General features: G+C 70.8%; 33 protein-coding genes and 2 tRNA genes (1 of these 35 cut by a window edge). 19 read left to right on the plus strand and 16 right to left on the minus strand.

Annotated features, from left to right (window positions below; translation table 11 throughout):
• Together ACIRQP_RS20775 and ACIRQP_RS20780 are read right to left on the minus strand one after the other, a co-directional pair.
• Positions 1 to 880 carry the 5' portion of a rhomboid family intramembrane serine protease gene (locus ACIRQP_RS20775; protein ID WP_403892035.1) on the minus strand. It extends 32 nt beyond the left edge of the window, so the window shows 880 of its 912 coding nt (coding positions 1-880); its start codon is at positions 878 to 880; its stop codon lies beyond the left edge, outside the window.
• Positions 881 to 1,019: 139 nt separating this feature from the next.
• Complete coding sequence (locus ACIRQP_RS20780; protein ID WP_382525231.1) at positions 1,020 to 1,547, minus strand: peptidylprolyl isomerase; 528 nt, start codon at positions 1,545 to 1,547, stop codon at positions 1,020 to 1,022.
• A 442-nt stretch (positions 1,548 to 1,989) separates the two neighbouring features.
• On the opposite strand from ACIRQP_RS20780, the gene ACIRQP_RS20785 reads away from it, so the two are divergent.
• Positions 1,990 to 2,709, plus strand: coding sequence for a DUF5324 family protein (locus tag ACIRQP_RS20785; protein WP_403892038.1), 720 nt, complete (start codon positions 1,990 to 1,992; stop codon positions 2,707 to 2,709).
• Positions 2,710 to 3,016: 307 nt separating this feature from the next.
• On the opposite strand, the gene ACIRQP_RS20790 is transcribed toward ACIRQP_RS20785, so the two are convergent.
• The gene (locus ACIRQP_RS20790; protein ID WP_403892041.1) at positions 3,017 to 3,388 is read right to left on the minus strand and encodes a DUF6344 domain-containing protein; all 372 of its coding nucleotides are present in this window, start codon (positions 3,386 to 3,388) and stop codon (positions 3,017 to 3,019) included.
• Between the two features lie 467 nt (positions 3,389 to 3,855).
• On the opposite strand from ACIRQP_RS20790, the gene ACIRQP_RS20795 reads away from it, so the two are divergent.
• Positions 3,856 to 4,833 carry an alpha/beta fold hydrolase gene (locus ACIRQP_RS20795; protein WP_403892044.1) on the plus strand — a complete coding sequence of 326 codons (978 nt, stop codon included), beginning with the start codon at positions 3,856 to 3,858 and terminating at the stop codon, positions 4,831 to 4,833.
• A gap of 34 nt (positions 4,834 to 4,867) precedes the next feature.
• Here the strand turns inward: ACIRQP_RS20795 and ACIRQP_RS20800 are convergent, their stop codons facing one another.
• The 5 genes from ACIRQP_RS20800 to ACIRQP_RS20820 all read right to left on the minus strand — a co-directional run bounded on the left by ACIRQP_RS20800 (position 4,868) and on the right by ACIRQP_RS20820 (position 13,405).
• Positions 4,868 to 5,866, minus strand: a complete 999-nt coding sequence (locus ACIRQP_RS20800) for a cytochrome d ubiquinol oxidase subunit II (protein ID WP_403892047.1) — start codon at positions 5,864 to 5,866, stop codon at positions 4,868 to 4,870.
• Positions 5,867 to 5,868: 2 nt separating this feature from the next.
• Positions 5,869 to 7,212 (minus strand): cytochrome ubiquinol oxidase subunit I, encoded by a 1,344-nt coding sequence (locus tag ACIRQP_RS20805; RefSeq protein ID WP_403892050.1) that lies wholly within the window; start codon positions 7,210 to 7,212, stop codon positions 5,869 to 5,871.
• A gap of 485 nt (positions 7,213 to 7,697) precedes the next feature.
• Positions 7,698 to 8,900 carry a hypothetical protein gene (locus ACIRQP_RS20810; RefSeq protein WP_403892053.1) on the minus strand — a complete coding sequence of 401 codons (1,203 nt, stop codon included), beginning with the start codon at positions 8,898 to 8,900 and terminating at the stop codon, positions 7,698 to 7,700.
• Positions 8,901 to 9,078: 178 nt separating this feature from the next.
• A complete protein-coding gene (locus ACIRQP_RS20815) occupies positions 9,079 to 10,158 on the minus strand; it encodes a DUF4157 domain-containing protein (RefSeq protein WP_403892056.1) in 1,080 nt (359 codons plus the stop codon).
• A gap of 199 nt (positions 10,159 to 10,357) precedes the next feature.
• Positions 10,358 to 13,405, minus strand: coding sequence for a LuxR C-terminal-related transcriptional regulator (locus ACIRQP_RS20820; RefSeq protein ID WP_403892059.1), 3,048 nt, complete (start codon positions 13,403 to 13,405; stop codon positions 10,358 to 10,360).
• A gap of 130 nt (positions 13,406 to 13,535) precedes the next feature.
• On the opposite strand from ACIRQP_RS20820, the gene ACIRQP_RS20825 reads away from it, so the two are divergent.
• The 3 genes from ACIRQP_RS20825 to ACIRQP_RS20835 all read left to right on the plus strand — a co-directional run bounded on the left by ACIRQP_RS20825 (position 13,536) and on the right by ACIRQP_RS20835 (position 17,368).
• Positions 13,536 to 14,174, plus strand: coding sequence for a LuxR C-terminal-related transcriptional regulator (locus tag ACIRQP_RS20825; RefSeq protein ID WP_403892062.1), 639 nt, complete (start codon positions 13,536 to 13,538; stop codon positions 14,172 to 14,174).
• Positions 14,175 to 14,471: 297 nt separating this feature from the next.
• Positions 14,472 to 15,161, plus strand: coding sequence for a DUF4255 domain-containing protein (locus ACIRQP_RS20830; protein ID WP_403892065.1), 690 nt, complete (start codon positions 14,472 to 14,474; stop codon positions 15,159 to 15,161).
• Positions 15,158 to 17,368 (plus strand): ATP-binding protein, encoded by a 2,211-nt coding sequence (locus tag ACIRQP_RS20835; protein WP_403892068.1) that lies wholly within the window; start codon positions 15,158 to 15,160, stop codon positions 17,366 to 17,368. The genes ACIRQP_RS20830 and ACIRQP_RS20835 overlap by 4 nt, the downstream gene beginning before the upstream one ends.
• Positions 17,369 to 17,450: 82 nt before the next feature.
• On the opposite strand, the gene ACIRQP_RS20840 is transcribed toward ACIRQP_RS20835, so the two are convergent.
• Positions 17,451 to 18,968 carry a hypothetical protein gene (locus ACIRQP_RS20840; protein ID WP_403892071.1) on the minus strand — a complete coding sequence of 506 codons (1,518 nt, stop codon included), beginning with the start codon at positions 18,966 to 18,968 and terminating at the stop codon, positions 17,451 to 17,453.
• A gap of 345 nt (positions 18,969 to 19,313) precedes the next feature.
• On the opposite strand from ACIRQP_RS20840, the gene ACIRQP_RS20845 reads away from it, so the two are divergent.
• The 12 genes from ACIRQP_RS20845 to ACIRQP_RS20900 all read left to right on the plus strand — a co-directional run bounded on the left by ACIRQP_RS20845 (position 19,314) and on the right by ACIRQP_RS20900 (position 33,095).
• The gene (locus tag ACIRQP_RS20845; protein ID WP_403892074.1) at positions 19,314 to 20,930 is read left to right on the plus strand and encodes a phage tail sheath family protein; all 1,617 of its coding nucleotides are present in this window, start codon (positions 19,314 to 19,316) and stop codon (positions 20,928 to 20,930) included.
• A 78-nt stretch (positions 20,931 to 21,008) separates the two neighbouring features.
• On the plus strand, positions 21,009 to 21,452 hold the full coding sequence (locus ACIRQP_RS20850) for a phage tail protein (protein ID WP_056784699.1): 444 nt from the start codon (positions 21,009 to 21,011) through the stop codon (positions 21,450 to 21,452).
• Positions 21,452 to 21,934, plus strand: coding sequence for a hypothetical protein (locus tag ACIRQP_RS20855; RefSeq protein WP_403892077.1), 483 nt, complete (start codon positions 21,452 to 21,454; stop codon positions 21,932 to 21,934). Before ACIRQP_RS20850 ends, ACIRQP_RS20855 begins: the two co-directional genes overlap by 1 nt.
• Entirely contained in the window at positions 21,931 to 22,089 is a 159-nt protein-coding gene (locus ACIRQP_RS20860) for a DUF6760 family protein (RefSeq protein WP_329233208.1), read from the plus strand. The genes ACIRQP_RS20855 and ACIRQP_RS20860 overlap by 4 nt, the downstream gene beginning before the upstream one ends.
• A gap of 2,882 nt (positions 22,090 to 24,971) precedes the next feature.
• Entirely contained in the window at positions 24,972 to 25,499 is a 528-nt protein-coding gene (locus ACIRQP_RS20865; RefSeq protein WP_403892080.1) for an extensin, read from the plus strand.
• A gap of 146 nt (positions 25,500 to 25,645) precedes the next feature.
• Complete coding sequence (locus ACIRQP_RS20870) at positions 25,646 to 26,083, plus strand: phage tail protein (protein ID WP_403892083.1); 438 nt, start codon at positions 25,646 to 25,648, stop codon at positions 26,081 to 26,083.
• Positions 26,084 to 26,086: 3 nt separating this feature from the next.
• Positions 26,087 to 26,809 (plus strand): peptidase M23, encoded by a 723-nt coding sequence (locus tag ACIRQP_RS20875; RefSeq protein WP_403892086.1) that lies wholly within the window; start codon positions 26,087 to 26,089, stop codon positions 26,807 to 26,809.
• The gene (locus ACIRQP_RS20880; protein ID WP_403892089.1) at positions 26,809 to 28,656 is read left to right on the plus strand and encodes a VgrG-related protein; all 1,848 of its coding nucleotides are present in this window, start codon (positions 26,809 to 26,811) and stop codon (positions 28,654 to 28,656) included. The genes ACIRQP_RS20875 and ACIRQP_RS20880 overlap by 1 nt, the downstream gene beginning before the upstream one ends.
• The gene (locus ACIRQP_RS20885) at positions 28,656 to 29,099 is read left to right on the plus strand and encodes a GPW/gp25 family protein (RefSeq protein WP_403892092.1); all 444 of its coding nucleotides are present in this window, start codon (positions 28,656 to 28,658) and stop codon (positions 29,097 to 29,099) included. Before ACIRQP_RS20880 ends, ACIRQP_RS20885 begins: the two co-directional genes overlap by 1 nt.
• The gene (locus ACIRQP_RS20890) at positions 29,099 to 31,057 is read left to right on the plus strand and encodes a putative baseplate assembly protein (RefSeq protein WP_403892095.1); all 1,959 of its coding nucleotides are present in this window, start codon (positions 29,099 to 29,101) and stop codon (positions 31,055 to 31,057) included. The genes ACIRQP_RS20885 and ACIRQP_RS20890 overlap by 1 nt, the downstream gene beginning before the upstream one ends.
• A 62-nt stretch (positions 31,058 to 31,119) precedes the next feature.
• On the plus strand, positions 31,120 to 31,719 hold the full coding sequence (locus tag ACIRQP_RS20895) for a phage tail protein (protein WP_403892140.1): 600 nt from the start codon (positions 31,120 to 31,122) through the stop codon (positions 31,717 to 31,719).
• Positions 31,716 to 33,095: an NADase-type glycan-binding domain-containing protein gene (locus ACIRQP_RS20900; protein WP_403892098.1), complete on the plus strand. Its 1,380-nt coding sequence runs from the start codon at positions 31,716 to 31,718 to the stop codon at positions 33,093 to 33,095. Before ACIRQP_RS20895 ends, ACIRQP_RS20900 begins: the two co-directional genes overlap by 4 nt.
• Positions 33,096 to 33,351: 256 nt before the next feature.
• On the opposite strand, the gene ACIRQP_RS20905 is transcribed toward ACIRQP_RS20900, so the two are convergent.
• Entirely contained in the window at positions 33,352 to 34,611 is a 1,260-nt protein-coding gene (locus ACIRQP_RS20905; protein ID WP_403892102.1) for a M23 family metallopeptidase, read from the minus strand.
• Between the two features lie 188 nt (positions 34,612 to 34,799).
• Positions 34,800 to 34,872: transfer RNA gene (locus tag ACIRQP_RS20910), tRNA-Ala, on the minus strand.
• Positions 34,873 to 35,057: 185 nt separating this feature from the next.
• Here ACIRQP_RS20910 and ACIRQP_RS20915 point away from each other — a divergent pair.
• Together ACIRQP_RS20915 and ACIRQP_RS20920 are read left to right on the plus strand one after the other, a co-directional pair.
• Positions 35,058 to 35,606, plus strand: a complete 549-nt coding sequence (locus ACIRQP_RS20915; RefSeq protein WP_403892105.1) for a helix-turn-helix domain-containing protein — start codon at positions 35,058 to 35,060, stop codon at positions 35,604 to 35,606.
• A 34-nt stretch (positions 35,607 to 35,640) separates the two neighbouring features.
• Positions 35,641 to 37,158, plus strand: coding sequence for a protein kinase (locus ACIRQP_RS20920; RefSeq protein ID WP_403892108.1), 1,518 nt, complete (start codon positions 35,641 to 35,643; stop codon positions 37,156 to 37,158).
• A 34-nt stretch (positions 37,159 to 37,192) separates the two neighbouring features.
• Here ACIRQP_RS20920 and ACIRQP_RS20925 read toward each other — a convergent pair whose 3' ends face one another.
• The 5 genes from ACIRQP_RS20925 to gyrA all read right to left on the minus strand — a co-directional run.
• Positions 37,193 to 38,515 carry a hypothetical protein gene (locus tag ACIRQP_RS20925; protein WP_403892110.1) on the minus strand — a complete coding sequence of 441 codons (1,323 nt, stop codon included), beginning with the start codon at positions 38,513 to 38,515 and terminating at the stop codon, positions 37,193 to 37,195.
• A 244-nt stretch (positions 38,516 to 38,759) separates the two neighbouring features.
• On the minus strand, positions 38,760 to 38,894 hold the full coding sequence (locus ACIRQP_RS20930) for a DLW-39 family protein (RefSeq protein WP_211266759.1): 135 nt from the start codon (positions 38,892 to 38,894) through the stop codon (positions 38,760 to 38,762).
• A gap of 260 nt (positions 38,895 to 39,154) precedes the next feature.
• Positions 39,155 to 39,228 (minus strand) — tRNA-Ile (locus ACIRQP_RS20935).
• A gap of 58 nt (positions 39,229 to 39,286) precedes the next feature.
• Positions 39,287 to 39,907: a DUF3566 domain-containing protein gene (locus ACIRQP_RS20940; RefSeq protein ID WP_403892143.1), complete on the minus strand. Its 621-nt coding sequence runs from the start codon at positions 39,905 to 39,907 to the stop codon at positions 39,287 to 39,289.
• A gap of 87 nt (positions 39,908 to 39,994) precedes the next feature.
• On the minus strand, positions 39,995 to 42,148 hold a 2,154-nt coding region (gyrA, locus tag ACIRQP_RS20945; protein WP_403892112.1), incomplete at its 5' end, for a DNA gyrase subunit A.

A 42,148-nucleotide genomic window follows, 5' to 3' on the forward strand; every position in this document is an offset into this window, starting at 1 on the left:
TCACGACCGTCGCCACGAGCACCAGCGCGCAGGTCCCGTACTGCACGAAAGCCCGCCGCTCGCGAGGCGCGTGCACCATCCCTATGGCGATCACCACGCCCGCCACCAGCCCGCCGACATGCGCCTCCCACGCGATGTTGGACCAGGTGAAGGTGAAGAGCAGGTTCAGCGCCAGCAGGACGAGGACCGGCCGCATGTCGTAGTTGAGCCTGCGCATCAGCACGACGGTCGCGCCGAGGAGACCGAAGATCGCGCCGGAAGCGCCCAGCGAGGGCTGATTCGGTGCGGCGATGAGATACGTGAGGGCGCTGCCGGCCAGTCCGGAGAGCAGATAGAGCGCCAGAAAGCGGACGCGGCCGAGCGCCGCCTCCAGCGGCCCCCCGAGCCACCACAGCCCGAGCATGTTGAAGGCGATGTGCCAGATCTCCTGGTGCAGGAACATGGCGGTGACCAGCCGGTACCACTCGCCGTCCGCGACGCCGACGACCCGGTTGAGGCCGGGGCTGAAGGCGTAACCGATGAGGTCGAGGTCCTCGACGAGCCGATGCCGGTCGCCCACCGCGAGGACGGCGACGAACACCGCGACATTGATGCCCAGCAGGATCTTGGTGAGCAGCCGGGGATCGGCCGCGACCGTGCCTCCGGCGAGGGTGCGCGGCCGGTTGGCGGTCGCTCCGTGCCCCGTACCCGAGCCCTGCCGGACGCATTCCGGGCACTGGAAGCCGACAGAGGCACTGATCATGCACTCGGGGCAGATGGGGCGCTCGCAGCGCATGCAGCGTATGCCCGTCTCCCGGTCCGGATGCCGGTAACAGTTGGGCAGGCCTTCGGTGACGGCAGGCTGGTCCTGGCCTCCGTGGCCGCCTGGCGGGTGGTCCATCGGTTCCCTCGGTCCTCGTGACGGCGGACGGTGCCCGGCACGGCACAGCGCACCGCCCCGCCCGTCCGGTATGTAACCACTACGGACGGGCAGGGCGGGATGGTTCCCCGAACAGGGGAACCGAACAGTGTGCGAACGGTCAGCGCGTCTCGACGACGACCGACTCGATCACGACCTCCTGCAGCGGGCGGTCGGTGCGCGGGTTGGTCTGGGTACCGCCGATGGCGTCCACGACCTTCTTGCCGGCCTCGTTGGTGACCTCACCGAAGATGGTGTGCTTCCGGTTCAGCCAGGAGGTCGGGGCCAGGGTGATGAAGAACTGCGAGCCGTTGGTCCCCGGGCCCGCGTTGGCCATCGCCAGCAGGTACGGCTTGTCGAAGGAGAGGTCCGGGTGGAACTCGTCCTCGAACTGGTAGCCGGGGCCACCGGTGCCGTTACCCAGCGGGTCCCCGCCCTGGATCATGAAGCCGCTGATCACACGGTGGAAGACGGTGCCGTCGTACAGCCTGTCCGTAGTCTTCTGACCGGTCTCCGGGTTGACCCACTCCCGCTCGCCCTGCGCGAGCTCGACAAAGTTCTTGACCGTCTTCGGCGCGTGGTTCGGCAGGAGCCGGACCTCGATGTCGCCGTGGTTGGTCTTCAGGGTGGCGTAAAGCTGCTCGGCCACGATCTGCCTTCCGTAAGTCTTCTCTGACTCTCACGATCCTCGCACGGAAGGCGTGATCGCTGCCCGGCCGCTGCCCTCGAACGGGCTTTACGCCCGTCTTGGTGCGGTTTCGGGGCCGGATGGAGGTGGCGGGGAGGCGTCGGCAGAAGGCATGCGGGGGTGACAGCGGAAGCGAAGAGCTCGGGAGGGCAGCCGAAAGCGAGCAGTCGCGGAGAGGGCGGTGCGGTCACGCCGGAACCCGCGCATGCTGGAGGTAAGCGCGACATCGTCATCCATCAGTACGTACGGAAATGTACGTAGAGGACCGCGATGTCAGGACATCGCCCACGTCGTCTTCCATGACCCGGATGCCCACAACGCATGCCGAGACCGAGACCAGCAGGCATGATCTCGAAAAGGGTGGATAGGCGAAATACGGAACGCCCCCGAGGAGGATGATCCTGTGACCCGCATGGACAGCGTGCGCGCCGCTACCGGTTCGGCGAAGGAGAGCGTGCAGCACGCCGCGGAAGTGGTGGCCCCTTACGCCGGTTCGGCCAAGGAACAGGCCGCTCTGGCCAAGGAACAGGCCGCGCTCTACGCCCGCGAGGCGCGTGTACGGCTCGCCCCGACAGTATCGAAGGCCGCTCAGCAGGCTCGTGTTCAATACGGCGCCCGTGTGGCGCCCCGGGTACCCCCAAAGGTCGATGAAGCCGCTCACCGCGCCGCGGTGCGCACTCGTCAGGCCGCCCGTCAGGCGGCGGATTACACAGTGCCGCGAGTGAACCAGGCGGTGGCCACCGCACAGCCGGTGGCCGGACAGGCCGCGGCACGTTCCGCAGCCGCCCTGGCCGCTCTGCGCGGACAGGTCACGGCGAAAGAGATCCAGAAGCTGGTGAGGAAGCACGAGCGGCGGGCCAGGGTCGGCCGGCTGGCCAAGGGCCTGGCGGTCCTCGGCGTGCTGGCCGGTGGAGCTTTCGCCGCCTGGAAGTGGTGGGACAAGCAGGCGAATCCGGACTGGCTCGTGGAGCCGCCGGCCGCTACCGAGGTCTCGGAGCGTGGTCCGCTGACGTCCGTGGACGGCAGCCATGTGGTCGATCCGCTGGATCCGGAGGTCCAGGCGAAGCAGGCCGAGGCCGAGGCGTCGGAGAACGACCGGGACGACCGGGACGACCGCCCCTGATCACACAGTCCTTGATCACACAGACCACGTAGGTCACACAGACCATAGAGATCACGGAGATCACGGAGATCACGGAGATCACAGATCGGGCGTGGCACTCTCCGCGCCTGGAGTCGTGGTCGTCCGGGCTCTTGCCGTCCGCACTCTTGCTGTTCGTGTTCTCGCTGTTCGTGTTTTTGCTGTTCGTGTTCTCGCTGCTCGTGTTCTCGCTGTCCGCGTCGTCCTCGTCGCGCCACCGGCACACGGGGTTCGGCGACGGGCGCACCGGAGATGAGGGGCGCCGGGAGACCGCGGGGTTCCCGGCGCCTCACGCCGCGACGAGTGCCGCGTCGGCGGCGTACGCGCTCACGTGCGCCGCGCGGGCATCGGCCTCGCTCGGCATGGTCGCCGGCAGATGACGGACCGAGGGTGACGAGCCGTGCGCCTCCGCGTGGATACGCTGCTTGATCGTGGGCGGCAGCGACCGGCCGCGTGGCAGCGACCTGGGTACGGTCGCCCTGGCCGGAGTGGCCTCGGTGACGTGGTGCGCGGCGGCGGGTGCCGGCGCGGGCTGCTCGGCCGGCTGCTGCACGGCGTTGCCGGCAGCCGCGGCCGGGGCGGTCAGCCCCAGGGAGGCGAGCATCGCGAAGAACGCGGTGATGAAGACAGTCCACAGTTTCTTGACCTTGAAGGCGGCCATGACCCCTCGCTTTCGGGTTGGGCGGTTTACATACCTTCCTTATGATGTGGACGCATCTTGAAAATCCAGGGAGCTACGCCGCCGTCCGGCAGTTCTTCGGATGAACACCACTCGTACGGTCCAACCAGCCACGCGTAATCGTGTGCGGAGCACGCCCGAAATCGCATCAGAAGCAGCGCTTCCCCGCCGCCGACCGACGCGTACAAGCGCACGTCAGCGCCCCTCCAGCGCCTCCGACCCGCCCTCTTCACCGGCCGAGGCACAACCTCCGCTCCGCCGCCACCCGAAGCGATTTCCGCCGCGCGGGGGCCGCGCCCTGCTCGGCCCCGCGGATCACCCGCCTGCCGCTCAGGGCGCGCCGTATCGGCACAAACCGGAAAAGCTGATTCCTGGACAGCCGCTCGGCCCGCAACCCGGTTTGCCGCTCGGCCGCCCCTTCCCGGCAGAAGAGAAAGAGAGAGAACGCCATGACGCTGCGCCTGTCCCGAGAGCTCATACGCTCGCGGCCCGTCGTCGCCCTCGCCTCGGTGTGCTCCATGGCGGCGCTCGCCGCGCCCGCGCCCGCCCTCGCCGGCGGCGCTTCCACTGGCTCGGGCAGCGGCGGCATAGCCAAGCCGACGGTGGTGCTCGTGCATGGCGCGTTCGCCGACGCCTCCGGATGGGACGGGGTGGTGGAGCGGCTTCAGCGCGACGGCTATCCCGTCATAGCCCCCGCGAACCCGCTGCGCGGGCTGGCCAGTGACTCCGCCTACATCACCAGCGTCCTGAAGAGCCTCAAGGGACCGGTCATCCTCGCCGGCCATTCCTACGGCGGTGCGGTGATCGGCGAAGCCGCCGCCGGCAACCGCAACGTCAAGGCGCTCGTCTACATCTCGGCGTTCATGCCCGACAAGGGGGAGGCGCTCGGGGCGCTGGGCGCCAAGTTCCCCGGCAGCCGGCTCGATCCGGCGCTCAGACAGGTGCCGTTCCGGGACGGCGACGGCACGACGGGCACCGATCTGTACATCAGGCCCGACAAGTTCCACGAGGTCTTCGCCGCGGACCTCGCGGCGTCCACCGCCGCGCGGATGTCCGCCACCCAGCGCCCGATCAGCGCCGTGGCCTTCACCGAGAAGGCGGGTGCCGCCGCCTGGAAGACCATCCCGTCCTGGTTCCTGGTCGCCACCAAGGACCGGGCGATAGCCCCGGATCTGGAGCGCTTCGAGGCCAAACGGGCGGGCTCCCACACCATCGAGGTGAACTCCTCGCATGTGGCGATGGTCTCCCACCCCGGCACCGTCACCAGTCTCATCCTCGACGCCGTCCGCACCGAGGCCTCCGGCAGCCCGTCCCTGGCCACGACGGGCAGCACGACCAGCGCCACCGGCCTCATCGGCGTCGGCGCGATCGTCGCGGGCGTGGGCCTGATCGTTGCCGTACGCAGACACCAGGCACGCGGCCGCTGACCCCCGGAGCGCCCGCCCCTTGTCCGTCCGCCGGTCAGTCCCTCGCCCCGAGTCTGCCGCGGTTGTGCAGGACGTACAGGATCGCCTGGGACGGAACGATGAGGAGCACGGCGGCGCCGGCGACACCCACGAGCACCCACAGGGTGGGAGTGGGCGAGGCGGCGGCGGAGAGGCTCAGGTGAGTACCCAGCAGATAGGGGTACTGGGCAACCCCCCATCCGCAGACGACGGCGGCCACCGCCAGCGCCGCCAGCATGCGCAGCGCGCCGGGTCTTCTGGTCTTGAGCAGGAAGAGAGTGGCCAGGCCGCTCAGGGCGGACACGATGAGCAGCGGCAGTCCACGGTGACTCAACTCGTGGAACAGGCGCGGCGAGTCGGCCTGGAGCACAAAGATCCCGGCCAGACTGACCGCGCCGGTGACGACTCCGGCGAGCACGGCGCGCCGGCTGAACCACGTTTCGAGCGAAGGGCTCTGATTCTGCCGCGCGGCGGCGGTCAGAAACACCGCGGCCAGGTAGGAGCAGACCAGGACCGCCAGTACTCCACCGAGCACAGACGTCGGATTGAGCCAGCTGCCGAGGGGATCGCCCTTCCCGCCGGCCGGTACCCGTCCGGACGCGATCGCCCCGGCCATGCTTCCGAAGCAGTACGGGGTGACCACCGAGGACAGCGCGAACAGCACACCGTAGACCCGCTGCTCCGGGGTCCGCATCGACACCTTGCGGAAGGCGAAGCCCGCCCCGCGCAGCACGATGCCGAGCGCGGCCAGCCCCAGGGGGATGTACAGCGTCGTGGTGATGGCGGCGAAGGCTGTGGGGAAACCGCTCCACAGCACGACGAGGCAGTAGATCAGCCAGGTGTGGTTGGCCTCCCAGACGGGCCCGACCGACAGGTCGATCAGATGGCGGGGCCGGCTGCCGCGCGCCGCTCCGCCGCCGGTCAGGTCCCAGAAGCCGGCGCCGAAGTCGGCCCCGCCAAAAAGCGCGTAGGCGATGATGCCGACGAACAGAATGACCGCGATGGCATCGCTCATGTCTATCGGTCCTCTCCCACGTGTGCGCCGCTGAGAGGCCGGTCGGGACCGTAGGGGACATCGACCGTGTCGTCGTCTCCGTCTCTCCACCGTCGTGTCAGGGACCGCAGGACGAGTACCGCGCCGGTTCCCACCCCGAGGTAGATGGCCAGGGCCGCGGCGAAGAACGGCCAGAGATTGCCCTGGGTCGCCACGGCGTCCTTGGTCAGCAACAGGCCCCTGACCGTCCACGGCTGCCTTCCGACCTCGGTGACCACCCAGCCGGCCTCCAGGCACAGCACCGCGACGACTCCGCTCACAGCGACGCACCACAGGAACAAGCGGTTGGTCGGCACCTCCCGTCGGCGCCACCACAGCCACGCGAACCAGAGGGAGAGAGCGAACAGCGCCAACGCCGTCCCGACCATGATGTCGAAGGCCAGATGGACAATGCTCACCGCCGTGTCCTCGGGCCGCACCTCGGGAGGGATGGCGTCGAGTCCGCGGATCTCGGTGGAGGGGCTGAAACCGGCGAGCAGCGAGGCCATGTCGGGTAACGGGAGGCCGTAGCGGACCTCGCCGTCGATCAGTACGCCGGCGAGCGTCTCCGGGACATGGTCTCCGGTGGTGGGCAGCAGTTCGATGGCGGCGAACTTCGCCGGCTCGCTGTGGAACACCTGACGGGCGACGATGTCGCCGACGAAGATCTGTACGGGTATGGCGATGGCGGCCACGGTGAAACCGATGAGGAACCCGAGCCGGTGGTAGCTGTCGCGGCGCCCCTTCAGCATTCCGACGGCGTAGACCCCCGCCACCGTGAAGCCGGCGACGATGTACGCCGCCAGCAGCATGTGGATGCTCTCGAACCAGAAGGCGCCGTTGAAGAACACGCCCGCCGGACGGACCTCCACCACCCGGCCGTCCCGCATCGTGATGCCGCCGGGCTGGTTCATCCAGCTGTTCGCCGCCACGACCGCGCAGGTGCCACCGATGCTCGCCAGGACGACGGGTACACCCGTCCAGAAGTGCACCCAGGGAGGAAGCCGCTTCCAGCCGTAGATGTAGATCGAGACGAAGATCGCTTCCAGGAAGAAGAAGATGCCTTCGATCGCGAAGGGGAAACCGAAGGCGGCGCCGTAGCGTCCCATCAGCCCCGGCCAGAGGATCCCGAGTTCGAAGCTGAGTACGGTACCGGTGACTGCTCCCACGGCGAACAGTACGGCCGCCACCTTCGACCAGCGCTGCGCGAGAAGCAGGGCCTGGTCGTCACCGCGGCGCAGACCGCGATAGTTGGCGATGAGCATGAGAGCCGTGAGAGCCACGCCGAACGGCACGAGAATGATGTGGAAGCCCAGAGTGAACGCCATCTGCTCGCGAGCGGGCAACAATTGCGGCGGATCGTCAGCCGAAGCCAGAACCTGAAGCAGGATCCCGGCAGCATCAGGTGAGTACGGCATCCCCGCATACTTCATGCGCCCGCCGGGCTCGCGCCCCCGCTGACACGGACCGGACGCCGACACCACCCGTTCGGACGACGGGGAGCACGGCGGAGGCCGACCGGTCCTCATCGTGACGGGGCTTCTCGCAGCCGCACCGAGCGCGAGGGACTTGGGCATCGTGTCCTTGCGGCGCCGGTCCAGCCGTCGCTGGAGCCCAGGGGAGTCGAACCCGAAACGAGCAACACTCTCGACAGGGGGAGATGATCTCCTGACTGATCATGGTGGAGGGGGATCGTCCGTGGGGAGCACGTCGCCGTCGTACAAGGGGCACCGGTACCCGGTCGAGGTGATCAGAACCGGCCGAGTGTCCCCGCGGGCACTCGGCCGGTTCTGTCAACGCCGACGGCGGTTCACTACCTGCGTCCGCGGCGGTCGTCGTACTCGTCGTCGTTGTAGTTGTAGTCCCTGCTGCTGAATGGCATGTCGCTCGGCTGGCTCAGCAGGTAGCCGTCCTCCGGTGGTGCGTCGTACCGGCTGCTGCCGGCGTAGGCATCCCGGTCGGACAGGCCGCGTCCGCTGCTCTTGCTCCGCCGACTGCTGCTTGGGCGGGAGTCCCGGTCGTCGATGTAGGGGCTCCGGCTCCTCCCGCGGTCCTGGTGGAGTTCGTTGTCATGCTTGTACGGAGTTCTGACGAGCCTTTTGAGCGCCTTGCGCTGGGAGCTTTCCTTCCTACGGGGCTCGTCGAAGAAACTCGTCAGTTCGTCGTCGTCGGCCCGGCCGCGCGACCGCGTGGGGTAGTCGTCGAAACGTGAGCCGCCGTACTCGTCCCGCAGCACACGGACCCGCTCGGCGTGGGGGACTTCCCTCCCCTCCCGCATGGAGGTGCGTCCGATGTCGAGCTGGGCCTGCTCGCCGGGGCGCAGGGAGCGGGCGTAACTCCGGTTGCCGTCCCGGTCGTAAATCGGGGTGCGCGGGTTGGCCCGGAGGGACCGCCGGAAGCTGGCGTCCGCCACTTCGGCCTCGCGAGACCCGCTCACCGCGTGAAAGGACGACAACGTGTTGTACTCGGCCTGGTTGAGTTCCAGTGAGCTGAATGGGTCGTCGTTGAGCAGGTACTCTTCCTGCCTCTCCCGGTATGACTTGCTGTTCACGCCGGTGCTGCGGTGCTTGAGGCTGGAGCCGGTGCCGGGGTGGTCACGGTGGGCGTCGAGCGTCTCGTGGTACGCCAGGATCTCGCCCTCGTGCCGGGTATTGCGGCTGCGAGGGACCGGGGCGCGGCGGGCCGTGGACGCGTACCCGTGGGCATGTTCGACCTGAAAGTTCTTGCCGCTGATGGGCAGGTCGTACTCTTCCTCCAGGTACTCCCTGTCCTTGGCCCGCCGTCCGTAGGTGCCCTCCGGGTAGGCGTCGCCTCTCACCCGCTGTACCGACAAGCCGGCCGGCTGCCCGGACAGCGTCCGGGTCACGGCCGCGTTGCCCGCCGACTGCTGCAGGCTGAGGATCGACGCGGACGGGGTAGGGAGGTCCGCGGCGGCGGACCGGGCGGCCGCCTGCGGAGACGAACTCCTCAGAGGCGTCCGTCGTACCCCTGTCTCTTGCTCTTCATGTGCGTGCAATGCGACGGTTCCTCTGCGGCTCGTGGGTGAGTCTGACAGCCTCGGCCTCGGAGGCCGCCTGGTCCAGAGCCGCCAGGGCAGTCTTCCGGTGCGTCGAGGCAGTGTTGCGGGCCGTCCCTGTCGCGCTGCGTCGATCGGTGATCGAGAGGGCGCCCGACCCGCTGATGGGCGGTCGGCCCTACCCGCGCCGCCGGGAGGAGGAGTGTGCCTGGCTCCTGCTCCGGTACGAAGGATTCTCCTCCCCGGGGCTGTTGCTGCGCCGGTCGGACTCCGTCCGGTACGTCTTTCGGCGTTCGGCGACGGCGGCACCCTCGTCCTTGGTGGACTGCCGGTGACCGTAGCCGTGGTCCTCCAGGTCCGCGTAGGCGTCGGAGAACTCGCCGGTGAGCCTCATGCCCGCTTCCGGCACGGCCTTTCGGTTCTCCAGGCCGTACACGTTGATGCGCCCCTGGGTGGTGTCGGAGGCATCCGTGCCGTCCGACGACGACCTGCCGTACCTGCCGACGAACGGGCCCTGGTCGCCATTGATCTCGACCATCTGCCCACGGTCTCTTTGGTGCGTCAGCCGGCTCCCGCCGGACATCATGCGGGCCACTGCGACACCTCCGTCGCTCCGTCCGGGCGTGGCGGTCGGGGCGGGGGTACCGGATCCCGGTGCCGACAGGTCGGGCGTGGCTCCCCGGGCCATTCTCCGGCCGTTCGCTGTGGCATGCCGCTCGAACGGATCATCCTCGTGGGAGACCTTCACTCCCGCACCGTTGTCGGTCCCCGAGACGGTTCCCAGGGACTGCTGGCGGACGTGGTCCAGCTCGTGGAACATCGTCTCGTCATCCGTGCCCTGCGGGCCGACGACGATGTCACTGCCGGTGGTGTAGGCGCGGGCGCCGAGTGCCATTGCCGAGTGCTGCGCGACCGGGCCGCTGTGTACGCGCACGTGGCGGAAGGACATGCCGTAGCCCTGCTCTGCCTTCTCCATGATTCGTGAGTCCAGTGGACGGCCCGGGGAGCGAACGGCGTCGATCACCGACGACCGCTGTATGGACGACTGGTCGACGGGCGTCTGCTCGGCCGAGGGCTGCTCGTGACCGCATGCGGCGCCGTGCTCGTGTTGTTCTTCTTCGACGGCGCGGGCCACGACCGCGTTTCCCACCGCACGCTGGAGAGCCAGTACGCGCTGCGCGAACGTGCTCGGCGTCTCCGTGCGACCGTTGCTCCCTCGGCCACTGGTCTGCTCGACCTGTGATTTGTATGCGCGCACGGTACTCCTCGCCACTCAACGCCTGATCAGAAATGATCCCCGCCCCTCGTCGGCGGCGGGAGGGCCGTGAGGGCAGAATCCCGGGTGCGGCAGGTGAAGGGGATGGCCGCGAGGGCAACGGCTTCCCGGCCCCGGCAGGTGGCAGGTGGCGCAGCCAGGCGGGTACGCGGGCGGTCAGGCGGCCGGCGCGGCGGGTCCGTCAACTCGGCTGTTCCACATCGCCCTTCAGCGCTGCCGGGAGATTCCCCCGCCGCCGTATTCCCAGTTTCCGGTAGGTGCTGGTCAGATGGGTTTCCACGGTACGCAACGCCAGGTGCAGCAGCTCGGAGATCTCGGCGTTCGTCCGGCCGTCGGCGGCCAGCGCGGCGATGCGGCGTTCGCTCCCGGTCAGCGAACTCCGACCTGTGAGGGCGACGTTGCTGCGGCGGGCGCCGCTGGCGCGCAGGGCCAGCTCCGCGTCGGCCGACAGCCGCACCGCGCCCAGCCGTTCGGCTGCCGTCGCGGCCTCCCTGAGCAGCGGGCGGGCACGGTGGGACTGTCCGGCCGCCGTGAGCTGGAGGCCGTGGGTGATGAGCGCGGGGATCAGCTCGACGTCGAGCCCACCGCCGCGCAGGATACCGACGGCCTCGGCGGTGAGTTTGAGACCCTGCCGGCCGCCGGTGGCCGCGCCCAGGACGCGCAGCGCGCGGCCCCGGACCCGGGGCGTGCCCCATACGGCGGCGTACCGGCTCTCCTCCTCGGCGAGCGCGAGAGCCTCCCGTGGTTCTCCCAGAAGGAGATGGCATTCGGCGGCGGCCGAGCGCCACGGCGTGACGACGGGGCTCTCCACGTCACGGTCGAGCTGGCGCCTGCCGCACTCCCGGAAGTCGTCCAGGGCGCTCGCCGGGTCACCGACGGACGCACGCAGCAGACCGCGCGCGTAGAGGAACCGGTTCAGTTCCCAACTGTCGTGCTCCTCACCGGGCTTGACGTCGACGATGAGCCGTCCGGCCTCGGCGGGACGGCCGCGCTCGACGAGCGCGATGACGCGGTGGGCCAGGAAGTTGCTCGCATCGGTGCGGGGCGCGTCGCCCGGTGTCCGTAGCCTGTCGGCGGTCTCCTCCAGCACCCACCGGTGATCGCCGCGAGCGGCGGCGGTGTCCACCCGCGCGTTGAGCAGTGCCAGGTGGACCGGGTGCAGGGGTGAGAGCCGGTGCTCGGTCAGTCCGATCCTGATGAGCCGCTCGGCGTCGTCCGGCGTGTCGGCCCACTGCGCCACGGCGGCGGCCGTACCCAGCAGATACGGCACCAGCAGCGGATCCTCGGGGGCCGTCAGCAGCCGCCGGATCTGCCGTACGGCGGACTCGGCGGACAGCAGTCCGGCCGTCGCCTCGTACCGGATGATCAGAGCGCGCAGGGCCGGACTGATCCATTGCGGGGAGCGCTCGGCGCGCTCCCGCAGCCGGGTGTAGACGGCCCGCCGGATCTCCGGATCGTGGTCGGAGAAGAACGCCGACGCCGCCTGGACCGTACGGGCGAGGACGGGCTCCCCGTCCAGCCCGCCCAGATCGCGAAGGATGTCGAGCGCGGCATGCGGCTTGCCCTGTCCGGTCAGGGCGCTGCCCAGGGTGACCGCGGCCAGTACCCGCTCCCTGGGCTCTTCCTGGAGGCGCAGCGCCTCGGCCAGCCGGGGTGTCCCGCCGGTCCGCTGGGTGACGAACTCCAGTTCGCCGAGTGCGGTGAGCACCGTCGCCCGGTGCCCGCGCGGCATCGGTTCGTCCAGCGCGCGGCGCAGATACCGGGCGGCGGCGCCGGTCCGCCCGTCCCTGGACGCTCCGGCCGCCGCGTCGAGGAGCGCCTTGCCGACGGACACCCCGGATCCGGCCGTACCCCCGGGGGTGGCGCGCAGCAGATGCCCGACCACCGCTTCCGCCCCGTCGCCCCGCCGCCGGCGCAGCTCGGCCGCGCGGAGATGCAGGGCCTGCCGGTGCGAGCGGGGCCAGCCGTCGAGGACCGCCCCGCGCAGCAGGGGGTGTGCGAAGCGCGGGACGCCGGTGCCAGAGGCGCGACGCAGCACCCCGAGCCGGATCATCACTGTGATCCAGCCGCTGACGCGGTCGGGGTCGGCCCAGGTCAGATCGGAGAGGAAGCCGCCGAAGTCGTCGCCGGGGTCCTGGCCGGTGCCGGGGCTGTCGTGTGCGGCGGGGCCCGGACCGATGCCGGGTGTTCCGGTGGCGCCGGGGGATGCGAACTCCCGCTCCGCTGTCGCTGCTTGCCCCTTCCGCTCCTCGCCGTACCCCTCCGATGCCGCGTCCTCCAGCTCCGCGAGGGTGCGGGCCACCATGGTGCTTCCGGGGCCCGTGTTCTCCAGCCACCACGAGACCGCCGCCACAAACGCACCGGGGTACAGCTCGGCGCAGTCTTCGGGCAGCCGTGGCTCCGGAGCGCCGTCGTGCGAGCCGCCGCCATCGCCGCCGACCGCGGCCCCGTCCCGGCCGCCGTACGGGAAGACCGTCCGCAGGTCGTCGAGCAGCGCGTGCAGCAGCAGCGGGTTGCCGGCGCCCGCCCGTACACAGCCGTCCACCCAGGCGTCGGAGGTGTCCGCGCCCAGGACGCCGCGCACCAGTTCCTCGGCGGCGGGACGGCTCAGCGGTGCCACCGCGTGCACCCGCACCATGCCGGGGGACAGGGAGTACGCGAGGCTCGGTGTGGGAGGAGCGATGTCGTACTGCCCGCGCTCGGTCACCACCATCAGGACCGGCATCCCGGTCAGCCGCCGGGCCCCCTCGGTCAGCCAGCGCCGGGAGGCATCGTCAGCGAGGTGCGCATCGTCAACAGCGACGAGCAGCGGCGACTCGGTCGCCTGCTCGCACAGTAATTGCCACAGGCGGGACGGGTGACCGAGGTGGTGCGGGGGCTGTGGGGTGTCGTCGTCGAGGCCGCCGAGACCGGGCGGCGGGTCGAGGAGCTGCCGTACGAGGGCGAGGGGGACGCCGGAACTCTCGGCGGAGGCATGGGCCCGCAGGACCCGCATGTCGAGCTTCGCGCCCAGTTCGGCGGCGGCATCCAGCAGTACGCTGCGGCCCGTACCGGTGGGTGCGCGGAACAGGACCAGCCGTCCTGATCCGCCCAGGGCGCGGTCGGCCTCCGCGGCCAGCAGCTCCAGAGCGGACCCGCGTTCCAAAAGTCCGGCCGAGGCGGGGCGCAGGTCCGCCGGTGGGGTCGGGACCGGCGGACGGGTCGGCGGCCGACCGGGTGTCGCTGTCATGAGTACCTGCCGCTGATCTCGTGGTCGGTCTCGTGGTGGGCCACGATTGTGGTCGTCCTATCGGCGGAGGAAGGGTGGGAAGGGCAGAAATGGTTTGTTCCGTCGAGGCAGGACGCGAGGACGTACAGGCATGGTTCTTCGAACCCCGGTCAGAATCCCGGTGGAGGTCCACGCGTCGGACCCGCTCTCCCTCGACGGAGCGGTGAGCCGGCTTCGCCAGCACGCCGAGGTGGAGTTGGTCGACGAGGGCGCCGGCCGGCCGGGCACGGTCGCGGTGCTGCTCGCCGAGGCGCTCGACGAACCCACGCTGTCGCGGCTCAGGCGGCTGACACGCACGGACGGCACCAAAGCCGTCCTCGTCACGAGTCTGATCCGCGAGGCGGAGCTGCTCCAGGTGATCGAGTACGGCGTCGGCGCGATCGTCTGGCGCCGCGAGGCCACCGGCCACCGTCTCCTCCAAGCGGTCCTCGCGGCCTCCCGGGGTGACGGGGATCTGCCGTCGGACCTGCTGGGACGGCTGATGGCCCAGGTCGGCACGTTGCAGCGAGGCGCGGCCAACGCGTCGGGCGCCACGGCCTCCGGCTTGGCGCCACGCGAGGTCGATGTGCTCCGACTGGTGGCCGAGGGGATGGACACCGGGGAGATTGCCAGCAAACTGTCGTACTCCGAACGCACGGTCAAGAACGTCATGCACGGTCTGACGACCCGCCTGCAGCTACGCAACCGCGCCCATGCCGTGGCATATGCCTTGCGGGAAGGCTACCTCTGATGGTCCACGCGCCGAGTCAAGGGCCCTGAGGACAGGCAAAGGGTGACACGGGGGCAGCGGGGTTGCCCCTTGATCGTCCCCCGGGTGCCTCGCGTGGTGGGCCTCCCTGCGGCCACGATGGACTGCACTGGGTATTCCATGCCGGGACGCCCATGACCAGCTGGACCACGGACGGTTCGGTGGGTGAAGTGATGAGTTGCCACATGACAGATCGTGATGTGGCAGGTCGCTGGGTGACGGGCCTTACGGTGACGAACGGTTCCGTGACGAGCGGCGCATACGAAGGGCAGCGCGACCGTGATCCACGAGGTGGACGACATCCTGAAAGGGCTGCTCACCCGCGGGGCCTTCGCGGGGTCCGACGTCGAGGTCACCTTCGACGCCCCGACACGCGACTGGGCGGCCCGGCGCAACGCCCCGACCATCGACGCGTACCTCTACGACATCCGCGAGGACACCCAACGGCGCCAGCGCGGCAAGGTGTCGCTCCGTGACGAGCAGGGCATCGCCCTCAAGCAGCACCAGCCGCCGCGCTGGTTCCGCCTCGCGTACCTCGTCACGGCGTGGACCAAGCGTCCACAGGACGAACACCGGATGCTCTCCGCCGTGCTGCACACCCTGCTGCCCAAGGAGATCCTCCCGCCGGAGGACCTGACCGGCACCCTCGCCGGCCTGGGCCTCTCCGTCCCGCTGACCGTCGCGGGGCTGCACACCGAGGCGCGCTCGCTCGCGGACATCTGGTCCGCGCTCGGCGGCGAACTCAAGCCCTCGCTCGACGTGGTGATCACCGCGCCCTTCCTGGCGTTCCCCGAGTACAGGGTCGGTCCGCCGGTCACGGAAGGGCTCGGTGTCCAGGTACGGGGGGCGGGCGGCAGGCCCGACGACAGCCCCACGCGGTATCACACCGCGCAGAGCGTCAACGCGGCCAAGGAAGACTTCGCGAAGAAGCACGGCAGGACCGAAACGCTTCAGGAGCAGCGGAAGTGAGCGACACCGCCTCGCCCTTGCTGGAACGGCTCGCGGGACTGCGCGAGCGGGTCGCGTTCCTGGTCGAGCGGCGCAGCGCCACCGACCCGACGGCCGCCGACCCGATGCGCGGGATGTATGTGACGGACGACGCGGTACGGCACCTGCTGTTCGGGCGTACGGCGGGCGTGAATCCCGCCGGCCCGCAGGCGTCGGACAGGCCGGGCGGGCCGGACGGGCCCGCGGAGAGGGGCACGGCACAAGCGCCGCAGAAGCAGGGGGCCGTGGGCGCGGCGGACGCGGTCGACCCGGCGGACGAGCCGGACGACTCGGGCACGGCGGAGCCGTCCGACGACGACCGCCTCCACTGGCTCGCCCACTGGCTGCGGCTCAGCCCGCTCGACATCCAGATCCTGCTGATCGCGCTGGCGCCCGACCTGGACCGCACCTTCGAGCCGCTGTACGGCTACCTCAACGACGACGTCACACGTCGCCGGGCGACCGTCGCGCTCGCGCTCGACCTCTGCGGGGTGCCCGCGCACTCTGCCGCCGGACGGTCCCGGTTCCATCCGGCCGCGCGGCTGTTCTCGCGAGGGCTGATCGAGATGGTCGACCCCGAACGCCCCTTCCTCAGCCGATCGTTGCGCGTTCCCGACCGGGTCGTGGCCCATCTGCTGGGCGACGACACCCCGGACCCGGCGCTGGCCGGGACCGTACGTCCGCTCCCGTACCGGCCCGTGGAACCGGACGCGGAGGATGGGGAAGGCCCGGAGGGCGCGGTGGCCATCGGCACCGCGTACGGCGTCGACCCGGTGGTGGGGAGGCTGGCCGAGCGGCTGGCGGCGCGCCCGCTCACGGTCTACCTCCGTGAGCACCGTGACGGCGACGGCCTCGCCTGCGCCATCGTCGCCCTGGGCGCGGCCGGCATCCCGGCCCTGCACCTCGTGCCGGGCAAACGCCCTGTGAACCACGGCCCCGAGGAGCACGCACCGGCGGAACACACGGCGGGCGAGCGCCCCCCGTACCGGGAACTGCTCCGCGAGGCGCGGCTGACGGGGTGCGCCATCGTGGTGACCTCGCTGCCCGAGAAGCCCGAGGAGCTGATCCGGGCGCTCGCCGTGAGCGACGTACCGGTGGTGTTCGCGGACCCGCGCCCGTACGACCCGCAGTGGTACGACGGCGGGCGCGACCCGATCGTGCTGGAGGCGCCCCGGCGACGCGCCGGCGATCTCGACGCCTGGCGGGCGGCGCTCGGTCCCGAGGAGCCGGGGTTCGACCTGGCGCCGGTCGTCGCCGCGTACCGGCTCGGCCCCGGCGGCATCGACCGCGCGTCCCGTGCGGCACTGGACCTCGCGGCGTTCGACGGTATGGAGCTGTCCGCCGCCCATCTGCGGCGCGCGGCCCGGCAGCAGTCCGCCTCGGGCCTCGAACGGCATGCCCGCCGCGTCCGGCCCGATGTCGGATGGAACGACCTCGTCCTGCCCGACGGCCCGCTGGCCCAACTGCGGGAACTGGTCCTGCGCGCCCAGCACCGCGACCGGGTGCTCGGCGACTGGCGGCTGAGCGCGGGCGGCGGGCGCGGCCGGGGCGTTGTGGGGCTGTTCGCGGGCGACTCCGGGACCGGGAAGACGCTCTCCGCCGAGGTGGTCGCGGGCGAACTCGGCCTCGATCTCTACGTCGTCCAGCTGCCGTCCATCGTGGACAAGTACGTGGGTGAGACGGAGAAGAACCTGGAGCGGATCTTCACCGAGGCCGACCGTACGGACGCGGTGCTGCTCTTCGACGAGGCGGACGCCGTCTTCGGCAAGCGCTCCGAGGTCAGCAACTCCAACGACCGCCACGCGAACATGGAGAGTGCCTATCTCCTCCAGCGTCTGGAGTCGTTCGACGGTATCGCTCTGCTCACCACCAACCTGCGCTCCAACATCGACGACGCGTTCACGCGCCGGCTGGATCTGGTGGTCGACTTCCCCTTCCCCGACGAGGAGCAGCGCCTGGCGCTCTGGCGGCACAGCCTCGCCCATGTCCCGTGCGCGGACGACATCGACCCGGCTTCCTGCGCGAGGGACTTCGAGCTGGCGGGCGGTTCGATCCGCAGCGCGGTCGTCACGGCCGCGTACGCGGCGGCCGGCCGGGGCGACGGTGTGTCGACGGCGGACCTGCTGGCGGGCGCGCAGCGCGAGTACCGCAAGTCGGGCCGGCTGGTCCTGGACGACACGTCCTGGTAGACCGGTCGCGCCATGGGCCCGTGGCCGCCGGACATGTCCTGTCCGGCGGCCACGGGCCCATGGCGGTGACGAGCGAGGCCGCTCACTCCACCGGCGCCGGGAGCCAGTCCTTGGCCGTCACCGTGCCCGGGGTGTCCTGCGTCTCGATCCAGCCCAGCTTCGTCTTGTTGAGCGTCAGCTCGTCCATGACCCCGCTCTGCTCTGCCGCGAACTGGCTCTGGTACTCCTTGATCCTGTCCGTGAGACCCTGAGTCGGCTTCTCCTTGAGCTGCGTGTGCTTCCGCAGATAGTCGATGTTGGCCTTCGTGCACTCCACCGTAATGGCCAGGTCACCGTCGTCGATCTCGGCCTGAGTGCCCCAGAGCATGATGTTCCGTACCCACGGCACCTCCGGGCTGGGTTCGTCCTGCTTCAGCTCCACCGACTTCGCGTCGACGAAGTGCGCTGCCAGGAGCGCGGTCATCGTGCTACGGCCCAGGTTTCCGAGCCCGTCGTTCTCCACCAGTCGGCTGAAGTCGCCGTATGACGAGCTGTGGGACTGCTGGAAGCACTTCAGCGCCTCCGCGGTCGCCGGGTCCAGCTTGCCCACCGTGTGCGGGGAGGTCAGCTTGCAGCCGCCCGCCCCCTCGACCAGCCGTACCTGCGCGAACTGCACGAAGAGGTTCGGCGGGTCCTCCGACGTGAGGGGCAGTGGACCCCGCTCGGTCTTCTCCTCCTCGGTCTTCTCCTCCTTCTCTCCGCCGCCGCCCTCGTCCGCCTTGGGCTGCTCGACGGGCGCGGCTTCCTGCGTGGGCTTCTCCGGCGGTTCCTCCGGCAGCGCGGTGGCCGCCGCCTGCTGGAGCTTCTCCGTCGCGAGGGTGCGGACCGGTGCCTTGTAGGTGAACCAGAGCACGAGACCGGTGATGGTGAGCGCGAGCAGCAGACTCAGCGTGGTCATCATCCAGAACGGCAGCAGGCTGCGCTGCACGTACGTCCCGTTCACCGCCAGGGGCTCGAACCCCGAGCGCCGCACCGACAGTTCGTACGGCCGCTGCTGCGTCTGCCCCACCCAGGTGACCTGGCGGGGCTTCAGCGTCGCGTCGACGAAGGCGGCGCGCCCGGGTTCAATCTGCACGTTGGACGGGACGATCTCGTACGAGAGGTCGTCGCTGCTCTTGTCGCCGCCGATCGACGCCGTGAGCATCGTGTTGCCGAGGTTGTCGACGGCCAGCTTGGGCCGGCCCCGGAAGCGTCCCTTGACGGTCTGCGGGACCAGCTCGGCCCGCACCTCCATGAACGTGGTGAAGGTGACGTTCCCCTCGGCGACCGTGGCGGCCCCGGGGTGCTCTGTGGGCAGGATGCGCACACCGTACGGATGCGGCCCCGCGGTCGCGTCCGGGGTGCGCGGCGGGGCGAACGTCAGCTCCACGATTCCGGTGGTTCCCGGAAAGAGCCTGATGGACGGCGGTTCCACCGTGACGTACGGAGCGATGTCGCCGACCGCCTCGAAGCGGTACTCGTCGACGACGTCGCCGGTGTTGCGCAGACGCAGTCGTACGGTGGTGCTGCTGCCCGGGTCGACCGTGGTCGAGGCGGGCTCCAAGGATGTCCAGGTGGTCACCGGAGCGACGCTACTGCCCATGGGAGCGACGCCGTCAGAGGCCGCGGGGTAGCACCAGTGCCCGAAAGGCGGCGCTCGCTGCCCTCAAACCCCCATACGTCAACCACGGGTCGGCGGAAGCCGGACCACGCCCGCGGCCGAACTCCACGGTGCGTCAGCCGGTACCGCTCCGTCCCGCCCCGCCGGGAGCCCCTGGTGACGGGACCGGCCGCGCGGCCTTCTCCCCATTACCCCTGGGGGCATATTCGGTGCCCTCGATAAGGCACCGGAGGACGTTTACCCGACCGCGCATGGGCCGCGAGGGTGAGTCTGGACTTGTTTTTGGTACCCCGAGGAGAGCAGAGCATGCCGTCTTATCTGTCGCCGGGCGTGTACGTGGAAGAGGTGGCCAGCGGCTCTCGTCCGATCGAGGGGGTCGGCACCTCGGTGGCCGCTTTCGTCGGGCTGGCGCCCGACGGACCTCTGAACGAGCCGACCCTGGTCACCAACTGGACCCAGTACGTTGCCTCCTTCGGTGAGTTCACCGACGGATACTTCCTGGCGCACTCGGTGTACGGCTTCTTCAACAACGGTGGCTCCGCCGCCTACGTGGTCCGAGTGGGCGGGGCCACCGGCGGCGTGGCGGGCGAAGGCGCCGAGCCGGTCAGCGGACAGCGCGGCCGGTCGGCCGTGGCCGGCGGTGCCGCGCCCGCCGAACTGACGGCCGGGGAGCCGCAGGCCCTTGGTACGTTCAAGGTGTCGGCCGTCGCGCCCGGCGAGAGCGGCACGCTCAGCGTCGAGGTCACGGACGCCGAGGGCGAGGGCCCCGCCGAGCGCTTCCGGCTGGTCGTCATGGACGGCACGAAGCCCGTCGAGACCTTCGACGTCTCGGCGAAGAAGAACGCCCGCAACTACGTGGTCACGCAGGTCAAGGAACGCTCCAAGCTGATCTCCGTGCAGGAGGCGGTCGCGGCCTCGCAGCTCGCCCGCCCCGACAATCAGACGGTCGCGCTCGCCGTTCCCGTCGCCGTCCCGCGGGCCCCCGCGGTCCCGGACGCGGTGGAGGGCGAGTCGGTCGGCATCGCCGAGTACCTGGGCGACTCCTCGGACCGTACCGGCTTCGGCGGCCTCGAAGCGGTGGACGAGATCTCCATGGTCGCCGTCCCCGATCTGATGGCCGCCTACCAGCGCGGCGCGATCGACCTGGAGGCCGTCAAGGCCGTCCAGCTCGGTCTGATCGCCCACTGCGAACTGATGGGTGACCGGCTGGCGATCATCGACCCGCCGCCCGGCCTCAACGCCCGGCAGATCCGGGTCTGGCGCCAGGAGACGTCCAACTACGACTCCAAGTACGCCGCGCTCTACTACCCGTGGATCAAGGTCTTCGACCCGGCCGGCGGTCAGACCCGGCTGATCCCGCCGAGCGGCCACGTCGCCGGCATCTGGGCCCGCAACGACTCCGAGCGCGGTGTGCACAAGGCCCCCGCCAACGAGGTCGTACGCGGCGCTGTCGACCTGGAGATGCAGATCACCCGGGGCGAGCAGGACCTGCTCAACCCGATCGGCGTGAACTGCATCCGTACCTTCCCCGGCCGCGGCATCCGCGTCTGGGGCGCGCGCACCCTCTCCTCCGACCCGGCCTGGCGCTACCTCAACGTCCGCAGGTACTTCAACTACCTGGAGGAGTCGATCCTCAACGGCACGCAGTGGGTGGTGTTCGAGCCCAACGACCAGGCGCTGTGGGCCCGCATCAGGCGGAACATCTCCGCGTTCCTGGTGACGGAGTGGCGCAGCGGCGCGCTGTTCGGCGCCACGCCGGAGGACGCCTACTACGTGAAGTGCGACGCCGAGACCAACCCGCCCGAGTCGGTGGACCTGGGACGGGTCATCTGCCAGATCGGTGTCTCGCCGGTCAAGCCTGCCGAGTTCGTGATCTTCCGACTGGCGCAGTTCTCCGGCGGCAGTGGCGAGCTGGAGGAGTAGAACGTCACGTACCGCCGACCCACCGCTTGATTTCGTATACAGCCACAGGTCCCAGCATCAGCAGAAAGAACGGCTTTCATGACTCTCTCTCAGGGTGATGCCCTCACTACCCATAACTTCGGCCTCCAGATCGACGGAGTCATGGTCGAGTACCTCCACGCCGTGGGCGAGGTGGGGATGGAGCAGGACGTCATCGAGTACCAGCAGGTCTCGGCGAACGGCCAGCCGATCACCAAGAAGATGCCCGGCGTGAAGAAGGCCGGTGAGACCACGGTCACGCGCGGCATGGAGCAGTCCGCCGCCTTCACCGAGTGGATCAACGCCTCGCTGCGCGGCGACATGGGCTCGGCCCGCAAGAACGCGAGCATCATCTACATGGACTACCAGTACAACCCGGTCAGGCGTCAGCACCTGCGCAACGCCTGGTGCACCAAGGTGATGGGCGCGGCAGCGACGGCGGGCGAGGCATCCGTGATGACCGAGACCGTCACGATCGTCTACGAAGAGCTGGTCACTGAGTAATGCGTCGCGGACCTGCCAGACCCGCCACCGACGCCGCTGCCGCCACGTCCGCTCTCGCGGACGTGGCGGCCCCGGCCGTCGTACCGGCGGAAGCACAGCCCGTACGGCAGCAGCTGCGGACCGAGTTCGCGTTCGAGCTGCCGCGCGGGTATGTGGACGACATGGGAACCGTGCATCGCGAGGGCGTGATGCGGCTGGCGACCGCCCGGGACGAGCTGATCCCGCTGCGGGACATGCGGGTGCAGGAGAACCCCGCGTATCTCTCGGTGGTGCTGCTCGGCCGGGTCATCACCCAGCTGGGCACCGTGGCACACATGCACGACGGCGTGGTGGAGAACATGTTCGCCTCCGACCTCGCCTTTCTGCAGGACTTCTACCGTCAGGTCAACGCCGAGGGCCACACCAGAGCCGGCGTGTCCTGCCCGCACTGCGAGCAGCCGTTCGAGGTCGAGCTCGGCGGGAGCCGCCTGGGGGAATCGTGACGTACGCGACCGACCGGATCCATGAGGAGATCGCGTACATCGCCTACCACTTCCACTGGAACTTGGACGACATCCTGGACCTCGAACACCGTGAGCGGCGGCGATTTGCCGAGCAGATCGCCACGTTGGTGACGCGTGCGGCAACGGAGCGGTGATGGGCATATTCGACCGGCTCAAGGGCCGGGGCCGAGGCGGAAAGCAGGGCCAGGGCCGGGAGCAGAGCGTGGCCGGGGGCGGGGACGGTACAACACCGGGCCCCGCCCCTGAGGCGTCCGCGGGTGTGGGGGCCGACGCATCCGGTGGGGGACGCGGCTGGGCCGGTCTGCCGCCGATCCAGCGTGCGATGCTGGCGCCGGCCCGGCAGACCGTCGCCGCCGCGGACTTCGGCGGTTCGCTGGCCGCCTGGCAGAACCACTCCTTCTCCGGGACGCTCTCGCATGCCGTCCTGGACGGTGCCCCGGCCGGTCTCATCAAGGACGCGCTGTCGTCCGCCGGGAGGTCCAGGCCGGGCGGTCTCGGTGAGACCAGGCTTTCCCTGCCGGTCGCTGCCGTCGACGACGGCGACGAGGGGCACGGTGGTACCGGCGGCCAGGGCCAGGGGCCCACGGTCCAGCGCGCCCTGGGGCCACGGCTCGCTCCCGTACGGTCCCGGCCGGGGTCCGCCCCCTCGGCGCTGACACGGGCGTCCGTCCCGAGCTCCGTGCAGCGCCGGGTGCTTGCCGCGGTGGCACCGAGCAGGGCGACGAAGCCTGCCCCGGCGGCTCCCGCGGCGGCCCCGAGGCCGGCCGCTTCCGCGGCTGCCCCGGCGTCGGCGCCCGCGACGAAGCCTGCGCACGGGCCCGCTCGGACATCCGCGCGGGTATCGACGCGCGCGTCCTCGTCCTCTTCCGCCACGGCCGCTCCGGCTCCGGCTTCCGCTCCCCCTGCTCCTTCCTCGGCGGCTCCGGCCGCCCCTGTTCGCGTCCGGCGCTCCGACGGGGAGCAGGACGGCCCTCGCGGCGGCTCCGCGCGGATCGAGCCACCGGGCCCCCGGCGGCCGGGGCCGACGGGGGCGCCCGAGGCGGCACCCTCTCCGGACCGGACCCCTCCGGCTCCCCCCTCCTCCCTCCCCGTACAGCGACGTGAGGCAAGCGCTCCCGGCCGGGGGGCAGGAGTGGTGGGCGCCGGGCCGGCCCGGCGCCCACTGCTCGGGCCACCGTTGCCGGGGCCGGCCGTTCCGCCGGCGGCGGCGCAGCCGGCTTCCCCGGCTTCAACGGCAGCGCGGATTCCACCGGTGGAGAAGCGTGGTGGCATCGCCGGTCCTGTCGTGCGTCCGTCCCCGCGAGGCCCGACGACACCCGCAGTCCCGTCCCCGGGCATCTCCGGGGGCGAAGTGGCGTCGGGGAGGGCACGTGTGTCCGGCGGCGCCGGGAACGGCACAACGCCGCCCGTACCGGTGACACCGGCGGCTGGGCCACCAGCGCTCAAGAGCCCGGCCGTTGTGCCGGGGCCTGGTTCCCCTGCTGCCGGTACCCCGGCCACCGGTGCGTCCGGTGCGGGGACACCCGTGTCCCGTCCGCCCGTCCGGCCGAAGCTGGGCGCCCCGCTGTCCGGGCCCGTCGGCGGTCGGGCGGCCGCACCGGCGGTGCGTCGACAGACCGGCGTTCCGGCTTCCGGCGGCACACCTCTCGTGCAGCGTTCACCGGCGGTCGGTGCGCCTACGAGCGCCCCGGTGCCCCTTTCCGTACGGCCGCCCGCACGGCCCGCGTCGCCCGCGCAGGGACCTGCGGCACCCACCGCCACACCCGCGCCGGCCCCGACCGCGCCGCGGCGCCCCACATCTGACGAGGTGACAACGAGTCCGCACCGGCCGCCGGGCGCCGGGGCGCTCTCCGGCCCGGCGGCCACTGGCCCGGCGGCCACTGGCCCGGCGGCCACTGGCCCGGCGGTCGCCGGTCCGGCACGTGCCGGTGGTACCGGGCCGGTGCCCGGAGCCGCCGTTCGGCAGCCGGATGTCTCCGGTGGCGGCGGTGCCGACACGTTCGGAGCGTCGCCGAGTTCGACGCGGTCCGTGGCGGCGGGCGGCGGATCCGCGGCCGTCCGCTCGGCTGCCGAGCCGCCGGTGCGGCGGGCGGCGGCGCCCACCGCACCGGTGAGTTCCACCCGGTCGGTGCCCCTCGTCGGCGCCGGTTCCGCACCCGGTTCCAGGACTGGCTCCGCGCAGGGAAAGCCGGTACGGGCCGCCGGGAACACCGGATCCGGATCCGGCCGTTCGGACGGCGCGCTGCCCGTACAGCGGTCGTCCGTCGCCCGGACCGCGCCCCAGCCCCAGTCCTCGGCCCGGGGCCCCGTCCCACCCGCTGCCGCGGGCCCGGTCCCCGCAGCCGCTCCGGCTCCCCGTACCCCGGTGACCCCGACGAGTGCCCCGCCGTCCGTGGTGCGATCGCCCGCCGTGACCATGACGTCCGCCGTACCGCCGGCTTCGGCCGACGCGCCCTCGGTGTCCCGGTCCCGGCCGATGCCGATCGCTCCGCTGGTGAGTTCCTCGCGGCCGGTCACGGCAGCCGGCTTCACGCCGTCGCCGGTGAGGCCCGTGCCCGCGGCGCCCGGTACGGGCCCGGTGGCCGGTGCCTCCCCGGTCGCTGTGCGGCGGGCCACCGCTCCCGGCGCATCCGCGCTGCCGGGTGCCCGTGGCGCCGTGCCGCTGCCCGCGCCGCGGTCTCCGGCCCTCACGCGGACGACGACGACCGCCCCACCGGCCGCTCCGGCGGTACCGACCGCCGTGCGTCTGCGCCGCGTTCGGGCCGCCGGGGCGGCAAGCGCGGCCACGAGTGCCGCAGGTGTACCGGCGGTGGCGCCCGGCGGTACCACCGGCGCCCCCCGGCACGTCGTACAGCGTTCCGCGTCGTCGCCTCCGCCGCCTCCGCCCTCCGTGACGCCGCCCGCCGCCGTCCGACCGCCGCCGGGTACGGCCGCCCACTCGGCCCATCCGGTGGCGGCCCCCGTCACGGCTCCCTTTCGCGCGCAACCCGGCAACGGGGGGCGCCGGTTCAACGGCGTGGCCGAGGCATTCCCCGTCGTGCAGCGCTCCGCGTCCGCGTCGGCGCCGCCCGTCCCGGGCGGGATCGCCCGTACGCCGGTGACGGATGTCTCCGGCGGCCCCGGCGTTCCCACCACCTCCGTGACCGGGCCCGTCCGGAGCCCGGTCGTGTCGCTCGCGCCCTCCCGGCCCGCTCCGGCCGCCGCCCTCCCGGTGCAGCGGGTGCCCGCGACCCCGGCCGCGCGGCCCGCTCCACCTCCCGTCGCGGCCCCGACGCCGCCCCCGCCCCCGGCGCCCGTGCGTGTGTCCACGCCACGTCGTGGCACGTCCGTCGCGGTACAGCGGAGCGGCGGCGGGGGCGGGGGCGGGGGATCTTCGGAGAGGCCCGCGCCCTCCGTGACGAGCCAGTTCAAACCGCGTGATCTGCAGGAGGACCAGATGGCCGAGCTGGTCCACCGGCTGATCGGGCCGATGACCCGGTTGTTGCGTACCGAGCTGCGGCTCGATCGCGAACGGATCGGGAAATTGCGCGATCCACGCCACTGACCGGCCACCGCGCGAGCCGCACGATCCGGCCCGTGGGCGTGTGAACGCGTAAGCCCGCGGCCCGTAAGCCCACGACCCCCGCAGGACCGATTTCCGTCGGGATCCCCGACCCAACCGCACGTGGAACCGCAGGAAGGCCACACCCGATGCCCCAGGAACTCGACGCAGGCTCCACCATCTTCTTCAACCTCACCATCGACGGTGAGAGCCTGGGCAACTTCAACGGTTGCGAAGGGCTCTCCTCCCAGGTCGAGATCGAGCAGCGGCAGGAGGGCGGCAACAACGGATTCGTCTGGCAGCTGCCCTCCCGTGTCACCTTCTCCAACATCACGCTGACCCGGCCCCTCACCGAGGACACCGCGAAGGTCGCGGAGTGGATCTCCTCCGTCACCACGGGGGTGACCCGGCCCACCGGGCAGATCGCCGCGCTGCGCGCCGACGGCTCGATGGTCGCCCAGTGGGGGCTGATCGACGTACTCCCGGTGAGCTGGCGTGGTCCGTCCTTCGACCCGGCGAGCCCCGCCGTGGCCACCGAGGTCCTGGAGATCGCCCATCACGGATTCACGGACGCGGGGGCGGCGTAGCCGATGAACCTCTCCAGCTTCGGCATCGGCGACAGCCTGGTGCGGGCGACGCTCGCCATCCACCAGCCGCCGATCGGCAGCAGCACCACCCCCGGCGCGCTCATGAAGACGTTCAATTTCGACTTCAACCCGTCCCAGCTGTCGCTGACCCGCAGGGCCCGGTGGAAGACCACGCCCACCGCCGCCGTGCGCGACGGCGCGGTCCCGGAGTTCATGGGGCCCGAGCCCCGGGAGATGACGGTGGAGATCTTCCTCGACCGCTCCGACGACCCGGAAAGCAACGATGTGCGCAAGAAGGTCGAAGCCCTCTTCTCCTGCTGCGAGACGACCAGCGCCAGCATCGCGGCCAAACAGCCGTCGACGCCGTGGGTGGTCTTCGAGTGGGGCGCCTTCTCCACCGCCCGCTTCAACGCGTACGTCAGCTCCGTGGAGGCCCAGTACACCCTCTTCAACACCAACGGGATGCCGATCCGTGCCGTCTGCCAGGTGAACCTGCACGAGATCCCGAGCAGCACCCTCGGCCAGAACCCCACCTCCGGCGCGCTCACCACCCGCCGCGTGCACCGGGTCGTCGCCGGTGACTCGCTCCAGCTGCTCGCCTGGCGCGAGTACGGGGACGCCACCGTGTGGCGCACGATTGCCGAGGCCAACGACATCGACGACCCGAAGGTGCTGACGCCCGGTGCCGAGCTGATGCTTCCCGCCGCTGAAGAGGTCGGCTCCTGATGTCCGATATCGGTTTCTCCAACATCCTCACGGTGCAGATCGCCGGCACGAAGCTCAAGTCCCCGGAGGACAAGAAACTGGTGGGCGGCCGGGTCGACTTCGGCGCGGGGGTGCCCGGCGCGTTCCAGCTCACCTTCCGTGACGAGAAGAAGGACATCCTCGCCAAGCTGAACGTCGAGATCGGTGCGCCCGTGGTCATCGCGCCCCTCTCGGACGGCAAGGGCACGCCGCTGATCACCGGAGAGGTCACCGCCCTGGAGACCGACTACGACCGCACCGGCACCTTCACCGTCATCCGCGGCTACGACAAGGGTCACCGCATGCTCCGGCAGCGCAGGGTCGCCGCGTACAGGAACAAGACCGCCACCGAGATCGCCGTCGAGCTGGCGCGCAAGAACGGCCTCCCGGTGGGGAAGACCCAACGGACCAAGGGCCAATACGAGTTCATCAGCCAGGCCAACGTCACCGACTGGGACTTCGTCCAGCGGCTCGCGGACGAGAACGAGATGGTGATGTCCGTCAACTCGATGGGCAAGTTCCAGTTCGTCAAGCGGCAGCAGGCGGCGCTGGCTCCCCCGGGGACCATGCCGAGCCGGAAGAGCGCGCTCCTCCTGAAGGGCGGCGAGGAGATCCTGCGCTGCCGCGCCGCCGTCACCTCCGCCGACCAGGTGACCGCCGTCGAGGCGCGGGGCTGGAACGTCACCAGCAAGCAGGCCCTCGTCTCCAAGTCGCCCGCTCTGGCCAACCCGGGCTTCGCCATCGGCACGACACCCTCCGAGGTGTCCAAGACCTTCGGCAAGGCCGAACTCGTCGAGACGGACACCCCCTACGACAAGCTGGACGAGGTCAAGCACGCCGCCGATGCCCTGGCGGACGACGTGACCTCCTCCTTCGCCGAGGTGGAGATCACGGCGCGGGGCAACACCGAGCTGCGTCCCGGCGTCGCCGTCACCCTCAAGGACGTGGGCAAGCCGTTCCAGGGCAAGTACACGGTCACCGCCGCCCGCCACACCTTCGGCGACCAGGAGCACTACGAGACGTTCCTGAACGTCAGCGGGCGCCAGTGGCGTTCGCTGTACGGGCTCACCTCCGGAGGCGGCGGGGCGGGCCCCGCCAGGCTGCCGAGCGTCGCCAACGCCCTGGTCACCGACGTCAAGGACCCGTTGAGGCAGGGCAGGGTCAAGCTGAAGTTCCCGTGGCTGGACGACCTGTACGTCAGCGACTGGACCCGCACCGTCCAGCTCGGCGGGGTCAAGGGCGGCAGCATGATCTCCCCGGACGTGGACGACGAGGTGCTGGTCGCCTTCGACCGCGGCGCCCTGGACCACCCGTACGTCATCGGCGGCCTCTACAACGGCGTCGACAAGCCGGACCCCGTCGACGTGCCGGTGTACGACCCGACGCGCGGCAAGGTCACCAGGCGCACCCTGTCCGACCGCAGCAACAACCGCATCGACCTGCTCGACCAGAGCGTCGGCCTCAAGCGCGGGGTGCGGCTCTCCACCGGCGACAACAGGCTCACCATCAATCTGGACCGGACGAAGACCGAGATCGTCGTGGACAGCAAGGGAAAGGTCTCCATCAGAGGGTCCGGCGCCGTGGCGATCAACGCGGGCGGCAATCTCTCGCTGAACGCGGTGGGTTCCCTGACGATCCGCAGCGGCGGACCGATGAACATCAACGCGGCGACGCTCAACGTGACGACCGCCGCGGCCATGTCGCTGACAGCGGAGGTCTCCCTGCAGATCAACGCGGGCATCAACATCGGTCTGAATGCCGTCACGATCAAATCCGCCGGCCTCCTCACCTCCAACACGAAGCCGGTGCTGACGGTAGGAGGGGTCTGATGGCGGAACAGTTCGTCGGCTCCGGCTGGGCGTTCCCGATGCGCATCAGCCCCACCGGCGGTATCGCCCTGGTCAGCGGGGAACGCGAGGTCGAGGAGGCGATCCGGCTCGTCCTGTCCACCGCACCCGGCGAGCGGCCGATGCGCCCCGAATTCGGCTGCGCCATCCACGACATGGTCTTCGCGCCCGTCAACGAGGCCACCGCCGGCCGTATCCAGCACGAGGTGCACAGCTGCCTCGACCGCTGGGAGCCGCGCATCGAAGTGGACGACGTCGCGGTGACCGCCGGCCCGGAACAGGGCGTGCTCTTCATCGACGTCCGCTACTCGATCACCGGCACCAACAACCCGCGCAGTCTGGTTTTCCCGTTCTACGTGATCCCCTCCCACGACGGGCCCGAGGGGTCCGGCACGTCCGACGAGCACCTTGGAAGCGACCGCTGATGGCCCTGCCCTCCCCCAACCTCGACGACCGGCGCTTCCAGCAGTTCGTCGACGACGCCAAGCGCTACATCCAGCAGCGCGCCCCCGAGTGGACCGACCACAACGTCTCCGACCCGGGCGTGACCCTCGTCGAGACGGTCGCCCACATGGCCGACCAGATCGTGTACCGGCTCAACCGGGTGCCCGAGAAGAACCACCTCGCGTTCCTGGACCTCATCGGGATCACCCTCTTCCCGCCCTCCGCGGCGCGTGCCGACGTCACGTTCTGGCTGTCGGCACCGCAGCAGCAGCCCGTCGTCCTGGCAACGGGCACCGAGGTCGCCACGGTCCGCACCCAGACCGAGGACGCGGTGGTCTTCGCCACCGAGCGCGAACTCACCGTGGTGCCATGCGATTTGTCGTACCTGGTGGTCCAGCGGGCCGACCAGGAAGCGATCGACCACACCTCCGACCTCGCCGAGTCCAAGGATGTGCACTGCTTCACGGAGGCCCCGCGCCCCGGTGACCGCATGCTGTTCGGGCTCAGCGCCGCCGTACCGGAGTGCGTCGTCGTCCTGGAGCTCGACAGCCAGGTGGACGGTGTCGGTGTCGACCCCAGGCAGCCGCCGCTCGCCTGGGAGGCGTGGACCGCCGACGGCTGGGTCACCTGCGACGTCGAGCGGGACACCACCGGCGGACTCAACCGCCCAGGCGAGGTCGTGCTGCACGTTCCCGGCGGTCACGCGCTCTCCCGCACCGGGCGGCGCGAGGCGGGCTGGCTGCGCTGCCGGGTCACCGAGCCGGACCAGGGCCAGCCCTTCTACACCACCTCGCCCACCATCCGCTCCGCCGAGGCGTTCAGCATCGGCGGCACCACCGGTGTCGTGCACGCCGAGACGGTGCGGGACGAGGCGCTGGGGGAGTCCACCGGGCTGCCGGGACACCGGCTGCGGCTGGCCCACAGCCCCGTCGTCGGCGACGCGCAGCCGCTGCTCCTCCAGGTCGCCGAGCGCGACGGCTGGGTCGACTGGGAGACCGTCGGCCATTTCGCCGCCTCGGGCCCCGCCGACCGGCACATCATCCTGGACGCCACCACCGGTGAGATCACCTTCGGCCCGTCCGTACGCGAACCGGACGGCACCCTGCGCCAGTACGGGGCCGTACCGCCCAAGGGCGCGCCCATCCGGGCCCGCCGCTACCGCACGGGCGGCGGAAAAGCCGGCAATGTCGCCAGGGGCGCCATCCAGGTGCTGCGCGACTCCGTCCCGTACGTCTCCGACGTCATCAACCGTGAGGCCGCGCGTGGCGGCGTCGACGGCGAGACCGTCGAGGAGGCGAAGCTCAGGGCGCCCATCGCGCTGAGCGCGCAGGACCGCGCCGTGACCCTGCGGGACTACGAGGAGCTGGCGCGGCGCGCGGCGCCCGAGACCGCGCGCATCACCTGCCTCGCGGCCGAGCCCGACGAGCACGGCGCGCACGCCGTACGGGTACTGGTCGTCCCGCAGGCCGTGTCCGACCCGGGCGGCCGGCTGCGATTCGAACAACTCGTACCGGGAGACGCCCTGTTGGCGCGCATCACCCACTACCTGGACGAGCGGCGCCTGATCGGCACCCGGCTGGCGGTAGGACCGCCGTTCTACCAGGGGGTGACGGTCGTCGCGACCGTGCACGCCTTCCGCGGCACCGACACCGACCGGGTCAGACGGCAGGCGCACGACGCCCTGTACCGCCATCTCGACCCGCTGACCGGGGGAGCGCACGGCACGGGCTGGCCCTTCGGCCGCCCGGTGCAGGCGGGCGAGGTGTTCGCGGTGCTGCAACGGGTGCCCGGCGTCGAGCTGGTGGACGAGGTGCTGCTGCACCCCGCCGACCCGCTCAGCGGCAAGCGCGGCGACCCCACCGAGCGGATCGACCTCGAACCCCCCGCGCTGGTCTTCTCGTTCGACCACCGCGTCCGGGTGATAGGCGACGCCTCGTGACCACGAGCGGGAGCGCGCGCGGCTCCGTCGACGGACTCGGCTCCTCGGCACCGCTGGGCGTGATGCTGCCCGCGGTCTTCGCCGACGATGATCTCGCCCAGCGCTTCGTCGCCGGGATCGACGAGGTCCTCGCACCGCTCCACAACGTGCTCGACTGCCTCGACGCCTATTTCACGCCGTCGCTCGCGCCCGCGGACTTCACCCGCTGGCTCGGCAGCTGGGTGGGCGCGGGGACCGAAGGGCCCGACGCGGCCGGCCGCGCGGACGGACCCGGGCGCCGTGACCTCACCGAAGTTCCGCTCACCACACCGGGCACCGGCCACCCGCGGGACTCCGAGGCGACGGTCGCACTGCGCGCCGCGGTGACCGCCGCCGTACGGCTGCACCGTATCCGCGGCACCCGGCAGGGACTGTCGGAGGCGGTACGGCTCGCCTTCGGCGTGGAGCCGGAGATCACCGAGAGCGGCGCGGCCGCCTGGGACGCCAGGCCCCTGGGCCCGGTCCCCGGCGGGACCCGCCCCCATCTGCATGTCACCGTACGGCTGCCGGAGCCCGGCCCCGCGGCCGAGCACCGGCTGGAGCGCCTCGTAGCGGCAGCTCGCCCCGCCCATATGCCTTACACGGTCCAGGTGACCGCCGCCGAAAGGACTTCCGACAGGTGACCAGTCAGCAGGCTTTCCCCTCCAAGCCACCTTCCGCCACGGCCGGAGACGTAACGGCGAACGAGCCGCGCCACTGTGCCGAGTGCGGCACACGGCAGAACCCGGGGCAGTCCTTCTGTGACGGCTGCGGCGCGGTTCTGAGCTGGACCCCGGACCCGCGGGAACGGGGTGCGAGCGGGGCGGGCCGGCAGCGTGGCGCGGAGGCTTCGGGCGCCGCGGGCGCCGAGCCGGGCTCGGGCACGGTCTCGCCGTTCGACGCGGACGCCGACGCCCGCAGCGCGGACCCGGTGCCCGAGCCGGTGCGCGCCCCCGTGCACGACGCCCCGCACGAGCCGGTGTACGAGCCCGTACGCGCCGATTCACCGGCGAGGGCACCCGAGGACGACGACACCCTGCCCACGATCCCGGTGACCCCCGCAGCGCCGACCGCCTCGCCGGTCCCGGTCGCTCCGGCCGGAGCCGGGGAGCCTGACTCGGACGCGAGCGCGCGGGCCAGGGCACTGCTCGTACCGGTCGCCGACCAGCGCGCCGCCGCGCCGCCACCGGAGGTCGCCCCGGTCCTCCCCGGCATGCCCGCCTCGGCCCGGCCCCGGGTCCAGGCCCCCAGCGGCGAACCCGCCGACGAGACCGGCCCCCCGTGCCCCTGGTGCGAGGTCGGCAACCGCCCCGACCGGCACTTCTGCCGTCGCTGCGGCATGTCCCTCGTGGAGCGCCCCGGCGTCCCGGAGGCCCGGCGCCCCTGGTGGCGCCGCATGTGGGACTTCGGCAACGGCCCGACGCCGTGGGCGGGCGACCGCCCGAGGCTGCGCCGGGGGATCGGTCGCGTCTTCCCCTGGATCGCGTACGGTCTCGCGCTCGGGCTGGTGATCTACGCGGCGTTCAACGTCAGTACGGCGTGGAACGCGGCGCGCGACCACTTCGCGAAGCGGGCCCAGATCACCCCGGACTCCGCCGCGGCGTCCCGCTCCTTCGGCGGCCACCCGCCGAAGCTGCTCTTCGACAAGATCAACAACAGCTGGTGGGGCCCCGGAGTCTCGCAGTCCGCCGAGGGCGAGTGGGTCGAGGCGCGCTTCCAGGAACCCACCCGTCTGCTGGACATCCTCATCACGTCCGGCATCTCCGCCAAGGCGTCCGACCTCACCGAGGCCGCGCTGCCGCACCGTATGGACGTGATCGTCACCACGGCCGACGGGAAGAAGACCACCCGCCCTATCAAACTCGACCAGGTGAGCAGCCCCCAGCAGCGGAAGTTCCGGGCGCAGAACGTCGTCAGCGTCCGGTTCGTCATACGCTCGGCGTTCAACGTGGGCTCCGACAAGCAGGTCTCGATAGCCGAGATCGAGTTCTTCACCCGCGCCGCGACCAGCGGCACGTAGGGGCCGGCCCCACCGCCGTCCGCCGGGCGCCCGCGTCTCCGACAGACTTCTGCGAAGGTCAGGTCGGGGAGGCGGGCGCATTCGTTCGAGGACCCGCGGCTCCCCTGTCCGCGCCGTGACCCGGTGCGTACAGGGCGCCGCTCCGGTCGTGCGGACCACGACGGTGAGGCTCCGGCTCCTCTTCGGCAGTTCGTGTGCCAGTGCGCCGGTGCGCCGTCCCACGTCCACCGCCGCCGGGACGCCGTCGGGTCCGCCCTCAGCTGATCAGGCCCTTGCCGCGCAGGTACGGGATGGGGGAGATGTCGGATCCGAAGCCGGGCCCGGTGCGCGCCTCGAAGTGCAGGTGCGGCCCCGTGACGTTGCCGGTCGCGCCGGACCAGCCGATGAGTGTGCCGCCCTGGACGCTCTGGCCGACGACGGCCTTCACCTCGGAGAGATGGGCGTACTGGCTGTACGTACCGTCCTCGTGGCGGATGACGACCTGGTTGCCGTAGTCCCCGCCCGCTCCGGCCGTGACGACCTCGCCGGGGCCGATGGCCTGGACCGGCGTCCCGGTGGGGACCACGAAGTCGACGCCGGTGTGCAGGCCGGTGGACCAGGAGGATCCCCGCTGGTGGTAGGGGGTGCCTGCCGGTCCCTCGACGGGCAGGGTCCAGCCGCCGGACACGTCGCCGCCGGCGGGGACCACCATCTGGGTGGCGGACTTCACGATGGCCTTGACGTACTCGTAGGTCATCCCGTCCGCCCCGCTCGCGCGCGGTACGCCACCGTACTTCTCGACCGTCTCCCAGCCCGCGTGGTGCCCGGCCAGGGCCAGTTCCAGGGGGGTACCCCGGTAGCCGGGGTACCCCTCGGCGGTGCCCAGGAGCCTGCACATTCTCTTGCCCAGTGACGGTATGGCGTCCGCCGGGTCGAGGATGTCCTCGGCGCCGTCGTTGTTGCCGTCGACGCCCTCGGTCTCCCAGTCGGCATCGGAGAACTGCGCGATGCCCCGGGTGACGGGCCGTTCGGTTTTCGGTCCATCGGACAATTCGTCGCCCAACGCATTTTCCTCGGGCGGGAGTTCGACGGGATCGCCTTCCCCGGAGAGACGCTCCTCGTCCGCCGGCCCGGCCGTCTTCCCGCCCGGCTCCGTCTCGTTCTCCGCTGCTTGCTGGTCCTCGGTCCGCGGGTCCGTCAGCGAGCCCCCGCCATCCGGCGGTCCGTTTGATCCGTCGGCCGCGATCGACCGGGCCCTCGGGTTGAAGTTGCTCGCCTGCTTCAACTGCGCGGCCAGCACGGGGGCGGTGAGCAGCTTGTCGTCACAGTCGGCCGCGGCGTCGCGTATGAGCTTCGCGTAGACGACGGGCACACCCACATCGCCCGCCTTCAGCGCGGTGCTCATCGGCGCGGGGACGTCTCCGCCGGTCGCCTCGCCGTCGTCGAAGGTGCCGAGCAGCAGGGCTCCGATTCCGATCGATACCGGCGTCATCACAACCCCGAAGATGACCGGCACCATCCAGCGAGCGATTCTCACAGGCCCGGCACTCCCCCATTCGACCGTCGCTGTGGGGCTCACTATGCCATCCGCCGCGCAAGGCCCTGCCGGCCCCATGGCGTCATGAACCGACCGTGTTCGACCGACGCCGCCCACTAGGGCCACCAAAACGAAAGAAGGACCCCCTCTGCCCTACGTTTCCGCAGGGCAGAGGGGGTCCGCCAGAGTGGAGCCTAGGGGAGTCGAACCCCTGACATCTGCCATGCAAAGACAGCGCTCTACCAACTGAGCTAAGGCCCCTCGGTGGATGGGTACGGCCGAGCCGCGCAGTAGCGCTCGTCCATCACCGGGACCAGGGTACCGGGTGTATCGAGTGATCCCGCAAAATGATGGGGACTCCCCGTGCACGACCACGCTCCGTAGGATGCCCCACGAGGTTCGCAGCAGCGAAGCTGCCGCATTGGGGAAGCGATGGGGAGACGCGCATGGACGCCACACAGCAGGAATCGACTGCCAGAGCCAGAGAACTTCAGCGGAGCTGGTACGGAGAGCCGTTGGGGGCGCTCTTCCGTCGTCTCATAGATGACCTGGGCCTGAACCAGGCCCGGCTCGCGGCGGTCCTCGGACTCTCCGCGCCGATGCTCTCCCAGCTCATGAGCGGTCAACGCGCGAAGATCGGCAACCCTGCCGTGGTCCAGCGGGTCCAGGCCCTGCAGGATCTGGCAGGTCAGGTGGCCGACGGAAGCGTCAGCGCCGGGGAGGCCACGGACCGGATGGAGGAGATCAAGAAGTCGCAGGGCGGCTCCGTCCTCACCGGTACGAGCCAGACGACGAACAGCTCGGGCGCGCCGACCGTGCGCCGGGTGGTCCGCGAGATCCAGTCCCTGCTGCGCTCGGTCGCGGCGGCCGGCGACATCATCGATGCCGCGGACTCCCTCGCCCCGACCCAGCCCGAACTGGCAGAGTTCCTCAGGGTCTACGGCGCCGGGCGCACCGCGGAGGCGGTCGCCCACTACGAGGCGCATCAAAGCTGACGGCGTACGGAACGACGGGGAGCGAGCGCGGCGCATGGGTGAGGTCTTCGCGGGACGGTACGAGCTGATCGACCCGATCGGACGCGGCGGTGTCGGCGCCGTCTGGCGCGCCTGGGACCACCGGCGCCGGCGCTACGTGGCGGCGAAGGTCCTCCAGCAGAGCGACGCGCACACCCTGCTGCGCTTCGTACGGGAGCAGGCGCTGCGGATCGATCACCCGCATGTCCTCGCCCCGGCCAGCTGGGCCGCGGACGACGACAAGGTCCTGTTCACCATGGACCTGGTGAGCGGCGGCTCGCTGGCGCATGTCATCGGCGACTACGGGCCGCTGCCGCCGCGCTTCGTCTGCACCCTGCTCGACCAGTTGCTGGCGGGTCTGGCCGCGGTGCACGCGGAGGGGGTCGTGCACCGCGACATCAAACCGGCCAACATCCTGCTGGAGGCCACCGGAACGGGCAGGCCGCATCTGCGGCTGTCCGACTTCGGTATCTCCATGCGCAAGGGCGAGCCGCGCCTGACAGAGACCAACTACGTGGTGGGAACGCCCGGTTACTTCGCGCCCGAGCAGATGATGGGCGCCGAGCCGGACTTCCCCGCCGATCTCTTCGCGGTCGGTCTCGTCGCGCTCTATCTGCTGCAGGGTCAGAAGCCGGACGCCAAAGCCCTGGTCGAGCATTTCACCGCGCACGGCACCCCCGGGGCGCCCCAGGGCATCCCCGAGCCGCTGTGGCAGGTACTGGCGGGCCTGCTGCAGCCCGACCCGCACGCGAGGTTCCGTACGGCCACGGGCGCCCGCAAGGCGCTGACAACGGCCGTGGAGCTGCTGCCCGAGCCCGACATCGACGACGAGATGGTCGAGGTCTTCGACCAGATCGGTCCGCTCCCCTCCGCGTTCGGCCCCGACGGTCCTGTCGGCCGCGTCGGTCCCGCCGGTCCTGTCAGTCCTGGCAGTCCTGGCACGGATCCCCGGACCGGCGGCCGCCCCGCCGCTCCGTACACCGACGCCACCGGCGGCCCGTACACCGATCCGCGCGGTGCTCAGCCGCCGGCCGGACCTGCGACGGCCGCGTCGTCCGTCACACCGCCGCCCTCGCCGTCCCCCACACCAGCGCCCTCGCCGTCCCCCACTCCGGCGCCAGGGCCCGCCTCCATGTCGGAGACCGGCAGTTTCCATCTCCCCCCGCCGCCGGGCCGGGACCACGTGTCCCAGCAGCCCCCGTACCCCCCGCAGCCCCAGCCCGCCCCGCAACAGGCCTACGTCCCGCCGTACCCGGCGCAGCACGTCCCCCCTCACTACGACTACGCCACCCCGCCCGACCTCTCCCAGGCGGAGACGGCGTCGGTCCTGCACGAAGACCCCCACACCCGGCCCTACACCGCTCAGAGCCCGCGGGTTCCCTTCCAGCAGCCGGCGGTTCCCCATCCGCGGACACCGTCCCACCGCGCCCCCGTCAAACGTCCGGGACCGCCCCCGAAGGTGACGGTCCCGGTCCTGCTGCTGGCGCTGGCCTCTTTCGCCGTGGGCATCTGGGCCCTCACCCAGATCCCTTGACCGCGCGCTCGCCCGGATCTGGAGGCCCGGACGCTCAGCCGGGTCCCGGTGCCGCGCGCCGCCGCGCGAGCAGCGTCCACACCCCCAGGCCCAGCACCAGCACGGTGCCCAGACCGATCCCGCCCACCGCGACCAGCGTCATCGTGCCGCTGTCCGACGCGGCGGCCCGGGGCTTCCCGTCGTCCGTCACCGACTGCCGGTCGTCCGGGTTCACGCTGAATTCGCCGGCGGGCCCCGCGTACGCCGGAGCGCCCTTCGGGTCGCCCGTGACGTCGACCCGCAGCGTCAGCCCGTACGGCCCCGGGCCGAACTCCTGGCCCACCTCCGGGTTGAGGCTGACGCGCAGGTAGTACCAGCCCGCGAACCTCATCTCCTTGTCGCCGGTCCGCGAGCCGAAGCGGTTCTCGTACGCCACCGGAGGCAGCGGGTCGAGGTCCGTCGTCTTCTGCTTCCCGTTGTACGAGAGCGAGTTGCTGGTGTCGACGAGCCCTCGCGCCGGGTTGTAGAGGGCCATGGAGAACGCGCCGCTCACAAACCCCGACCCCGACCCGGATCCCGTTCCCGCCGCGCTGCCCAGGTCCGCGCCGACGAAGATCTGCTGCCCCCAGTCCACCGGCACCCGGTAGAAGAGCGAGCCGCCCGGCTCGATCTGCGCCGTCCACTCGCCCTTCCCCAGCTCCGCGGCGTCGTAGAAGCCCGTACCCCCCGCCTGTGCCCGCGGCTCGCCGCCGGCCGGTTCCGGCGAGGCGCTGGGCCACCCCGAGGGCGCCTCGGACGGTCCGGAGCTCGTGAGCTCCGGCTCGGCGACATGGCGGATCTCCAGCCCCCACGGCTCGGGGGTGGAGGAGTCCTCACCGGTCCGCTCGATGACGGCGTAGTACGAGCCGGCTTCCTGGCAGGAGTGGGCCCCCTTCTCGACCGACCGGTAGGCATAGGCCGCGAGCGGCTGGGGGAATTTGCTCGCCGCGCCGAACTGCGCGTCGTTGGAGCTGCAGTCGCTGCCCTGACTGTTCTGCAGCGAGATCTTGATCTTGTCTCCATAGGCGACCGTCGTCCCCGGTCCGGGCACGGCGACGGCCGACACATAGGCGTTCGTCTCCGCGTCGAGGTTCAGCCGGTAGACGAGCGTGCCGCCGGGCTCGATCGAATCGCGGTAAGTGCCGCCGGCGTCAAGCTGCTTCGCCCCGCTCGTGGTCGCCGCTCCGCTGATCCGCTTCGCGCCGGGATCGAAGACGTACAGGCTCGGCTCACCGTCCGCCCTGGCCTGGCCCGGCAGCGCCGCCAGCACGCACACCGCCGCGCCCATCGCCGCCGCCCTGGCCGACGCCGCCCGCCCCCTGCTGCGCTGCCACTTCACGCGCTTCCCCTCGCCCTCTCGGCCCGCCTGGCCCCGTCCGGTCGGTCCATCCTGCCCCGGGGCTCCCTCCGCTGTCTGCGGGGTCCGCACGGTCAGCCGGATCACTCGCGGTCCACCCACCCATCCATTGCGTAAGCAAGTCAAGGATTCACGTGAGTGAATTCCCCGGGGGAGGGTACGGAGTCCGGACAGCACGGAGCCCCGACCGCTCGGCGGCCGGGGCTCGTATCAGGACTACTGCGTCTCACACACCCGAACCTGCGGGCACGGAGTCGGTCTCCTCCGTCCACAGATCCTGCTCGGCGCGGTCCGCCTGGATCTGGCGGTACACGAGGAGCCCGCCGATGGCGGCCAGTGCGACCAAGAGAAGCTTCTTCACCGCGCGACCTCGTCTTTCCTTGACGTAGGGGACTTCTGTTGCCCGACTATACACACCGACCGATACCGATCGGTGACCTGTCCACAACGCGGGGCGGGGGCTTCGGCCGACCATAAAGAGCGGCCAACCGGAATGGGTCCACGACCCAAAGACGCGAGTCCCAGTCGGATCCCACTCGGTCCCACTCGGGCCCCACAAGAAGAACCGCGAAAATACGATCGGCCCGTACGGATGCGATCCGTACGGGCCGATTGTCGCGGTGGGGCTAACAGGATTTGAACCTGTGGCCTCATCCTTATCAGGGATGCGCTCTAACCAACTGAGCTATAGCCCCGCGCTGCCCCTGAAGATTAGCGCACTTCAGGGCCAGCCCCAAAATCGATACCCGGCCCTCACTCGTCCTCGGCGAGCGTGAGCTCAACACCGCCCACAAAGCCCGCGGACAGGTTGTAGATGAAGGCTCCGAGCGTGGCCAGCGCCGTCGCCAGCACCACATCGATCACCGCGATGACCGACGTGAAGATGATCACTCGCGGCAGCGACAGGAACGACTGAAGGTCGAAGCCATTGCTCTCGTTCGAGCCCGTGGCCTCACTGATCGTCCCGCCCACCGTCGAGAAGACGCCCATCGCGTCCATGACCATCCACAGCACGGCGGCCGCGACGATGGTGCACAGACCGAGCGCGATGGAGAGCAGGAAACTCACCTTCATCACCGACCACGGATCGGCCTTCGCCACCCGCAGTCGCGCCTTGCGGGTACGCGGAGTCGTCCGCGCGCCCGTCCGCGGTCGGCGCACCGCGGAAGCGGAAGGAGCCCCCGAAGGACCGGCCCCACCGGAAACGGCAGATGTCACGGGAGCCCCTTGCTGGATCTGCTGTCCGCCCTGACTTGGCCCGCCGCCCTGTGGCGAGGGATACGCCTGCGGCGGGTGGTACGGCTGAGCGGCCGGCTGCGGCTGCCCGGCGCCGTACGTGTCGTAAGGGGGCTTCTGCCCCCGGGTGTCCGTCACCGTTACCCCCTGGGAGTCCGTGGCAGGGCCACGGGCACCGTTCGCTCCGGAAGCGGCCGATCCGGCGCCCGTGGCTCCACTCACGCTCTACTCCTCGTGCTCCCCGGCCGAAGGCTGAGTGCCCTCGGCGACGACCTCGGCCGTACCAGCCTCTTCGGTCCCCGGGTCATCGGTCCCGTCGACCTCTTCGGCTTCACGTCCCGCCTCGGCATTGCGCGCGATACCGACGACGGCATCCCGCTTGCCCAGGTTGATCAGTTGGACACCCATCGTGTCACGGCCGGTCTCCCTGACTTCGTTGACTCGCGTGCGAATCACACCGCCGCCGAGAGTGATGGCCAGGATCTCATCCGTTTCCTCCACCACCAACGCACCGACGAGAGAACCCCGATCCTCCACAATCTTGGCGGCCTTGATACCCAGACCGCCTCGACCCTGGACGCGATACTCGTCGACAGGGGTCCGTTTCGCGTATCCGCCATCTGTAGCAGTGAAGACGAACGTACCGGGCCGGACGACATTCATCGAGAGCAGTTCGTCGCCCTCGCGGAAACTCATCCCCTTCACGCCCGAGGTGGCACGCCCCATCGGCCGCAGCGCGTCGTCCGTCGCGGTGAACCGGATCGACTGCGCCTTCCGGCTGATGAGCAGCAGATCGTCCTCCGCCGACACCAGCTCCGCGCCGATCAGCTCATCGTCCGCGCCGTCGTCCGTCTCCCGGAGGTTGATCGCGATGACACCGCCCGAGCGGGGCGAGTCGTAGTCCTTGAGCGGGGTCTTCTTCACCAGACCCGCCTTCGTGGCCAGGACCAGATACGGCACGGCCTCGTAGTCGCGGATGGCCAGGATCTCGGCGATCCGCTCGTCCGGCTGGAAGGCGAGCAGATTGGCCACATGCTGGCCCCGCGCGTCGCGCCCGGCGTCCGGCAGCTCGTACGCCTTCGCCCGGTAGACCCGGCCCTTGTTCGTGAAGAACAGCAGCCAGTGGTGCGTCGTCGAGACGAAGAAGTGGTCGACGATGTCGTCTTCCTTCAGCTTCGTACCGCGTACGCCCTTGCCGCCGCGCTTCTGCGAGCGGTAGTCGTCCGTCTTCGTACGCTTCACATAGCCGCCACGCGTGATCGTGACGACGATGTCCTCCTCGGCGATCAGGTCCTCGATGGACATGTCACCGTCGAAGGGCACCAGCTTCGAACGCCGGTCGTCACCGAACTTGTCGACGATGACGGCCAGTTCGTCATGGACGATCTGCCGCTGCTTCTCCGGCGAGGCCAGGATCGCGTTGTACTCATTGATCTTCTGCTGGAGCTCGTCGTGCTCCGCGACGATCTTCTGCCGCTCCAGGGCCGCCAGCCGGCGCAGCTGCATCTCCAGGATCGCGTTCGCCTGGATCTCGTCGATCGTGAGCAGCCCCATCAGGCCCTCACGCGCGATCTCGACCGTGTCACTGCGCCGGATCAGCGCGATGACCTCGTCGATCGCGTCGAGCGCCTTGAGCAGACCGCGCAGGATGTGCGCCCGCTCCTCGGCCTTGCGCAGCCGGAACCTCGTACGCCGGACGATGACCTCGATCTGGTGCGTCACCCAGTGCCGGATGAACGCGTCCAGCGAGAGCGTGCGCGGCACGCCGTCCACCAGCGCCAGCATGTTCGCGCTGAAGTTGCTCTGCAGGTCGGTGTGCTTGTACAGGTTGTTCAGTACGACCTTGGCGACCGCGTCCCGCTTCAGGACGACGACCAGCCGCTGACCCGTACGCGAGGACGTCTCGTCGCGTACATCCGCGATGCCGCCGACCCTGCCGTCCTTGACCAGGTCGGCAATCTTCTGAGCGAGATTGTCTGGGTTGGTCTGGTACGGCAGCTCCGTGACCACCAGGCACTGGCGGTTCTGGATCTCCTCGACCTCGACCACCGCGCGCATCGTGATCGAGCCGCGGCCCGTGCGGTACGCCTCCTCGATGCCCTTGCGCCCCACGACCAGCGCGCCGGTCGGGAAGTCCGGGCCCTTGATCCGCTCGATCAGCGCGTCGAGCAGCTCCTCGTGGCTCGCCTCGGGGTGCTCCAGCGCCCACATCGCGCCGGCCGCCACCTCCCGCAGATTGTGCGGCGGGATGTTCGTGGCCATACCGACGGCGATCCCGGCGGAACCGTTGATCAGCAGATTCGGGAACCGCGCCGGCAGAACCGTCGGCTCCTGGTTACGGCCGTCGTAGTTGTCCGTGAAGTCGACGGTCTCCTCGTC

Origin of the sequence: Streptomyces sp. NPDC102274, from assembly GCF_044766385.1 — a bacterium.
Lineage (GTDB): Bacteria > Actinomycetota > Actinomycetes > Streptomycetales > Streptomycetaceae > Streptomyces.

Coding starts and splice junctions, on each gene's coding strand:
- ACIRQP_RS20790 (WP_403892041.1), bottom strand. CDS start 3,388: ATGGCCGCCTTCAAGGTCAAGAAACTGTGGACTGTCTTCATCACCGCG.
- ACIRQP_RS20795 (WP_403892044.1), top strand. CDS start 3,856: ATGACGCTGCGCCTGTCCCGAGAGCTCATACGCTCGCGGCCCGTCGTC.
- ACIRQP_RS20800 (WP_403892047.1), bottom strand. CDS start 5,866: ATGAGCGATGCCATCGCGGTCATTCTGTTCGTCGGCATCATCGCCTAC.
- ACIRQP_RS20805 (WP_403892050.1), bottom strand. CDS start 7,212: ATGGCGTTCACTCTGGGCTTCCACATCATTCTCGTGCCGTTCGGCGTG.
- ACIRQP_RS20820 (WP_403892059.1), bottom strand. CDS start 13,405: ATGACAGCGACACCCGGTCGGCCGCCGACCCGTCCGCCGGTCCCGACC.
- ACIRQP_RS20825 (WP_403892062.1), top strand. CDS start 13,536: ATGGTTCTTCGAACCCCGGTCAGAATCCCGGTGGAGGTCCACGCGTCG.
- ACIRQP_RS20845 (WP_403892074.1), top strand. CDS start 19,314: ATGCCGTCTTATCTGTCGCCGGGCGTGTACGTGGAAGAGGTGGCCAGC.
- ACIRQP_RS20850 (WP_056784699.1), top strand. CDS start 21,009: ATGACTCTCTCTCAGGGTGATGCCCTCACTACCCATAACTTCGGCCTC.
- ACIRQP_RS20855 (WP_403892077.1), top strand. CDS start 21,452: ATGCGTCGCGGACCTGCCAGACCCGCCACCGACGCCGCTGCCGCCACG.
- ACIRQP_RS20870 (WP_403892083.1), top strand. CDS start 25,646: ATGCCCCAGGAACTCGACGCAGGCTCCACCATCTTCTTCAACCTCACC.
- ACIRQP_RS20875 (WP_403892086.1), top strand. CDS start 26,087: ATGAACCTCTCCAGCTTCGGCATCGGCGACAGCCTGGTGCGGGCGACG.
- ACIRQP_RS20880 (WP_403892089.1), top strand. CDS start 26,809: ATGTCCGATATCGGTTTCTCCAACATCCTCACGGTGCAGATCGCCGGC.
- ACIRQP_RS20885 (WP_403892092.1), top strand. CDS start 28,656: ATGGCGGAACAGTTCGTCGGCTCCGGCTGGGCGTTCCCGATGCGCATC.
- ACIRQP_RS20890 (WP_403892095.1), top strand. CDS start 29,099: ATGGCCCTGCCCTCCCCCAACCTCGACGACCGGCGCTTCCAGCAGTTC.
- ACIRQP_RS20895 (WP_403892140.1), top strand. CDS start 31,120: ATGCTGCCCGCGGTCTTCGCCGACGATGATCTCGCCCAGCGCTTCGTC.
- ACIRQP_RS20915 (WP_403892105.1), top strand. CDS start 35,058: ATGGACGCCACACAGCAGGAATCGACTGCCAGAGCCAGAGAACTTCAG.
- ACIRQP_RS20920 (WP_403892108.1), top strand. CDS start 35,641: ATGGGTGAGGTCTTCGCGGGACGGTACGAGCTGATCGACCCGATCGGA.